We start from the raw sequence: 55,904 nt of genomic DNA on the forward strand, positions 1-55,904 counted from the left end.
TCGGTCGACGCCGTCGGCACCGACTTCACCCAGCTCCGCCCCTAAAAACAGTCGGCGCCCCCCTTTCAACGAGGGGCGCCGGTCGCATACCTAGGGGCGCGGGGAACTGCGCGACCAGCCACGACGCACCCGCAGCCGACACCACACAGCACCCCCCACCCCCTTAGTCGGGCCCGGGCACACTCGGCAGCCGCACCGTGAACACCGCCCCGCTGCCCGGCGTGCTGTCGACCGCGACACTCCCCCCGTGCGCCTCGACGAACTGCCGCACGATGGACAACCCGAGCCCGCTACCCCCCGTACGCCTACTGCGTGACTTCTCGACACGCCAGAACCGTTCGAAGACATGGGGCAGGTCAGAAGGGGAGATCCCCACCCCCGTGTCCCGCACGGTCAGAACCGCTTCGTTCGCCATCCGCCGCGCGTCGAGCGTGACCGTACCGCCCGCGGGAGTGTGCCGCAGTGCGTTGGAGACGAGGTTGCCCAGGACCTGCCGCATGCGCACCGGGTCGGCGTCGATCCAGAGCCCGGGATCGGCATCCGCCCCCAGATACACGGCCCCCGCTTCCGCGCGGCTGCGATGCGCGGCGGCGACCTGGCCGATCAACTCGTCCGCGGCCAGCGGTTCCCGGTGCAGCCGCAGGGTGCCGGCGTCGCCCGCGGAGAGGTCGCGGAGGTCGTCGATGATGTGCTGCAGTTGCAGTGCCTCGTCGTGCAGGGAGGCGATGAGCCCGGGGTCGGGGTCGAGCAGTCCGTCGCGGGTGACCTCCAGCCAGCCGCGGATATTGGTCAGCGGGGTGCGCAGTTCATGGGCGATGTCGCTGACCATGGCCTTGCGCTGGGCCTCCATCTGCTCCCGGCGCGCGGTCAGGTCGTTGAAGGCGGTGGCCAGGAAGCCCGTCTCGTCCTTGGTGGTGACGGCGACCCGTGCGTGGTGCTCGGGCGGCTGCCGGGCGGCGGCGGTAAGGGCGCGCAGAGGGCGGACGAGACGGACGGCGACGAGGGCGGTCAGGGCGATCGTGACGGCCAGGACGAGACCGGAGACTCCGACGATCTTCGTCTTGTTGGCGGGTGAGAGGTCGAAGCCGGTCCGCTGCTGGTCGCGGTCACCGAGGTAGAGGACCGCCGGTGGGGCGACGTAGGGGTCGAGCTGGGTACGGCGGGCCGTGTCGATGCAGTTCTGCGTCCGCTCGTCTTCGTACGTCCTGTCGGATATCCCGGGAACGACGTCTTCGCCGAACAGTGTCCGCAGGGAGGGGTCCAGTTTGGGCATCTCCTTGAAGTCGCCCTGGAGGCAGCCGGTCATCAGCTTCCCGAGGGCCACCAGCGCCGTGTGCTCGCTGGGCATCGCCGAGTTGTCCGTCTCGTCGGCGCATCTCGCGACCACGTCCTCCGAGGTGCCGTCGGCGACGGCGACCGTACGACCGCTGGGCATCCGCTTGGTGTGGCCACCGCCGCCGAACCGGGTCAGGCACTTCACCCGCAGTAGCGCCGCCGCGTTCACCTCACTGACCGCGCCGGAGGACAACCGATAGGGCCCCACCGCCCGTGGGTCGATGCCGGCGAGCTGGGCGCCGGGCTGGGTGTAGGTGTCCGTACGCAGCGGGTCGACGGTGGCCGAGGCGCGGGCGGGCAGCGCGGTGCCGGACGCGGCGGAGTCGGCGATGAGCCGTCCGCCCGCGGTGGTCAGGGTGATACGGCGGTCCAGCGTGCGCGAGAGTGTGCGCACGGTGGGCCCTATGCCGTCCCAGTCGGGATGGGCTGCGGCGTAGCCGCTGAGCCGGCGCAGGATGTCGGAGTCGTCGGAGAGCACCTGCCCTCGCTCCTCCTGGATGGCCCGGGTGGTGAGCTGCACGGCCAGCCACGCGGTGGCGCCGACGGACAGTACGGCGATCGCCACGGAGGTGAGCAGCAGCCGTACCAGCAGACTCTTGTGCCAGGGGAAGCGGGCGACGGGCGTCCCGCCGGCCGGGCGGGTCATGCGGGACCCTTTCCGTCCACGAGCTTGTAGCCCACCCCGAACACCGTCAGCAGCCGTGCGGGGGTGCGCGGGTCGGGCTCGATCTTCTTGCGCAGGTTGAGGATGTGCATGTCGATGGCGCGCTCGGTGGACGCCCGGTCGTGGCCGCGGGTGTGTTCCAGCAACTGGCGGCGCGAGAAGACCCGTTCGGGCTCGGCGGCCATGGCGTTCAGGATGGCGAACTCACCCGGGGTGCAGCCGATCTCCGTACCGTCGCAGGTGACCTCGTGCCGTACGGGATCGACGGTGACACCTCCGACGCGCAGTACGGGGGACTCCTCCTCGACGGGACGCAGGGTGCGGCGCAGCACGATGCGGATGCGGGCCAGCAGCTCCCGGGGGCTGTACGGCTTCGTCATGTATTCGTCGGCGCCGAGGTCGAGGCCGAGCAGCAGATCGTCCTCGGCGGAGCGGGCCGTGAGCATCAGCACCGGTATGTCCGCGTCCCGGCGCAGGACGCGGCAGACACCGAACCCGTCGAGGCCGGGCAGCATCACGTCGAGGATCACGAGGTCGGGCCGGCGGTTGCGGGCCTCGTCGAGAGCGGCTCGTCCGTCGAACACGACGGTGGCCGTATGGCCCTCCCTGACGAGGAGCCGGCGGATCAACTCGGCCTGCATGCCGTCGTCTTCGGCGACCAGAATATATGCGCACACCCAGGTGACCTTAGGTGTGCGGAGGTGCCGCAAGCACGGTGAACGGGCCTCATGCGGTCCTTCCCACACCCTGACCACTTCCTGATATCCGCGTTCCACGCTGGCCCCATGCACAGCGGAGAAACCACCCATCACACCGGCCCGGCCCGGTCCGCCCTGGCGCTGGCGGCCGTCTCGGTGTGCCTGCTGGCCGGCTGCAGCACGGGGACGACGTCGTCGGACGCGAAGAACCCCGCCGCGGGCCCGGCGAAGACACCCGCGCAGGTCGCCCGGGCGGCGACGGGGCCCCAGCTGGACCTGCACGCCACCGACGGGCAGGAACACGTCCCGGTCACCACCGGAGGCCGGGTCACGGTCGAAGGGGGCACGATCGCCGAGGCGTACCTGTCCACCGCGGACGGCCGGGCGGTGCCCGGCGAACGGTCCCCGGACAAGAAGAGCTGGGCGCCCTCGGTCGACCTGGAGCGCGGGACGGCCTACCGGTTGAGCGCCACGGCCACCGACGCCGGCGGCCACCGCACGACCAGGACCGTGGCGTTCACGACCCTTGCCGAGGCCGACCGGTTCACCGGCACCTACACCCCGGAGGACGGCTCCACGGTGGGCGTGGGTATGCCGGTCTCGTTCACCTTCGACAAGGCGATCACCGACAAGAAGGCCGTCGAGTCCGCCGTGGAGGTCAGTTCCGACAGCGGACAGACCGTCGTGGGCCACTGGTTCGGCGGACAGCGCCTCGACTTCCGTCCGGAGGACTACTGGAAGCCCAACGCCACGGTCACCGTCAGGATCCGTCTCGCCGGGGTGAAGGGGGCCGCCGACGCGTACGGCGAGCAGGACAAGACCCTGCGGTTCAAGGTCGGGCGCAGTCAGGTGTCCACCGTGGACGCCGCCGCGCACACCATGAAGGTCGTCCGGGACGGCACCACCGTACGGACCATACCGATCACCGCGGGCGCCGCCTCCTCGCCCACCTGGAACGGGCGGATGGTCATCTCCGAGAAGCTGATCTCGACGCGGATGAACGGCGCCACGGTCGGTTTCGCCGGCCAGTACGACATCCCCGACGTCCCGCACGCGATGCGGCTGTCCACCTCGGGCACCTTCATCCACGGCAACTACTGGGGGGACGACTCGGTCTTCGGCCGGTCCAACATCAGCCACGGCTGTGTGGGGCTCAACGACACCAAGGGCGGCGGCGACTCCGGCCAGGACGGCGCCTGGTTCTACGACAACTCCCTCCTCGGCGACGTGGTCGTGGTGAAGAACTCCGACGACAAGGTGATCGCCCCCGACAACGGGCTCAACGGCTGGAACATGCCGTGGGGCGAGTGGACGGCGGGGTCGGCGCGATGAGGCATGTGGTGAGGCGCCGCTTCTCCTCCGTGGGCTCCCGTGTGCCGGCTCCCGCCGCGGTCCTGGTTCTGGCTCTCGCCCTGACCGGGTGCGGCGGCCCCGGCACCGGCACCGGGACGGCGGCGGGGGGCGGCACCTCGGCAGCCGCCGGTGCGCAGGACGTGCGGGCTGTCGCGCCCGCCACGGGGCACGCCGGATCCGGGCCGAGCCCGGCAGGCGAGACCGGCGAGATCGGCACGGCCACCAGTACCCCGGCCCCGAGCCCTTCCGCCCCGGCCGAGTTGCCGGGCCTCGGCCCCCGGACGCTCGCCGAGGTCCCCGACAACGCCCGGCAGGTCCTCGTCGTCACCGGGAAGGGCAAGGACTCCCCGCAGTCGCAGGTCGTGCTGTATGAGCGCACCGACGACAGCGGCTGGACCGCCGGGCGGACCTGGGCCGCCCACAACGCGCTCGAAGGCTGGACCGACGACCACTACGCGGGCGACCTGCACTCGCCCATCGGTGTGTTCACCCTCGGCGACGCGGGCGGACTGCTCGCCGACCCGGGCACGAAGCTGCCCTACGACCAGTCCGGCAGCTTCACCATCGGCGGCACCGGATTCGAGGGCGAGCCGCTCGCCGGCTCCTTCGACTACGTGGTCGCGATCGACTACAACCGCCGGCCGGGCACCTCCCCGCTCGACTGGACCCGCCCGCTCGGTGCGAACCGTGGCGGCGGCATCTGGCTGCACGTCGACCACGGGGGTCCCACCCACGGCTGCGTGAGCCTGGCGAAGCAGCACATGAAGGAACTGCTGCTCGCGCTCGACCCCGCACTGCACCCGGTGGTCGTGATGGGGGACCGCACGTCCCTCGAACGGTGACGACCAGACCGCGAACGCCCCATCACGAACGACCAGTTACGAACGAGCAGTCACGAACCGAGAGGAAATCTCAGGTGGAGTTAGGCACGAGACGCAAAAGCGCGATGATCGCGGCGGCGGGGCTGGCCACCACCGCCCTGGTGCTGACCACCCTCCCCGGCCAGGTCGCCCAGGGGGCCCAGACCGGTACGTCGGCCACCGGGATTTCCCAGTCCGGTCCGCTGAAGACGGTCACCCTGATAACCGGTGACCAGGTCACGGTGGACAGTGCCGGAAGGGTCACCGGTGTGGTGCGCGCGGAGGGCCGGGAGCGGGTGCCGTTCTCCGTCCGGGAGGTCGACGGACACACCCGGGTCGTGCCCAGTGACGCCGAACTGCTGCTGGCGCAGGGCAAGTTGGACGCCCGGCTGTTCGACGTGACCCAGCTGGTCGCCGACGGGTACGACGACGCGGGCCGTACCGACGTACCGCTGATCGTCACGTTCAAGGGCAAGAAGGCGCCCTCGATGTCCCCGTTCACCGGGGCCGGGGCGAAGATGGGCCGTGCGCTGCCCGCCGTGAACGGGAAGGCGATGCGGTCCGTCAAGAAGCGCGGCACCGACTTCTGGGACACCGTGACCGATACCGGCGCCGACGCGTTCACCGCCTCGACCGCGGTGGAGAAGGTGTGGCTGGACGGCCGGCGCAAGGCCAGCCTCGACAAGAGCGTCCCGCAGATCGGCGCTCCCACGGCCTGGGCCGCCGGGTACGACGGCACCGGCGTCAAAATCGCCGTGCTGGACACCGGGATCGACACGACCCACCCCGATCTCGCGAGCCAGGTCGTCGCCGAACAGGACTTCACCGCCTCCGAGTCCGGTACGGCCGACAAGTTCGGCCACGGTACGCACGTGGCGTCCATCACGGCCGGTACGGGCGCCAAGTCCGGCGGCACCTACAAGGGTGTCGCCCCCGGCGCGAAGCTCCTGAACGGCAAGGTCCTCGACGACGGCGGCTGGGGATCGGACTCCGCCATCATCGCGGGCATGGAGTGGGCGGTCGCGCAGGGCGCCGACGTCGCCAACCTCAGCCTCGGCGGCACGGACTTCCCCGGCATCGACCCGGTGGAGGAGACGGTCAACCGGCTCTCCGCCGAGTCCGACACACTCTTCGTCATCGCGGCCGGCAACGAGGGTACCGAGGGCGAGTTCGGCGAGGGGACCGTCGGCTCGCCCGGCAGCGCCGACGCCGCGCTCACCGTCGGCGCGGTCGACAAGTCCGACCAGCTCGGCGACTTCTCCAGCCGTGGCCCGCGCGTCGGGGACGGCGGGGTCAAGCCCGACCTGACCGCGCCCGGTGCCGCCATCACGGCCGCCGCTGCCGCCGGCAGCGTCCTGGAGGACTCGAAGCCGTCCCCGGCACCCGGTTACCTCACCATCGGCGGCACCTCCATGGCGACCCCGCATGTCGCGGGCGCCGCCGCCATCCTCGCCCAGCAGCACCCCGACTGGACCGGCGAGCGCATCAAGGCGGTCCTCACCGGTTCGGCCAAGCCGGGCGCGTACAGCTCCTTCCAGCAGGGCACCGGCCGTACGGACCTGGTGCGGGCGCTGGAGCAGGGCGTCGTCACCGAGCAGCAGCCGCTCAACTTCGGCGCGCAGCAGTGGCCGCACTACGACGACGAACCGGTGACCAAGCAGCTCACCTACGAGAACCTCGGTACGGAGCCGGTCACCCTGGACCTGTCCGTCGACGCCTTCTCGGTGGACGGCAAGCCGGCCGCCGAGGGCATGTTCTCCCTGTCCCCGCAGCGGATCACCGTCCCGGCGGGCGGCAAGGTCGGCGTCGACGTGACCGCGGACACCCGTTCCGGCAGCGCCGACGGCACGTTCGGCGGCTCCGTGTCGGCTGTCTCGGCCGATGACAAGGTGGCGGTGCGGACCGCCGTGGGGGTGCAGCGCGAGGTCGAGTCGTTCGACCTGACGTTGAAGCACGTCGACGAGAACGGTGAGCCGACCAGCGACGCCGTCACCACCGTGCAGGCCCTCGACAGGGAGTTCTACACCCGCTACACCGACGAGGCGGACGGCGAGCTCACGGTACGGCTGCCCAAGGGCGACTACGGACTCACCGGTGTGATCCACCCCGACTCCACGTCCTCCCCGCAGTCCGTGCTGATGCAGCCGAAGCTGACCCTGGACAAGGACACCACCGTCACCGTCGACGCCCGGCAGGCACAGCCGTTGGACATCACCGTGCCCGACGCGACGGCCAAGAACACCGAGGCCACAGTCGCGTACCGCTACACACGGGCCGCGGGGATGCCCACGAACACGGACGGGTACTGGCTCCCGACCTTCGAGGGCATGCGGTTCGGGCAACTCGGCCCCGATGTGCCCGCCGACGCCGCGTTCGCCCAGTACTCCGGTGACTGGACAAGCCAGGACGACGAGGGCAGGCCGGTCACCTACCACCTCTCCTGGGACCGCCGCGGCGACCTGGGCGGCTTCGCCGCCGAGGTGGAGCAGAACCAGCTCGCCAAGGTCGACTTCCAGGCAGGCGCACCCGCCGCGGGCAAGGACGTCGACGTCACGGTGAGTCCCCACATGCCCGATGGGGACCTCTTCGGCCGCTACAGCCTGCTGGCGAGGAAGCTGCCACTGCGCACGACCGAATACATCCTCGACAACGGCGTCAAGTGGTCCTTCGACATGCAACAGCGCAGCGGTGAGGGCGAGTTCGAGTACCTGCTCCACGGGGCGCCCAGGACCTGGCAGGCCGGCCAGAGCTACACCGAGCGGTTCAACGTCGGCGTCTTCGGCCCCGCCCTGGGCAGCGCGGCGGGCTCCGTGGGCTCCGTGGGCTCCGTGGCGACGGGGAAGCCCGGTATCGAGCGGTCCGGGAATGTCATCACGGCCTTTCTGCCGCTGTTCGGCGACGGCGCCGGGCACTACGACAGCGGCGGTGGATCCGCCTCGGCCGAGAGCTCGCTCCAGGTCGACGGCGAGGAGATCCCCCTCAACTCCTCCCCGGCCGACACCATCACCGAATTCACCGTTCCCGAAGAGGCGGGCGCGTACAAGCTGACCCTGGACAACTCCCGTGATCCGGGACTCTCGCCGGTCAGCACCCGCGTCAGCGCGGAGTGGACCTTCCGCTCAGCCAAGACCCCCGAGGACGAGCCGGCCGCACTGCCGGTGTCGGTGGTCCGCTTCTCCCCCGAACTGTCCCTGGACAGCACGGCGAAGGCGGGCGAGCGGTTCGAGGTGCCCTTCACCATCGAGGGCGCGGCGGCCGGCCAACAGCCCGCGAAGCTCGCCTTCGAGGTCTCCTACGACGAAGGCGCGACCTGGCAGTCGACCGAGGCCGTCGACGGCACCCACCTGTCGCTGGAGCACCCGGCCGAGCCCGGCTCCGTCTCCCTGCGGGCCGAACTGACCGACGACTCGGGCAACACCCTGGTCCAGACGATCGAGCGCGCCTACCTCACCACCAAGTGAGCTGACGCATACCTCTCAACCAGTACGCATACCTCTCAACCGGCCTCGCCCGGGGCGGTGTTCGACCACCGCCCCGGGCGAGTTCGCGCCATCCGTGCCCCGGTCACCCGCTCGTGGTCACCAGGTCGTGGTCAGCCGCTCGCTTTCGCGAGCTTCAAGGCGTAATCGACCCACCACTGACCGGCCTTGGGCCCGCCCTTGCACTCCCCGTCGGACTCCCCGGGCCGCTTGACCCACAGATAGGCGTCCACCAACGGGTCCGCCGTCTTCACGGTCGGGGTCTCGCCCAGCGAACGCCCGGGCGGATTGCACCAGTTCTCGTCGGGCTTGCCCCCGGTGTAGGGCCCGTTCCCATTACGGGACGTGTCAACGACGAAGTGCTTCCCGTTCACCTTCGCCGACAACTCCTTGCCGTATGCGATGGACTCGGCGGTCGAGTAGAAGTTGGACACGTTGACGGAGAACCCGTCGGCCTTCTCGATCCCGGCCCACTGGAGCGGCTCGAAGATCTGGTCGGGGTGTCCCCATCCCGCGTTCCCCGCGTCCAGGTAGACCTTCGTGTTCTTCAGCGCGGACAGGGTGTCGATCGCGCCGCTCAGCAGGTCGTACCGCTCCTCGTGGAACTCGTCCTGGGTGCAGCCGTCCACGAGGTGGAGGACCGCGTCCGGTTCGAGGATCACCGTGGCCGCGCGGTCGCCGATGCCCTTGGCGACGCCGTCGATCCAGGCGCGGTAGCTGTCGCCGTCGGCGGCGCCTCCGCTGGAGTACTGGCCGCAGTCGCGGTGCGGGATGTTGTAGAGGACGAGGAGTGCGGAGCGGTCCGCCTTCTGCGCGGCCTCCGTGAAGCCTCTGGCCTCCGCTTCCGGATTCTCCGGGCTGATCCACTCGCCGGTCGGCTGCTCGGCGATCTTCCGGATCTCCTCGGCGTCCGCGGTCTTGTCCTGCTTGACGTACGTGGCGACCTGTTCCGCCGCGTTGCCGTCCGGGTTCACCCAGAACGGGTTGGTGCCCTTGGGCTGTTGGGTGATCAGGGCTTCCGGTTCCTTGGCCGGCTCGTCGCCGTCCCCGTTGTCCGAGGACGAGGTACAACCGGTGAGCAGCAGTGCCGCCCCCAGCACCGCCATGGACGCCCTCCCCCAGGACGCCCCCTTACTGCCGAACATCGAACTCCCCCTCGGGTGCACTGTCCTGGTCCCCCCTGGATGCAGTGGCGTAAGCCTCAATCCTGACATACGCGGCCGGGGCCCACGAGTTCACCAGTACCTTGTCGGCTACCTGTTACACCTTGTTCGGCCGAGGTAGGAGCACGACTACCGAAGGCCGGAACACCCGCGGCACGACAGGGCATAGAACTATCTACGACCTGCGTCGATAACACAGAGCCACGGACCGGGACTTGGCGTCATTCTCCCTCTAGGCCTGGGCGCACATCCGTTCTACAGTCATCTCAGACGGCCCCAGCCCCAGGCCAGTGCTTCACCGTCCGCAATGGGGGAGGCGGCACCGAAACCTCCCGCGCCGGTCGCCGGGTTACTCCCGCAGCCCGTGCGCGCGCGGTCGAGGACCAGCCCGGTCGACGGCTCTGGGGGGAGCGGGTCGTCGACCGGGCAGGGCGGGGTCAGACGGCCGCGCCAGTGAGGTACGCCGACACGATCACGTTGGACGTGTAGGTGCGGGTGGTGTGGTCGAACGTACCGCCGCAGGTGATGAGCCGGAGTTCCGCGCGGCCCGACTGCCGGGTGCCGTACGCCTGTCGGGCGTCGAAGCTGTCGCGGTGCAGGACCCGTACGTCGTCGACGGTGAACTCGGCGACCTTGCCGTCGGCGCGGGCGACCCGGATCGTCGCGCCCGGGCGCAGGGTGCTGACCTTGTAGAAGACGGCGGGCCTGGTCTCGGTGTCGACGTGTCCGACGAGGAGGGCGGTGCCGGCGGCGCCGGGCCGGGTGCCGGAGCCGTACCAGCCCACGACGCCCGCCTGGTCGAAGGGCGGCGGGTCGACCGCGCCGAGCCGGTCGAGGCCGCGGGCCACCACCGGGGCCTGTACTCCCAGTTGGGGTATGTCGACGCGCTGCGGCAGCGCGCCGCTCAACGGCTGGTGCGCGGGCGGGAGTTCGGGGTCCGGGGGGCGGCCGACCGCGGCGATGTCACCGGTGGTCGGCGTGGCTGTGCCATGGCGTACGTCGGTCACCTCTCGGCCCCACAGCCACAGCCCGAGGAGCAGCAGGGCCCAGGCGACGCCGGTGGTGAGCCGCCCGGTGCCGGAGGACCGTACACGGTCGTCGTCGGACATGGCGGTTCAGTCCGTCCCACGGCCCCGGCGGACACTGCGCACCGCCACGACGACCGCCGCCACCCCGGCGAGGACCAGCCCGACCACGGCCTGCCGGGTCCCGGGACCCTCACCCCGCGCGTCGGCGGCCAGCTCGTCGGCCGCGCCACCGCCACCGGCGGGCACGGGGGCGACGGGCGAGGCGGGAGCGGGAGCGGAGGCGGCCGCGGAGGGCTTCCTGGACGCCTCAGGCGTGCCGGACGACTTCGTGGTGACGGCGATCGTGCCCTTCACCTTGCCGTTCTGCCCGTCGCAGCCGACGGTGACGTTGTACGTGCCCGGGACCAGCGAGGAGCGGACGCGGGACCCGCCGACGAGCGCCCCGCCCTGCCCCTCCCCCGCGAGCAGCACATCGGCGACGAACGCCTCCGACTTCGCGGTCCCCGTCTTCCCCGTACACCCGCGCACGACCAGCCGTACGTCGCTGCCGGGGGCCGGGGACGCCGGGGTCACCGTGACGCCCCCGTCGGCGGCGTACGCCAGGGTGGCAGGGGCGAGCGCGGCGGCGACCACAACGCCGACACAGAGAGTGATCCGCATGGAACCCATCGTGAACCTCCAGACACCTGGAGACTCCTCCTCCGGACGCCGGTTCGCATCTCCGGAGCGGGTACGGCTGCTCCGTACGGGTGCCGAAGGGTTTGAGGGCGTACCTGAAGGCGTACCTGATGGCGTACCTGAGGGCGGGCTCAGATGCGGTCGACGAGGTCCGCGATGGAGTCGACGATCTCGGACGGGCGGTACGGGAAGTTCTCGACCTGGTCGGGTCCGGTCAGGCCGGTGAGCACCAGGAAGGTCCGCATCCCGGCCTCGATGCCGGCCAGGACGTCGGTGTCCATCCGGTCGCCGATCATCGCGCTGGTCTCGGAGTGGGCGCCGATCGCGTTCAGCCCGGTGCGCATCATCAGGGGGTTCGGCTTGCCCGCGAAGTACGGCTTCCTGCCGGTCGCCTTGGTGATCAGCGCGGCCACGGCACCGGTCGCGGGGAGCGGGCCCTCGGTGGAGGGGCCGGTCTCGTCCGGGTTGGTGGCGATGAAACGGGCGCCGCTCTCGATCAGGCGTACGGCCTTGGTCATGGCCTCGAAGGAGTACGTACGGGTCTCGCCGAGGACGACGTAGTCGGGCTCGTGGTCGGTGAGGATGTAGCCGATGTCGTGCAGGGCGGTGGTCAGGCCGGCCTCGCCGATGACGTACGCCGTGCCGCCGGGGCGCTGGTCGTCGAGGAACTTGGCGGTGGCGAGCGCCGAGGTCCAGATGTTGTCGACGGGCACGTCCAGGCCCATGCGGCGCAGGCGGGCGTGCAGGTCGCGCGGGGTGTAGATCGAGTTGTTGGTGAGCACCAGGAAGGGCTTGCCCGACTCGCGCAGCTTCTTGATGAAGGCGTCGGCGCCGGGGATCGGCACGCCCTCGTGAATGAGCACACCGTCCATGTCGGTGAGCCACGAGTCGATGGGCTTGCGGTCTGCCATGTCCGGTCTCCTGCTCCTGCACTGCGTTGCTTTGCGCTGAGTTGCTTGCGCTGCCGTACACGCGTACGAGATGCCGCGTGGGCCCAGCCTGTCACAGCCCGGATCTTGGGGGAATGGCCGGTTTACGTCCGCCCCGCCCCGCGGACCCGGGCCAGCAGCAGGACTCCGCCACCGGTCAGCAGGAGCGCGAGCGCGATGCCCGCGAGGCGGATACCGGCGGCGCGCCGCCCGGTGCCGGCGAGCTCACCGTCGTACGGCGAGGCGGACTGTACGCCGGGGACTGTCGTCTCCGCCTCCGCCGGTCCGGGTGCGACGACCCTGAACCGGTAGTCGTTGGACTGCCCGACCCAGTCGCCGTCATCGGCGTGCCGCTGGACGACGGCGGCGTTGGCTACGACGTCGTTGGCCACCGCGCCGGCGCGGATCGCGAGGCGCACCTTGACGGAGAGGGTGCGTCCGGGTCCGACGGTGAACCCGGGGAACCCGTCGCCGTCGAAGACCCCGATGGTCTCGTCGGCATCGGTGACCTCGAACCGCACGGGGTAGGGGCGGGCGCGCTTCCCGTCGTAGAACTCCAGCCGCGCCTGACCCGCGGTCAGGACACGGCGCTCGTCGACGAGTACGAGGACGGGGTGGATGTCCGTGCAGGGACGGGTGGTGTTGTTGGTGAGGTCGAGCCGCCAGGTCCGGTGCGCACCGCCGGCTTCATAGGCGGCGGGGGCGCCGTGGATGCGGGTGGTGAGGGGGAAGGTGGGGTCGGTGGGGGTGGCGGCACCGCAGGTGGCCGCGTAGGCGGGGCCGGCGGTCAGACCTCCGGGCACGACAAGAAGGGCAGTCACGATCACACAGGTACACAGTCGCATGAACACATGACCATGCCGGGGTGATGGTGCCGACGGACGACACCGCTCCGAACGACCGCCCGAATGCGCCTGATCGGCGCAGGGGCTTTGAGTGTTCGGCTGCGGCCCGGTGGGGGCTGGTCGCGCAGTTCCCCGCGCCCCTAAAAGACGGGCCGGTGGAGGGTGATCGCGGAGTTTCGCGCGTCCCTGAAAGACGGGCCGGTGAGGGCTTGTCGTGTTTGTGTGGTGCAGCGACTGGCAGTGCGTGTGAACTCCGGGCGGCTGGGGCGCCCCTCAGGGGCGCGGGGAACTGCGCGACCAGCCCCCACCGGCCCGCAGCCGAGCAACTACCGCCCCTACTCAGCCCGTCCGAACAGTGGTGCAAGGAGCAATTGGGCCGCCCCCACCGCAACCCCCCGCGCCCCGCCAGGGGCAACCCCTACAGGCACCGCCACCTCCACGCCCTCCCTCCGAGCGCGCTCGGCGACAACCGCCGCGACCCCCCGCACGAACCGCTCCGGATCCGCAGCCACCGTGCGGCCGCCCAGCAGCACCCGGTCGATGTCAAGCAGCCCCACCAGATTCGTGGCCCCAGCCCCCAGTACTCGCGCCGCCTCGTCCAGCTCCCCCCGAGCCACCGCCCCCAGACACAGCGCCTCGATGCACCCCCGGTCCCCGCACCCACACAGCGGGCCGTCCAGCTGGATGACCTGGTGGCCGAACTCACCCGCCCCCGTCCGCGCCCCCCGGTGCAGCGCCCCGCCGATCACCAGCCCCGCCCCGAGCCCCGTACCGAGGTGCAGGTACGCGAAGGAGCCGCCCTCTCCCCCGACCGCCAGCCCGAGCGCGGCGACGTTCGTGTCCTTGTCGACGACCACCGGCACTCCGAGTCGCGCCGCGAGCTCATCCCGTAGCGGGAATCCGTCCCACTCGGGAAACCCCGTCACCCGGTGCAGTACGCCCCGCGCGTGGTCCAGCGGGCCCGGGAGCGCGACGCCGACCCCCAGGACGTCCTCCGGTCCGGCGTCGAGCAGTGCCTCCACCTCCCCGGCCACCCTCTCCACGACCACGTCCGCCCCCGCCCCCAGGTCCAGCGGAGCCAACCGCTCCCCCACCACCGCCCCCGTGAGGTCGACCAGCAGCGTCCGCACCTCGTCGCGGTCCAGGTGGACGCCGACCGCGTGCCCCGCCTCCGGGACCAGGCGCAACACCGTGCGCGGCTTGCCGCCCGTCGACGCTCGGTGGCCCGCTTCCGCGGCCAGGCCCTCCGTACGCAGCCGGGCGGTGATCTTGCTGACCGCCTGGGGGGTGAGACCGGTGCGCTCGGCCAGTTCGAGGCGGCTGATGCCGTCCGGGCCCGCCGTCCGGAGCAGGTCGAGCACCAGCGCGGTGTTGTGGCTGCGCAGGGCCAGCAGATTCGCCCCGGGAGCCGTGGCGATGCCGGTGGTGCCGGTGATGGCCGTGGCGGCGCTCGTCCTGTTCACCGAACCATTTTCCCCGCTGCTTGCACTTTGGCAACAGCGTTGCCAAAGTGGACACCATGACTGGTACGACTGGCACTCCTCTGCGCATCGGCCTCGTCGGCTACGGCCTCGCGGGCTCCGTCTTCCACGCCCCGCTGATCGCCGCCACCGAGGGCCTCGTCCTCGACACGGTCGTCACCGCGAACCCCGAGCGGCAGGCCCAGGCCCGCGCCCGTTTCCCGGACGTACGGATCGCCGCGACACCCGAAGACCTGTTCGCCCGCGCCGACGAACTGGACCTGGTCGTCATCGCGTCCCCGAACAAGACACACGTACCGCTGGCGACCACCGCCCTCAAGGCCGGTCTGCCCGTCGTGGTCGACAAGCCGGTCGCGGGCACGGCCGCCGAGGCGCGTGAGCTGGCCGCCCTCGCCGACCAGCAGGGACTGCTCCTCTCCGTCTTCCAGAACCGCCGCTGGGATCATGACTTCCGGACGCTCCGCAAGCTGATCGCCGAGGGCGAGCTGGGTGACGTGTGGCGGTTCGAATCGCGGTTCGAGCGGTGGCGGCCCCAGACCAAGGGCGGCTGGCGCGAGTCCGGCGACCCGGCGGAGATCGGCGGGCTCCTGTACGACCTCGGCAGTCATGTCGTCGACCAGGCCCTCGTCCTCTTCGGACCCGTCGCCTCCGTGTACGCCGAGACGGACATCCGCCGCGAGGGCGCCGAGACCGACGACGACACGTTCATCGCGCTCACCCACACGAGCGGTGTCCGCAGTCATCTGTACGTCTCCGCCACCACCGCCCAACTCGGGCCGCGCTTCCGGGTGTTGGGCTCGCGCGCCGGGTACGTGAAGTACGGCCTCGACCCGCAGGAGGACACCCTGAAGGCGGGCGGGGGCCCGGGTGACGCCGGTTGGGGGCTCGAACCCGAGAGCATGTGGGGACGGGTCGGGGCCGGGGAGTCCCCGCTCACGGGTGGCGGGCGGCCGGAGCCGACACTGCCCGGCTCGTACGAGAAGTACTACTCGGCGATCGCCGCCGCCCTGCGCGACGGTGGCCCCAACCCGGTGACCGCCCTGGAGGCGGCTGCCGCCCTCGACGTACTGGAAGCAGCCCGGCGTTCCGCGAACGAGAAGGTGACGGTGACCCTGCGATGACCAGCCACAGCCAGAAGGCCGGCGGCCACAAGGTGAGCGGACAGCCGTCGCTCGGGCCGCGCATCGCGCCCGAACTCACACCCAGCGTCGAGGAACTCGAAGCGCAGGAACGGCACCTGGTGTTCCGGCAGTTCGGTCACGAGGACGCGTGGGCGCTGGGTTCGCTGCTGGTGGAGCTGGCGCGGGAGCGGCAGGCGCCGGTGGCGATCGACATCCACCGGGCCGGCCAGCAGCTCTTCCACGCCGCCCTGCCCGGCTCGACCCCCGACAACGACGCCTGGATCGACCGCAAGCGCCGGGTGGTGGAGCGCTACGGCGCCTCCTCCTACCTGGTGGGCGCCCGGTTCCGCGCCAAGGGCACGACGTTCGAGGACGACTCCCGCCTCGACCCGGACGTCTATGCGGCCCATGGCGGCTCCTTCCCGATCACCGTCGAGGGCGTGGGTGTCATCGGGTCGGTGACGGTGTCGGGGCTGCCCCAGCTCCAGGACCACCGGCTGGTGGTGGAGGCGCTGGAGACGTTCCTCAAGGTGTAGCCACGGTGCAGCGGAGCTCGTGCGTCGGGAATTATCCCGAGGGAGCCTCCGGTTGGGACTGCACATGACGTCATTGAAGGAAACCCTCGGGCGGTACGGCATCTGGAGCGGCGGGCTGCGCGCGGAGGACCCCGAGGGGCTCACCGAGCGCGCCGAGGCAGCCGCCGAACTGGAGGAACTGGGCTTCGGCTCCGTCTGGTTGGGCGGCAGCCCGGGCATCCGGCACGCCGTTCCGCTCGTCGAGGCGACCTCACGGCTCGTCGTGGCGACCGGCATCCAGAGCATCTGGCAGTACGGAGCCACCGAAACGGCCGCCGAGTTCGCGGAGTTGGAGGCGGCCCACCCCGGCCGCTTCCTGCTCGGCCTCGGGGTGAGCCACGCCCCGCTGACGGAGGGGTACCGCCGCCCGTACGCCACGATGGTCGAGTACCTGGACGCCCTGGACGCGGCCGGACACCCCGCCGAACGCCGGGTACTGGCCGCGCTCGGCCCGAAGATGCTGAGGCTCTCCCGGGACCGCGCCGCCGGCTCGCACCCGTACCTCGTGACCCCCGAACACACCGCCCAGGCCCGCGAGGCGCTGGGCGAACTCCCGCTGCTGGCACCGGAGTTGAAGGTGGTCCTGGACACGGACCCGGACCGGGCCCGCGCGACCGCCCGCGCCACCCTCGCCATGTACCTGGCCCTGCCGAACTACACCGGCAATTTCCTGCGCATCGGCTTCACCGAGGACGACATCAAGGACGGCGGCAGCGACCGGCTGGTCGACGCGGTGTTCGCCTGGGGCGACGAGGACCGGATCCGCGGCCGGATCGACTCCTTCCTCACCGCGGGCGCGGACCACGTCACCCTCCAGGTCATCGAGGACGGGTCCAGGACCGCCCTCCCCCGCGACGGCTGGCGGCGCCTGGCCACCCTGCTGAAGTAGCCGGGAGAGACGTGAGCGAGACGTAAGGGACTGGAGGGGATCTGCCCATGCCCTGAAGCGGTGGCGTTTCCTCCGGATGTCTCCGGTCGTTGGTCTGCACGTGTCATCGGGCGAGAGCCAGGAGCCCGGGGACACGCATGCGAACGGAGAAGTCCCGTGCGAATCACCGATATCCAGCGTTGCGAGATCCGGCCCGGACGGCTCGTGACCTGGACCCTGCATCCGACGACCGTCGAGACCGTGGCCGGGCTGCCCGAGGATGCCCGCCCACCCGCGTACGTACAGGAGGCCCACGTCCGGACCGCACGATCGGTGCGCGAGGACGGCCTGTTCGTACCGACCTGGCTCGGCACGGCCTTCGACATCCCCGGGCGGGTCGATCTCGACGTCCTCCAGGGCGCGTTGCGGGCCTGGACGCTGCGCCACGAGACCCTGCGCAGCGGCTTCCGCTGGGCGGACGGCCACGACGAGCTGCGGCGCTTCACCCTCTCCCCCGAGGCCGTCGTCCTGCACCGCGAGGACGTCGGCGACTTCCAGGACGGGGCGGCGCTCCCGCGCTATCTGCAGGACCGGTTCGACATCGCGGCAGACGCGCTGACCTGGCCGAACTTCATCTACAGCGCGGTCGTCAGGGACGACGGCACCAGCGTCTACATGGCGTTCGACCACACCAACGTCGACTCGTACTCGATCTGTCGCATCCCCGCCGAGATCCACCAGCTCTACACGGCCGGCCTCGACGGCAGGACGGTGGACTCGGCGCCGGTCGCCAGTTACGTCGACTTCTGCGCGACCGAACGTACGCACGCCGACGGGATCGACGAGACGCACGCGATCGTCGCCGACTGGCGGAAGTTCATCGCCCGCTGCGACGGCAAGCTGCCCAACTTCCCCGTCGACCTCGGCCTCGACCCCGAAGGGCCGCTGCCCACACAGAAGTTGATGCAGGAGTGGCTCACGGACGACGCGGACGCGGCGGCGTTCGAGGCGTACTGCCGTCCGTACGGCGGCAGCATGATCGGCATCCTCGCGGCCACCGCGCTCATCGTGCGCGAGATCAGCGGCGTACAGGTCTACCGCACGGTCGTGCCCTTCCACACCCGGGCCAGGTCCGAGTGGTCGGACTCGGTGGGCTGGTACGTGGGCGGCGCACCGATCGAGATCCCGGTGGGCCAGGTGTCGGACTTCGACGGCGCCCTTGACCTGGTCCGCACCGCACTGCGGGCGAAACGGCCCCTGTCGAGGATGCCCATCGCCCGCGTACTCAAGCTCCTGGGCTCCGACTTCCGGCCCACCTCACCGGACCTGTACTCGATCGTCTCCTTCGTGGACACACGTGCCGTCCCGGGCTCGGAACACTGGCAGGACCTGAACGCGTACGGCCTGATCCGGGTGTCGTACGGCGACCAGGTCTGCGCCTGGACCACCCGCCTCCACGAGGGCCTCCAGTTCGCGGCCCGCTACCCCGACACGGACGTGGCACAGAAGAACATGCGGTTGTATGTCAGCCGACTAAGGGACCTGATCGTCTCAACGGCCAGGGAGGCGCCCCTTAGGGGCGCGGGGCTGTATTCATCTGCGGCTCCGCCGCGGGGCGCGACAAGCCCCCACCGGCGCGCGGCCGACAAACAACCCACAGGAACCCTCACGCGTCCTTGAATTCCTGCCGCTGCCGCCCAAGCCCCTCAATCTCCAACTCGACAACATCCCCCGCCCGAAGAAACGGCTTGGGCTCGGGCGCCCCCAACGCAACCCCCGCCGGCGTCCCCGTATTGATCACATCCCCCGGATACAAGGTCATGAACTGACTGACGTACCGCACAACTTCGGCAACGCCGAAAATCTGCTCCGCAGTCGTCCCGTCCTGCTTCAACTCCCCGTTCACCCACAACCGCAGAGCCAGCCCCTGCGGATCCGCCACCTCGTCCGAGGTGACAAGCCACGGCCCCAACGGGTTGAACGTCTCGCAGTTCTTCCCCTTGTCCCACGTCCCACCCCGCTCCAGCTGGAACTCCCGCTCGGACACGTCGTGCGCGACCGCGTACCCGGCGACATGCGCGAGCGCCTCCTCGTGCGAGCCGAGATAACGGGCCGTACGTCCGATGACAACCGCCAGCTCGACCTCCCAGTCGGTCTTCGTCGAGGCGCGCGGCACGAGCACCGTGTCGTACGGCCCGACGACCGTGTCCGCCGCCTTGAAGAAGATCACCGGCTCGGCGGGCGGCTCGGCGCCGGTCTCGCGGGCGTGGTCGTGGTAGTTGAGCCCGATGCACACGATCTTGCCGATGCCGGTCAGCGGCGGCCCGATCCGCAGGCCGGTCGCGTCCAGCGCGGGCAGCTCACCGGCGTCGGCGGCGGCCCGGATCCGGCCGAGCGCCGCGTCGTCGGCGAGCAGGGGCCCGTCGATGTCCGGGACGACCCCCGAGAGGTCCCGCAGGGTTCCCTCGGCGTCGAGCAGCGCGGGCCGCTCCGACCCCGCCGTACCGACTCGCAGCAGCTTCATGGTCGCTCTCTCCCTCGGTACCAGTCATCGGATGACTGGTCGATCCTCTGAGCTTGTCGTCCGGTCCGCAATACCCGGTTCACGTACTGGACTGCGCACCGGCCCGCGGCGCGAGCTGCCAGCGGTACAGCACCGCCCGCTCGACGGCGCTCCACGTCGTGCTGGTCACCATGTACAGCGCGGCGGCCAGTGGCATCACGGCCACGGAGAAGAGCGTGAAGAAGGACATGAACGGCATGAACTTGGTGGCGGAGGCGAGCCCGGGCACCGCCTCGCCGCCGCTGGCGTCCACCGACACCGGGTTGACGGCCATCACGCGCTTCATGCGCCGGTAGTTGAAGGTGGCGACGGCGGCGACGAGGGCGAACAGTCCGACGTAGACGAGCCCGGCGGCCCCGAAGACTCCGTCACCGCCGAGTGCGTCGGCCCACCGGTCGCCGAGGGGTGCGGCGAAGAGCCGGTGGGTGAGGAGTCCGTTGGCCTCGCCGCCGATCTCCGGGTTGGAGAAGAGGTGGTAGAGCAGGAAGAACGCGGGCAGCTGGAACAGGCTCGGGAAGCATCCCGACAGCGGCGAGACCTTCTCCTCGGCGTGCAGTGCCATGACGGCCTGCTGGAGCTTCTTGGGGTCCTTCGCGTGGCGTTTCCGCAGCTCGGCGACCTTCGGCTGCAGCGCGGCGCGCGCTTTCTGGCCGCGCGCCGCCGCACGGGACAGGGGGTGCACGAGGAGTCGTACGAACGCGGTGAACAGGACGATCGCGGCGGCGGCCGAGGAGGTGTGGAAGAGGGGCTGGAGCAGGTCGGCGAGATGGCCGACCAGACTGGCGAAAGCGGACAGGAACGCGGACATGGTGAGGTGAGCCCTCCGGGGGTCTCGTCGTACCGGGGATTCCGTGGATGCGCGGATGCGGCATACGGAGATCGGCATGACGGCCCGCGCGGGGATGCCAGCTGTCGGTGCTGTGCTGTGCCCTACGCGGCGGCCGTCGGGAGGGCGAGTCCCGGGGCGCGGGGGCGAGTGCGGCCGCGGGCGTCGGGGTCCCGTTGCGGCAGGAAGGCGGTACGGCGGGCCCGGTCGCGGATGGCCGTACGGACCCGGGTGGGCGGTACGGCGGGCGCACAGCGCGAGGCGATGAGCGAGCAGGCGGCGAACGCGGACCCGGCGGCGGCGGTCGCGGCGAGGGCGACGGCGGCGGAGAGGCTGCCGGAGTCGAGCAGCACGACTTCGACGAGGAGCAGGAAGAGCGCGGCGGCGGCACGCGGGTTCAACCGGACGACCGGATTGCAGCTCCGGATCATGTCCACGCCCTCCTCTCGCACAGTCGTTTTCCTGCTGTTCGTTATACAGGAAGCCTCTGACTCAGCGGGGGCGCATCGATGTGAGCCTGCCCCACACGACCAGACGGTAGCGGGACGTGTACTCAGGGGTGCAGGTGGTGAGGGTGAGGTAGTAGCCGGGGGCACGGTAGCCGTAGGCCGGCCTGACGGTGGAGCGGGGTACGGCCCTGATCACGCCGTCGTCCCGGGCGGAGGTCTGGGGAAGCGTGCGGTCGACGGTGTACGAGTAGACCGCGTCGGCCGTCTCGACCTGGACGGCGTCGCCGCGCCGCAGGCGGTTGACGTACCGGAAGGGCTCGCCGTGGGTGTTGCGGTGCCCGGCGAGGGCGAAGTTCCCGGCCTGGCCCGGCTGTTGGGTGCCGGGGTAGTGGCCGACGTACCCCTTGTTGAGGACGCGTGACTTGCTGACGCCTTCGGCGACGGGGACGCGGAGGCCGAGGCGGGGGATGCTGAGGATGGCGTACGCCTGGGACCAACTGGGGCTGGAGGAGCGGGAGTTGGTGGCACGGGTGGTGCCGCTGTCCTGACGGGCGGTACCGGAGGATCCTGAAGAACCGGGCGGATTGGAGGAGTTGGTGGAGTCAGCCGAAGGGGAGCCGCTCTCCGGGCTGCCGGGGTCCGCCCACTCCCGCTCCAGTGCCCGTACCTCCCGCTGGGCTCCCTGCTCGGCCTGGTGGTTGGTCCACCACAGCTGGTGGACGACGAGAAGCGCGAGGACGGTACCGAGGGTGACCAGGAGTTCGCCGCAGGTCCACATCACGCGGCGACGAGCCCGAGCCCACATGCGTACGCCTCCTTCGCGACGATGGGGACGCCGGCCCGCACGATAGGGCAGACCCCGCCAAGTAGCCAGGCCCGCCCGGGCCTTCTCCCCGGTCGTGTCCGTCCGCTCCCTGTGAGCCCCCTTTGTCCAGTGGTTTTAGAAAGGGGTGTCACAACTCTCGACAACCTCGCCTACCACACCTGATGCTTCCTGATGGCATGAACGGGACAGGTCAGTATCCGGACGGAGAAGCCATGATCCGACGCAGATCCCTGCTGGCCGCGGCAGGGGGCACGGTCCTCGGCAGTGCCCTGGCCACGGGCACCGCGCGAGCCGACGCCACCATCGCGGTCACCCCCGGTACGACGTACGGGACTTGGGAGGGGTGGGGCACCTCGCTCGCCTGGTGGGCGAATGTGTTCGGCGCCCGGGACGACTTCGCGGACCTCTTCTTCACCACCAAGTCGGTGACGTACAACGGGACTTCGCTGCCCGGTCTGGGCCTGAACATCGCCCGCTACAACCTCGGCGCGTGCAGCTGGAACAGCGTGAGCGGCGAGAGCATGGTGGCGTCGGCCAACATCCCGGCGTACAAGCAGATCGAGGGTTACTGGCAGGACTGGAACAACGAGGACCCGACGTCCTCGGCCTGGGACTGGTCGGCGGACGCGACGCAGCGGGCGGCGCTGACGAAGGCGGTGGCGCGCGGGGCGACGACCGAGCTGTTCGCCAACTCTCCGATGTGGTGGATGTGTTCGAACCACAACCCGTCGGGCGCCTCGGGCGGCGGCAACAACCTCCAGACCTGGAACTACCGCCAGCACGCCTCGCACCTGGCCGCCGTAGCCCTGTACGCGAAGAACAACTGGGGCGTGAACTTCGCGACCGTGGACCCGTTCAACGAGCCCTCGGCGAGCTGGTGGACGGCCACCGGTACGCAGGAGGGCTGCCACATGGACGCGTCGGTGCAGGCGGCCGTACTCCCGTACATGCGAAGCGAGTTGAACGCGCGAGGCCTGACGGGGGTCAGGATCTCGGCCTCGGACGAGACGAACATCGACACGGCCCGCTCGACCTGGGCGGCCTTCGGCTCCTCCACGAAGGCCCTGGTGAACCAGGTGAACGTGCACGGCTACCAGGGGTCCGGTGGACGCCGGGACCTCCTCTACACGGACGTGGTGACGACGTCCGGCAAGAAGCTGTGGAACTCGGAGACGGGCGACAGCGACGGCACCGGTCTGACCCTGGCGTCGAACCTCTGCTACGACTTCCGCTGGCTGCACCCCACGGCCTGGGTCTACTGGCAGGTCATGGACCCGACGGCGGGCTGGGCGATGATCGCGTACAACCCGAGCACGCTCCAGCCGACGACGGTCCAGACGAAGCACTATGTGATGGCCCAGTTCAGCCGCCACATCCGCCCCGGCATGACCATCCTCAACACGGGGGTCAGCTACGCGGTGGCGGCGTACGACGCGAGCGCGAAGCGCCTGGTGATCGTGGCCGTGAACACCTCCACCTCGGCCCAGACCTTCACCTTCAACCTCGCCAACTTCACGACGGTGACGGGCGGTACCGGCGGCCTGGTCCCGCGCTGGAACACGGTGACGGGAGGCGGCGGCGACCTCTACACGGCCCGCTCGGACACGTATCTGAGCGGAAAGACGGTGGCGGTGCCGTTCGCGGCGGGGGCGGTGCAGACGTTGCAGGTGGACGGGGTGACGATCTGAGGGCCAGGCGCGGGGGCGAGCGCTGAGTCACTGGTGAGGGGAGGTGCAGGGCACGGTGCCTCCCCTCGCATCGACCGCTCCTCGGCTGCCCCTCTTCTTTGTCGGTCGTCGGCAGTACGGTGATCTCATGCGCCCCGACACGCCTGCGGAAAACGTCGACCACATCGCCGAAGCGGCCCGCCTGGAGCGGACCGCCGGCCTCTATCCCGAGGACGCCGAACACCTGCTCCTGCAGGCCTCGGCCCACTTGGAACTGGCCGGCGACCGCCCCGCCGCGACGGCCTTGTACGACCGTCTGCTCCAATCTCCCGACTCCGGCTCCCTGGAGAACCCCCATCTCGTCCGGGCCCTGAAGGCCTCGAACCTGTGGGAGTACGGCCACGAGGCGGAAGCCCGGGCGATCATCGACGGCGTCCGCGCCGAGGCCCCGCGCGACCCGGCCCCCTGGGTGATCGTCGCGGAGTCCCTGGAATCGCACGACGAGCTGGAGGCGGCCCAGGAGACGTTCACGGAAGCGGCCCGTCTGCTGGTCTCGGACGCGCAGGAACCCCCGTACTCGACGCATCCGTTGTTGTACGGCCGCCACCGCGTACGCCGGATGCTGGGCGTGCCCCACGACGAGTGGGACACCCTGGCGGACACGCTGCACTCGTCGTCGGTGTCGCTGGACGAGCTGCACGACCCGAAGCGGGTCTGGTCCCTCGGCTCGGACAACCCGGCGGAGCTGGAGGCGGAGATCTCGCGGCTGCGGGCGGAACTGGGCGCGTTCCGGGAGGCGCTGTCCCGTCCGTTCCCGGTGGCGGTACTGCACTGGCCGGCGGACGAACTGGCGGAGCTGGTGGAGGCGTACCCGGCCCTGGCGGAGGAGTACCCCTCGCACGAGGAGCACCTGGCGACGATAGAGGCCTCACTGAGGGAGCTCGCGGCCTCCGGCACGCCGAACCTGGGGATCGTCACGGGAACGGTGCCTTCCTACGAGGCCTTCGCGGCCTCGGAGGGGGCGTCTCCGGGGGAGGCGGAGCTGCTGCCGCAGTACGCGACGACGCTGGCGGCCCGGGGGAAGGCTGTGGGGTGGCCTCCTCAGCGGGGGGCTGTTTGTTGGTGTGGGTCGGGGGCGGCTTATGAGGGGTGCCACGGGCGGCTGTAGGTCGGTCTGACGGGGTGCTTCCCTCCCCTGTGGGGAAGCACCCCGTCCACCTCCCCTACGTCCAGGGATGATCAGGGAGTTTGGGGTTGATCTCCCACGCGTACCTTTCCTCGATCTTCGCCGGGTCGAAGTGGTACTTGGTGGTGAAGACGTCCCAGCTCACGATGTGGCGGTAGGAATCCACCGGCCAGGTCTCGTCCCAGATGTAGACAGCGTCGCTGTCGGCCGTCTTGGCCAACATCGAATTGGTCCAGCTGGTCTGGTTCAGCGGCTGAGGGACCTTCCCGCAGGACGACAGGTCAGCGGTGACGATGCCGTCCCAGCTCCCCCACAACTTGAAGTAGATGGTCGAGTTGGGGATGTAGTAGAGGAAGCCCTTCGGACCGACCAGGTGGACCCTGTCGCCGGTGGCGGGTGTCTTGAACCGCATTCCCTCCTCTGTCGGGCACGCTGCCACCGCCTCGGGTGCCGCCGTCGAGACGCCGGCGCTGGTCAGTGACAGGCCCAGTCCCAGGGCCAGGGCGAAGCACATACGCCGTAGTCGTTGAAGTCGTTTCACGAGTGAAGTCCCCTTCCAGTGACGCGAACACGGTGACTGTCAGCGACGCTGGCAGCGGGTTTCGGCGCCCGGCAAGGCATCACGGCCCGGTGGGACGCTGGGACACCGGGATGCCTGGTGACCTCGCGTTTCGGCCGGTCTGGCGGGACATCGGTGGGACGGCGTAATGGCGGCTCAGCCCAACGGCGTGACCGGGGACCGCACGCCGAGCCACTGCTCGGCGTCCCACGCCTCGAACCGCTCCACCTCGGTGAACCCCAGCTTCGCCGCGAGACGCATCGAACCGACGTTGGCGGTCTGGGTGGTGAGCACCACCGGCTCGCCGGGAAGTACGCCGGCGAGCCACCCGAGTGCCGCCGCGCACGCCTCGGCCGCGTACCCGGATCCCCACGCCGACGGCAGGAAGAGGTAGCCGAGATCGGCCTTCCCGGCGGCTGCCGGGCGGCGGTGCTCCGTCGCCCTCCTGAGCAGGATCTGGCCGATCATCGCTCCGTCGAGATCAACGACGAAGCTCCCGGGCCACTGCCCAGGCACCTCGGGCATCTCGCGTTCGAGCTCGTCACGCGACCGGGGGCCACCGAGGTAGGTGTGCACCTCCGGCGAGGCGTGCAGTTCGATGAACGCCGTACGGTCCCGGGCCTCGGACTCGCGGAGCACAAGCCGTTCGGTCTTTATCGGGGCAGGTGGCCAGGCGACGGTTCCGAGTCCGGTCATGGCGGACGAACCTATCGCACGCCTGTCGGGGCGGCGTCGGCTACGGCTGGTTCGGCGCACCCGGCCTCATCGCGTCCGAGACGGACTTGACTCCGCCGTGCGCGGTGAGGCCTCCGTCCACGGGGATCTCCACTCCGGTGATGAAGGAGGACGCGTCGGAAAGGAGGAAGACGACGAGGGGCGCGATGTCGTCGACGGTGCCGCTCCGCCCGAGCGGCGTCTCGCGGAACATCGCCTCCCGGAACGTCGGAGTGGCGGCCGCGGTCATCTCGGTCTCGATGTAGCCCGGGTGCACGGTGTTGACGCGGATGCCTCGCGGCCCCAACTCGGTCGCCGCGATCTTCGACACCCCGCGCAGGGCCCACTTGCTCGCGGTGTACGCCACGGGGTAGTACGCGGTGAGCGAGGCGGACGACCCGACGTTCACGATGGACGAGCCCGGCGGCATCAGCGGCGAGAGGTGCTGGATACCGAGCAGCGGCCCGACTGTGTTCACCGACTGCACGTACGCGAAGTCGTCGGGGCGTACGTCGCCGAGGCGGTCCCGCTGAATGACGCCGGCGTTGTTGACGAGGCCGTGGATGTCGCCGTAGGTGTCACGGAGTTCGGCGGCGAGGGCGGCCCAGTCGGCCTCGTCGGAGACGTCCAGCTTCCGGCAGTCTCCAACTCCGTCCGGGCGTACGTCGGTTGCGACGACCGTGGCTCCGGCCTGTGTAAGGGCTTGAGCTTCGGCGGCGCCCTGGCCTCGGGCGGCGCCGGTGATGACGACGACCTTGCCGGTGAGGGGGTGGGGGGATCGGCCGTCGCTTTGTGGGGTGCGCGTCATGGCGGACAAGGTAGCTGCCGGGGGTAAAGGGGAGACCGCCCTGGCGGGCTGGGGCTTATTTTTTGGTGAAGGTGCCGAGGCCGGTCGTGTCGAGGTTCTCGACCCGGGCCTTGTCGGCGCGTCCGTCGGACCCGACGCCGAAGGTCACGCCGGACAGCCCGACGGCGTTCTCGCCCGTGGTGCGGTAGCTGAAGGTGTCGCCGTCGTAGTGCCGCAGGGTGAACTTCTGTTTCTTCGGCCCCAGTTGTATGACGAGGTCGTCGCCCTGGGCGCTCACGGTCATCGGGCCGTAGAAGTCGTTGGCGTACGTTCCGGTGTAGGCACCGTTCGCCTTGGCCGGTGCGGGCCGTGGCGGAGGCTTGGTGTAGTCGGTCTCGGAGCGGTCGCCCGCCGCCGCCTGTTGGATGAGCGGGCCGATGAACGTCAGCCAGTCGACCGTGGGCCCGCCCGTCTGCGCGGTGTCGAGGAAGGTGGCGGCGATCGCCTCGGGTACGCCGACGGGCGCGCCGTTGGTGAGGACGACGATGCCGAGGTTCTCCGAGGGCAGCAGCGTGACGCTGGTGGCCGCGCCCAGCGCGAAGGCGCCGGAGTGGCCGAGTTTCAGCCTGCCCTGGTCGTCGTAGCCGACGTTCCAGCCGAGCCCGTAGAACCCGGTCCTGCCCGCCGGCGCGTGCGGCGGCTCGGAGACGATGTGCGGCAGGTGCGTCTCGTCCAGCGCGTCGGCGTCGACGACCTGCCGCCCCTCGAACTTGCCGTTGCCGAGCTGCAGGCGCAGCCACTTCGTCATGTCCCGGACGGTGGAGCTGGCCCCGCCCGCCGGGCTCTGGGCGTCGGCGTCCCGTACGAACTCGGCCTGCCAGGTGTCGCCCTCCTTCACATGGGTGACGGCCTTGTTCCCGGCCTTCTCGTAGTCGGCGAAGGAGGAGCTGGTGGAGTCCATGCCCAGCGGCCGGTACAGCTTGTCGGCGGACAGCTTCTCCCAGCTGGTGCCCGCCGCCCGCGCGACGGCGACCGCCGCTTCGGTCAGCCCGAAGTTGGTGTACGCGTAACTGGCGCGGAACGGATCCAGCGGTTCGTACCGCAGATGCCCCAGGATGTACGAGCGGTCGTAGCCGAGGTCCTCCAGGAGGTCCCCGGAGTGGTCGGGCAGCCCGCTGCGGTGCGAGAACAGGTCGGCGAGCGTGACATGGCGGGTGACCCAGGGGTCCTTGAGGGCGAAGCCGGGACTGTGCTCGACGACCGGGTCGTCCCAGCCGACGGTCTTCTCGCCCACGGCCGCGGCGACCACCGTCGAGGCGACCGGCTTGGAGACCGAGGCGAGCTGGAAGACGGTGTCGGGGCCGACCTTGCCCTCCGCGCCCACTTTTCGTTCGCCGAAGCCTTTCAGATACAGCACCTCGTCGTCATGGACCACGCCGACGGCGACCCCCGGCACACCGCTCCTGCGCATGGCGTCCCGTACCACTCCGTCGAGCCGGTCCACAGCTGCGTCGACCTTGGCCCGCGTGAGCCGTGGCGGCGGCTGGGCCGGCGGGACGGTGGGCAGGTGCGACGTCTGGGCGACCGCCTCGTGGATGGCGGCGGAGGAGGTGTCGGCGGGGCCCGTGCAGCCGCCGCAGGCCAGGGCCGCGATCAGGCCCAGGCCCGCAGCGGAGCGAAGGCGCCGGGTGTGCGCCTGGTCGAGGCGAGACATGTTTTCCAGTGAAGGCCCTGCCCCGACGCCTGTCGCATCGGCGAGCCATTCGGGGGACCCGCCGCCTACCGCACCACCCGGTTACGGAGCCGGATGGCGTCCTACTGCAGATCGATCTGGAACACCTTGTCCGCGCCGTCCGGCTCGCCTCCGTTGTTGTCGGCGTTGGTGGTGGCCAGCCACAGGGAGTTCCTGCCGGGGAGCTTCTCCACCGTGCGCAGTCGGCCGTACTGGGTGGTGTAGTACGCGGTGGGGGTGCCGGCGCTGGTGCCGCTGACCGGGATGCGCCACAGCCGCTCGCCGCGCAGCGCCGCCATGTACAGGGCTCCGTCGGCGTACGCGACCGCGCTCGGGGATGCCTCGCTGACGGTCCACTGCCGCTTGGGGTTCGTCATGCCGGAGGTGGAGCAGGTTCCCTCGCAGGTCGGCCAGCCGTAGTTCTTGCCGGACTCGATCAGGTTCAGCTCGTCGTACTGGCTGTTGCCGAACTCGGCTTCCCAGAGCCTGCCTTGGGCGTCCCAGGTGATGCCCTGGGGGTTGCGGTGGCCGAGGGAGTAAACGAGGGTGCCGAACGGGTTGCCGGGTGCGGCCTTGCCGTCCTTCGTCATCCGCAGGATCTTCCCGTTGAGGGAGTTCCGGTCCTGGGCGAGGCTGCTGTTCTGCGCGTCACCCGTGGTGGCGTAGAGGTGGCCGTCCGGGCCGAACTTGATGCGACCGCCGTTGTGGTACTTGCTCTTGGCGATGCCGGTGACGAGGACCGTGTAGCCGCCGAGCGAGGTGCCGTCGTACGTCATCCGGACGATGCGGTTGTCGGAGGCCGCCGAGTGCATGAGGTAGACGTAGTGGTCGCTGTTCCAGTTCGGTGAGACCGCGACGCCGAGGAGGCCGCCCTCGCCGCTGGTGGTCACGACATTGGGCACCTTGCCGATCTCGGTCCTCGTGCCCGCCTGGGTGAGCTTGAAGAGCTTGAAGGAGTCCCGTTCGGTGACGAGCGCCGACCCGTCGGGCAGCCAGCTCAGGCCCCAGGGAACGGTCCAGCCGGACGAGACGGTTCGGATGGCCGACGGGACCGAGGCGGTGCCGCTGTCGGCACCGAGGAGACCGGTGGTGAGGGCGGCCACGGCAGCGGCCGTCGCGATGGTTCGGAATGCGCGCATGGGCGAACTCCTCGCTGTGGGGGGTGTCAGGAAGCCCTCCGGAAGGTAGGAGGTATGCGGCCGAGGGTCAAGGGCGGTTAAAGCCAAAGGTTCATACCTTCACCTGTCGAATCACTCTGCCATTGCCCTCTCAACAGTGGTTTTACTGACAGACCCGACAGTGGCCGACCTTGAGGTTCGCATTTTCAGCCAACTAGAGATCGGATCACTTTGCCGCCGACCCATTGACCCGGCTGGCAGATGCTGGCGATGCTGCACCACAGGTTCCCCCCTCGGAAGGCAGGTACGGCACATGACCGAATCCGTACAGCAGCAGGTCGACGAAGAGGCGCAGAGCTGGCAGACCCCCGACTACGCGGTCGTCGAGACCGCGCTGGAGGTCACCGCGTATTTCCTGAGCGACCGTTAGTCCGCCGCCGTGCTGCTGCACGTGCTCGGCAGCGCGGCGGGCGGTGGCGTACCCCAGTGGAACTGTGCGTGTCCCGGTTGCTCCGGGGCACGTGCACACCCGCACTGGCGCCGCCGCCACGCCTCTCTCGCCGTACAGGCGTCCGACGACCACTGGTATCTCATCAACGCCACCCCCGACATCGGCGACCAGATCGAGGACTGCCCGGCCCTGCGGCCCGGTCCCGGTTCGCGGCGGACCCCGATCGCCGGGCTGATCCTGACCGACGCCGAACTCGACCACACCCTCGGCATCGCCCGGCTGCGCGAAGCCGGCGCCGGCGGACTGGAGTTGCTCGCCACCGACCCCGTACGCGAGGCACTGCTCACCGGGCTGCGCCTGGAGGCCGTCCTCGGCCCGTACACCCCCCTCGCCTGGCGCGAACTGTCCCCGGAGCGGCCCGTACCGCTCACCGAGGACTCGCCCCTCACGATCAGCGCGATCCCCGTCTCCGCCAAACGCCCCCGTTACGCGGCCGAGTTGCCCGTACCCGACGGGGACTCCTGGGTCGTGGCCCTGCTTCTCACCGATCGCGCCAGCGGGGCGACGGTCGTCTACGCCCCCGCGCTGGCCGTCTGGCCCGACGCTCTGCAGGCCGCTGCCGGGCAAGCCGACTGCGTGATCGTCGACGGCACGTTCTGGGACGACGAGGAGCCCCGGCGCACGGGCATCTCCACCCGCACCGCGACCGGTATGGGGCACCTCCCGATCGACGGTCCTGGCGGCACCGCCGAGCGCCTGGCGCCCCTGCGCGCCCGCTGTCTCTACACCCATCTCAACAACACCAATCCCCTCGTCGATCCGAACGCACCGCAGTACAAGCAGCTGGCCGACCGGGGCATCGAGGTGGCCGGAGACGGAATGGTGATCCAACTGTGAGCACAGGTGTCGACACGAGTACCGGTACGGCCTTCGAGGAGCGGCACTTCGAGGACCGGCTCAGGGCCGTGGCCCGCGACCACTACCACGACCGCCACCCCTTCAACGTACGTATGCACCAAGGGGAGTTGACCCCTGACGAGCTGCGCCGCTGGATCCTCAACCGGTTCCACTACCAGCGGCACATCCCCGTCAAGGACGCCCTGGTCCTGGCCAAGCTGGGCACCCCGCAACTGCGCCGGATGTGGCTGCGGCGGATCGAGGAGCACGACGGCCGGGGCGAGGGCGATGGCGGCATCGAGCGGTGGCTGCGGCTGGGCGAGGCCGCCGGGCTCGACCGGTCGGAGCTGCTGTCCGGCGAGGGAGTGCTGCCCGGCGTACGGCTGGCGGTGGACGGATACGTCAACTTCTGCCGGCTCCGCTCCCCGCTGGAGGCCGTCGCGGCGTCCCTCACCGAGTTGTCCGCGCCGGGCATCATGCGCACGCGTGTCGCCGCGTTCGAGCGTCACTACCGGTGGATCGACGCCGATGGGCTCGCGTACTTCCGGACTCGCGAGACCCAGGGCCGGCAGGACAGCGGCGAGGCACTGGGCCTCGTCCTGGACTGGGCCCGCACCGAGGCCGACCAGGAGCGTGCCGTGGCGGCCCTCGCCTTCAAGTGCGACGTGCTGTGGTCGCTGCTCGACGCGATCGACCACGGTGAGCGGAAGGAGGGCGAATGACGGTGGCTGTGGCTGTGACTGGGGCTGGGACCGGGTGGCGGCCGGCGCTGGCGCGCTCGGTGGTGCTCCGCCACGACCGGGTGCGCCAGGCGGACCTGCTGGTCCTGCCGGAGCGGGTGGTGGTCCTCAGCGGCCGGGCGGCGGACATCCTGCGGCTGTGCGACGGCCGACGGCACGTGGACGAGATCGTCGAGGAGCTGGCGGCCCGATTCCCCGGCGCCCCCGTGGCGGCCGAGGTCCCCCGGTTCCTCGACCGCGTACGCGAGGAGGGCTGGCTGAGATGACAAGTCCTCCTCCGGATACGGCTCCGCCGCCTCCCTGGGCCCTGCTGGCCGAACTCACCCACGCCTGCCCGCTGCACTGCCCCTACTGCTCCAACCCCCTGGAACTCACGCGCCGTTCACACGAACTCTCCGCCGAGGAATGGGCCGACGTGTTCCGGCAGGCGGCGGACCTCGGCGTCGTAACCACGCATCTCTCCGGTGGCGAGCCGCTGCTCCGCCGCGATCTCACGGCTGTCGTCGCTGCCGCCGAGGGAGCCGGGATCTACACCCAACTGGTCACCAGTGGCGTCGGGTTGAGCGCGGTGCGGATGTCCGCGCTCGTGTCCGCCGGACTGCGCAGCGTGCAGTTGTCGGTGCAGCACGCGGATCCGGTGGCGTCCGACCGGATCGGCGGTCACCGGTCGTTCGGAGCGAAGGAACGGGCCGCCGCTCTCGTACGGGACGCGGGTCTGCCGCTGGGCCTCAACATCGTCCTGCACCGCGACAACCTCGACGCCGTCGACGACATCGTGGACCTGGGTGTGGCCTGGGGTGCCGAGCGGATCGAGCTGGCCAACGTCCAGTTTCACGGATGGGCCCTGCGCAACCGCACCGCGCTGCTGCCCACCCGCGACCAGCTGTCCCGCGCCCGGGAGGCGGTCGAGCGCCGGCGGGAGCAACTGGCGGGCACCACCGAGCTGGTGTGGGTCATGCCGGACCACTTCGACGGGGTGCCGAAGCCGTGCATGGGCGGCTGGGGTGCGGTGTCGCTGACGGTCGCCCCGGACGGCGCCGTCCTGCCGTGCCCCGCGTCCCGGGACCTGCTGGGCCCGGACGACGTACCGAACGTACGCGACCGGTCCCTGGAGTGGATCTGGACCAGTTCCCCGGCCTTCGAGCGTTATCGCGGCACCGAGTGGAAGGTGACCGGACCCTGCGGTGGCTGTCCCCGCCGCGAGATCGACTTCGGCGGCTGCCGCTGTCAGGCCCACGCGCTCACCGGTGACGCCGCCCGCACCGACCCCGCCTGCTCGCTCTCCCCCGACCACGCTCTCGTACGCACCATGTCGCGGACGCCGAGCACGGACGCCGCGTCCGCCGACGCCCCGCGCTACGTCTACCGCGGCCTCGATCGCCACCACACGGAAGTCACGAGGGGTGCCAAGCGATGACCAGAACGCACCACAGAACACACCACAGACCAGACCGCGGACGAGTACGGACCGCCGCCGGCACCCTCGCCCTGTTGCTCGCCGCCAGTGCCTGCAGCTCGGGCTCCGGTTCCCAGGACTCGGCCGACGACCCCATCGTCATCGGCGTCTCCTTACCGCTCACCGGCGACTTCTCCGAACCCGGCAAGGGCGTCGAACGGGGCTACAAGGCCTGGGCGAAGATCGTCAACGACAAGGGCGGACTGCTGGGCCGCGAGGTCGAGTTGAAGATCCTCGACGACCAGTCCAACGCCGACCGCGTCGTCTCCGACTACGAGCAGCTCATCGGCAGGGACGAGGTCGACCTGCTCTTCGGGCCGTTCTCCACCCGGCTCGTCGTCCCGTCCGCGCGGCTGGCCGAGGAGTACGGGATGCTCTTCGTCGAACCGGCGGGTGCGGCCCCGGAGGTCTTCGAACAGGGCTTCAAGAACCTCTTCTACGCCGCCCCGGCCGTCGCCGACGACCACTACAACCTCCTGGCCGACCACATCCTGGCCATGCCGGAGAGCGAGCGTCCCAAGACGGTCGCGTACGCCGCCATGGACGACCCCTTCGCCCAGGGAACCGCGTACGGGCTGAAGGAGAAGCTGGAGAAGGGCGGCGTCAGGACCGTCGCCGACGAGGTCTACCCACCCAACACCACCGACTTCGGCGGCATCGCCGCCCAGATCGCCGACTCGAAGGCCGACATGGTGGTGGGCGGCAGCCAGTACCAGGACGGTGTCAACCTGATCGTCGCCCTCCAACAGCTCGACTACCAGCCGAAGTTGGCCGCCTTCTCCACCGCGCCGACCGAGCCGGAGTTCGCCAAGGCCATCGGCAACAAGACCGAGGGCATTCTCGCGCCCACCGGCTACACCCAGAAGGCCGACTACCCGTCCAACAAGGAGTTCGTCGAGAAGTACACCGCACAGTTCGGCAAGGCTCCGGAGGAGGACGAGGCCAACGCCTACACGACCGGTCAGGTGGTGGCCGCCGCCGTCGAGGCCGCCCAGTGCGCCTCCCAGGACCCGGACTGCCAGAGCAAGCTGGTGGAGTGGCTCCGCGGCAATCAAGTGGACACCGTCGTGGGCCCGTTGAAGTGGGACGACAAGGGCCGGCCGCAGAGCGCGCACATGATCCAGCAGTGGGTCGGCGGCGAGATCCAGATCGTGCTCCCCGAGGCGCAGAAGGAAGCCGGTCTGGTCTATCCGAAGCCGGAGTGGTGAGGCCGGCGTGCCCTCCGCGAGCCTCGTCTTCCAGAGCCTGGTCCTAGGCGTGCTGCTGGGTGGGCTGTACGCCCTCCTGGCGGCGGGCCTCACCCTCTACTTCGGCGTGATGCGCGTCGTGATGATCGCCCACTCCGCCTTCCTGATCCTCGCCGCCTACCTCGCCTGGTTCGCGCACCGGGAGACCGGCGTCGATCCTCTCCTCACCCTGGTCGTCACCGTGCCCCTGTTCTTCGCCGCGGGCGTCGCCATGCAACGGCTGCTCCTGACCCGGCTCCGCCCGGCGACGCTCACCATGATGTCCGTGCTGCTCACGTTCGCGGTGGCGCTGGTCATCGAGGGGCTGCTCGGGTACGCGTTCAGCGGCACCCAGCGCCGGATCCGGCTCGGTTACAGCTCCGCGAGCATCGAGTTCCTCGGGGCCCGCGTGGCGGTGGTGAAGCTGATCGCCTTCGGCATGGCCGCACTCGCCCTGCTCGGCCTCTACCTCCTCATGAAGCACAGCCGGTTCGGCCAGGCGCTGCGCGCCACCATCCAACACCCGGACGCCGCGCGGCTGTTGGGCATCGACACCGACCGGATCGCCGGTTACGGGTTCGGTCTCGGCCTCGCCACGGCGGCCGTCGGCGGCACGGCACTCGCCCTCGACACCACCATCTACCCCTCGCTGCACTGGCACTGGATCGGCCCGCTGATGGCCATCATCGTCGTCGGCGGACTCGGCAGCGTGCCGGGCGCCGCCATCGCCGCCATGACGCTGGGCATCCTCCAGAGCCTGCTGCAACTCGAACTGTCCACCACCTGGGCGCAGACCGTCTTCTACGTCGCGCTCTTCGCCACGCTGGCCGTGAGGCCGCAGGGATTCTTCGGGGGGCGGCTTGCGCAACGGTTCTGATTCTTCTGACTTCAGGTCCAGACTCGTCCATCCCCGGTACGTCCATATCGGCGTCCTGCTCCTGGCAGCCGCACTAGCGCTCTCCTTCCCGTCCATGGCCCCGAGCCCCTACGAGATCACCGTCGGCATCGCCATCCTCAACTACGCGGTGCTGTCCACCTCCTGGAACTTCGTCGGCGGCTTCACGGGCTATGTCTCCCTGGGACATGGGGCGTTCGCCGGACTCGGGGCGTACGGCACCGGACTGCTGGTCGCCAAGGGCGAACTCCCGCCCTTCGCCGCGCTGTTCGTGGCCGCCGTGCTGGTGGCGACACTCGCCGTCCCGGTCGGCTACGCCGCCCTGCGCGTACGCGGTGCCTCCTTCGTCATCGTCTCCATCGCCCTCGTCCTCATCCTGCTGCTGGTCTTCCAGAGCTGGGCCTCCCTCACCGGCGGCTCTCGCGGCCTGGTCGTACCACGGCCCTTCCCCGGCATGCTGCGTGCCGACCACCACCGCACCTTCTACTTCCTCTTCCTGGCACTGCTCGCGCTGGCCCTGCTGGTCTGGTGGGTCATCGACCGGTCGCGGTTCGGCATGGGCCTGAAGGCGATCCGCGAGGACGAGGACAAGGCGCAGTCGCTCGGCATCCCCACGTTCACGTACAAGCTGGTGGTCTTCGTCGTCTCCGCCGCCTTCACCTCGCTGGCCGGCGGGTTGTACGCCCTGTGGTTCGGCGACCTCGACCCGGTCTTCCAGTTCTCCATCCTCAGCGGGTCGTACATGGTGCTGATGGCCCTGCTCGGTGGCGTACGCCAGTTGTACGGGCCGCTGCTGGGCGCGCTGATCGTCGGGTACGCCCTGGAGTACTCCAAGGTCGAGTACGGGGACACACCTCTGCATCTGGTCGTGGCGGGGCTGCTCCTCGGCGTCGTCGTGACGTTCATGCCGGACGGCGTCATCCCGGCCGCCGGCGCCCTGCTCGGCCGGTTCCGCCGGACCGGCGACGCCTCCATACGGGAGGTGACCGCGGCCGAACTGCGGGAGCGGGGCGGGGAGTTCGACGGTGGCGACGCGACGGAGGTGAGGGACAGTGAACGAAGCGGCACCTGACGGGGCACCCGAGGTGGAGCCCGACGCGGAGCCCGAGCCGAGCCTCGCGACCACCGGGCTCACCAAGGCCTTCGGCGGAGTCACCGCACTCGACTCGGCCACCGTGACCTTCCACCACGGCAAGGTCAACGCCCTGATCGGGCCCAACGGTTCGGGAAAGACGACCTTCTTCAACTGTGTCACCGGGATGATCCGCCCGGACTCCGGTCGCGTCACGTACCGAGGACGCGACCTCACGGGCAGCCCCCCGCACCGGATCGCCCGCGCCGGCATCGGGCGTTCCTTCCAGCTCTGCCGGGTCTTCCCCCGGATGACGGTGCTGGACAACCTCCTGGCCGCCGTCCGACCGCGCGGTCTCACCGGACAGCTCGGGCGCTCGGGCACGCGTGCGGAGACCGAGCGGGCCCGTTACTGGCTGACCCGGATGGGCATCGAGCACCTGGAGCAGGCCGAGGCCCGCCAACTCTCCTGGGGGCAGCAGAAGTTGCTGGAGCTGGCGGGCGTACTGACGAGCGAGCCGGAGCTGATCCTGCTGGACGAGCCGGCGGGCGGCGTCAACCCGGCGCTCATCGACCGCATCGGCGACCTGGTGCGCGAACTCAACGCCGAGGGACGGACGTTCCTGATCGTCGAGCACAACATGGACATGGTCATGAGCCTCAGTGACCACGTCGTCGTGTTCGACCGCGGCCGGCCCATCGCCCAGGGCCCGCCCTCACTGATCCAGTCCGACGAACGAGTACTCGGGGCATACCTTGGCGTCTGACTCGCACACCGACCCGGGCTCGGGCTCCGGCACCGACCCGGGCTCGGGGTTCCTTCTCGAACTCGACGACATCCGCGCCGGATACGGCCGGGCGGCACTGGTCCTGCGCGGGCTGACGGTCCACGTACCGGCCGGGGCGATCGTCTGCCTCGTAGGACCCAACGGGGCAGGAAAGTCCACCGTGTTGAAGGTGGCCAGCGGTCTCCTCACCCCGCGCTCGGGCCGGATCCTCGTGGACGGCGAGGACGTCACCGGTCGTGGACCGCAGCAGATGCTGGCGGCCGGGGTCGCCCATGTCCTCCAAGGCCACAGCGTGTTCAGGGAGATGACGGTCGCCGAGAACGTCCTGCTCGGCGGCTACACCCTGCGGGACAAGGCACTCGTCGCCGAACGGGCCGACTTCGTACGGGAGTTGTTCCCGGTCGTGGCCGAACGGTGGACGAGCCTGGCCGGGCTGCTCTCCGGCGGGCAGCAGAAGCAGGTGGAGTTCGCGCGTTCGCTGATGGTCGAGCCCCGGGTCGTGCTCCTCGACGAGCCGTCGATGGGGCTCGATCCCAAGGCGACCGGGGTGGTCTTCGAGCAGATCGTCCGGATGCGGGACGCGGGGACCGCCGTCCTGCTGGTCGAACAGAACGCGCGGCGCGCCCTGGAGGCCGCCGACACCGGCTGTGTCCTCGATCTCGGCCGGGTCCATATCGCGGGCCCGGCACGGGAGTTGCTGGCCGACCCGCAGCTCGGCGAGCTGTATCTGGGCGGTCGGCCCGCACGCCGATGAGTCCGACGACTCCGGTGGCTCCGATGACTCCAAGGAGACCGTTCATGCGCAGCAGACGGAACACGCTCGTGGCAGCAGTCGCCGCACTGCTGACCGCCCTGGCCACCACAGCAGCGGCACCCTCAGGAACAGGAACAGGGATGGGAGTGGGGGCAGGCCCCGTACTCCCCTCCCTCCGCCCCCACCTGGCGGCGTACTACGACTTCGAGCACCCGGTCCGCGGCAACCCGGCGCGCGAACGTGACCTGGGCTTCTCCCGTACCGACATCGACCTGGTCGGTGGCGGGGCACGGATGCGCACGTACGACGGAGCGCACCGGGGCAGCCGGACCTCGCTCCAGGTACGGCAGGTCACCCCGGACGCGAAGGGCAACGACGACTGGAAGGCAGGGGTGTACGGGCCGTCCGGCGTGCCGACGCTCCGGGCGTTCAACGCGGTCGAGGGGATGACGGTGATGGGCTGGTTCAAGATGACCGGCCCGAACCCGGCCCTCAACAGCAACACGGCCGCCCCGGACGACCGTTACGGCGCCGTGGGCCTGGCCGGAGTGCTGTCGGGGGACTCCGACGGCCACGCGGTGCGGGGCCTGCTGGAGATCATCGAGGTGAACGGCGAGTTGAGGCTCGTAGCCCTCGGCCGGCGCGTGGACGGGTCGGCTTCGCAGACCTTCGCCGCCTCGCAGGACTGGCGCACCCTGCTGCCGGTCGGCGAGTGGGTCTTCCTGGCCGCCACCTTCGACTTCGACACGGGAGCGATGGCGCTGTACCGCAACGGCCGGCCGCTGGACGGCTCCTACACCGTCCCCGGCGACCCCTGGGACCTCGCGGGCCCGGGCCCGCACCGCGCCTCACCGACCGACCCCCGGGGCATCAAGATCGGCGGCAGCTTCCCGCAGAACACCGTCGAACGCAATCCCTGCGACTGCCGCATGGACAGCCTGATGTTCCTGGACAGCGCGGTGGGCGGCGACCGGATACGGGCCCAGTACCGCCTGATGGCCGCCCACTGACGACCCCGTCGACAGCCCACTGAAGACCCACGTCGACAAAGGAGTGACGTTCACATGGCCGCATCCCCTGGCATCAGACCCCGAGCCCATCCGCTGCTGATCCCCCTGATCCCCTTGGTAGTCCTCGCCCTGTTGCTGTCGGCCCTCGTCGCCCTCCCCGGCACAGCGCTCGCGGCGGCTGCCGACCCCCTCACCGACCCCATCCCCGAGCGGCCCGCCGCCTCCGGCATCGGACTGACCGTGGAGGAGTACGCCGCCTTCCCGAAGACCGATCCGCCGCCCGGCCCGGTCACCGACCCCCGGCTGATGCGGCAGGCCCGCATCAACTACCTCAGCGAACTCCCCGACCGCTCGGGCCGAAAGGCAGTACCCGACCTCAACGGCAAGCTCTACTTGGTCCGGGACGGCAGCAGCCCCCACCTCTACCTGGACATCGCCGCCACCTTCTCCCCCGCGTTCTTCGCCAGCCGGGGCCTGGGCCAGGGCTTCGGTTTCGTCACCTTCGACCCCGACTTCCGCCGCAACGGCCGCTTCTACACCGTGCACACCGAACTGGCCTCCGCCACCACGGCCGTACCCGACTACCGGCAGCAGGCGTCCACCGTCTACCACGGCATCGTCACCGAGTGGACCGCCACCGACCCCTCGGCGGACACCTTCAGCGGCACCCGCCGCGAAATCCTCCGCATCGGTTTCACGGGCACGATCCACGGCATCCAGCAGATCGACTTCAACCCGACGGCCCGGCCCCACGACCCCGACCGCGGTCTGCTCTACCTGGCCGTGGGCGACGGCGGCCAGGGCGTAAGGAACACCGAGCCGCAGAGCCTCTCCCTCCCCCACGGCAAGATCCTGCGCATAGACCCGCGCGGCACGAACAGCACCAACGGCAAGTACGGAATCCCGGCGGACAACCCGTTCACCGCCACTCCCGGAGCGCTGGGCGAGATCTACGCGTACGGCCTGCGCGACCCGCACCGCTTCAGCTGGGATCCGGCGGGCAGCCACCGTATGTACGTCGGCAACATCGGCCAGCACGCCGTCGAGTCGGTCTACGAGGTGCGCGCGGGCGACAACTTCGGCTGGAGCGAACGCGAAGGCCCGTTCGTCTTCGACAAGACGGCCACCGACCCCTGCGACCAGATCCTCCCGCTCCCCGAGGACGACGAGAAGTACGGCTACGTCTACCCCGTGGTCGCCTACGACCACGACCCGCCCGCCGACTGGAACTGCACGTCTGACGTCGGCCGCGCCCTCGTAGGCGGCTTCGTCTACCGGGGCAGCGACCTCCCCGCCCTGCGCGGCAAATACATCTTCGGAGACATCGTCGACGGACGTCTGCTCTTCGCCGACACCAAGGACATGCGGCGCGGCAGCGGGCAACTGGCGCAGCTGTACGACCTGATGCTGTACGACACGAGCGGCAAGCGCGTCACGATGCGGGACCTGGCCCAGGACCTCCGGGTGGACCTGCACTTCGGCCGGGACGCGGCCGGCGAGCTGTACCTCCTCTCCAAGGCCAACGGCAAGATCTGGAAGATCACCGGCACGCGGTCATTCGCCGCCTGCGACACCACCGGCTCCCGGCTCACCCATGTCATGGACGGCCGGAACTGGGCTCCCGTCACCCCGTCCAAGTGGCGCTTCCCGGGCCGCGAGGCCGTTCTCGCGGAGGCCGGGGTCCAGCGCCCGGGCCCGCGCCGCCCGTACGAGTACGCGGTACTGACGGCGGGCCCGGCGGCGTACGGCGACGTACGGATCGACGCGGAGGTCCGCATCGACACCCCGGTCGAGACGACCAACCGGGACGTGATCATCGTCTTCGACTACCAGTCGGACACGAAGTTCTCCTACGCCCACCTGTCCCAGGACAACACGATCTACCCGCACAACGGCATCTTCGTGGTCGACGACGCCGACCGCCTGCGCATCGACGACCAGTGGAACGGCACGACGGGCGCCCCGCCGGCCATCACCGACACCGCCTGGCACAAGGTACGGGTGGTGCGCTGCGCGGGCACGGGCGAGATCGCGGTCTACGTCGACGGCTCGAAACGGCCACTGATGACGGCCGTGGACACGACGCTCGCCTCCGGGAGGGTGGGCTTCGGGTCGTTCGACAACACGGGACGGCTTAGGGGGTTGAGGGTTTCGTCTCCGTGAGTTCGTCTCCGTGAGGGTGCGCTGGGGGTGTGGGCAACTCCTCGCCCCCAGCGGCCGGCCTGGCCCTCACCCCGCCGCCGCGCACGTCGGCATCTGATCAACTGGCGTTGATGCATCAATCTGGCTTGATGTATCTTCGATGTATGGGATCTCGCTCCTGGGACTCCGCCACAGCGCCACCCGAGTTCGTCCGGCTGGCCGCGCATCCGCTGCGCTGGCGACTGCTGACGGAACTCGCCGACGGCGACTATCGGGTCCGTGAACTGGTGGAACGTGTCGGGGAGCCGCAGAACCTGGTCTCGTACCACCTGCGGCTGCTGCGCGACGGCGGTCTGGTCACGGCCCGGCGCAGCAGCTTCGACGGCCGGGACAGCTACTACCACCTCGACCTGGAGCGTTGCGCTGAAGCGCTGGCGGCCAGCGGTGCCGCCCTGCACCCGGCGTTGCGCCAGGCCCCCTCACCGCCGCGGCATCCGGTCGCCCGGGAGCGATCCCCCCAGGTTGCGGTGCTCTTCGTGTGCACCGGTAACAGCGCCCGCTCGCCGATCGCCGAAGCCCTACTGCGCCACCACACCGCCGGCCGCGTGACTGCGGCCAGTGCCGGCACCCGCCCCAAGCCCTACCTGCACCCGCATGCCGTCCGGGTGCTGCGCGAGTCGTTCGGCATCGACCTCTCCGGTCGGCACACCCAGCACGTGGACGACCTGGTCGGCCGCCGCTTCGACCACGTGATCACCTTGTGCGACAAGGCTCGCGAGGTCTGCCCGGAGTTCGGCCCGCGGCGGGTCCACTGGAGCATGGCCGACCCGGGCGCAGCAGGTGACACCGGCCAGGCCGACTACACGGCCTTTCAGCACGCGGCGGCAGACATAGACATCCGTATAAGGCACTTGATGCCGGTCCTGAACACCTCCGAGACCGTTGCGAGGTCCGAGCCATGACCACTCACGACGAATACGCCAGCGTCCGCTACCTCGTCGATGACGTGCAGGCCGCCACCGACTTCTACACCACCCACCTCGGGTTCACGCTGAACTTCAGCGCCGCCCCTGCCTTCGCCGACGTGGTCCGTGGCCGGCTGCGGCTGCTGCTGTCGGGCCCGGCGAGCTCGGGCGCCCGGGCCACCCCGAAGGAGGCCGCCGTCGCGGGCGGCAATCGCATCCACCTCACCTTCGACGACCTCGATGCCGAGATCGCTCGGCTGCGCAGCGCGGGTCTCTCCTTCCGCAGTGAGGTCGTCTCCGGTCCCGGCGGACGCCAGATCCTGCTGGCCGACCCGGCAGGCAACCTCATCGAGCTGTTCCAGCCCGCCGACCGGGCCACCGCACCGCCCGGCCCTGACCAGGCGCGGCGCTGACCGCTCCCTCACCCGCGCTCCCTCACCCGCAGTACCGCGGCGGGCTGCGGGCCTGCCGCACTCGCGGTGCGCGGTGGCGCGTCGCCGGGTTCATCCGTGTCGTCCGATCCAGGTGTTGCCCGTCCCCGCCACCGCGAAGGCCAGGTGGGCGGGGGCCGGGGCCGGGGCGTCATCGGGAGCGGCTCTGCCGTCGTCGTCCGCCGGGATGGCCAGTGCGTCGGGCAGGCATTCGATCCGGACCGTCGCGGTGCTGGCACAGGTGTGCCGGGCGGTGTTGGCCGGCGCCGTAGGCCTCGCCGACTTCACCCGGTGTGGGCCTGGCACAGGACAGCGCCGACTTCAGCGAGTTGCCGCTGCGAGACATCGGCGGTCCGGATCGCCAGGGACCGGTGGAAGGCTCCGTACCACTGGCGCGGCTCGACCGGTCAGGTCTCACCCGAGGGGCACCCGATCCGGCGCATCCGGCCTCATCGCGTCCGAGACGGACTTGACCCCGCCATGGGCGCTGAGCCCTCCGTCCACGGGAATCTCCACTCCGGTGATGAAGGAGAACGCGTCGGAGAGAAGAAAGACAACGAGGGGCGCGATGTCGTCGACGGTGCCGCTCCGCCCGAGCCGCGTCTCCCGGAACATCGCGTCCCGGAAGGCAGGGGTGGCGGCCGCGGTCATCTCGGTCTCGATGTAGCCCGGATGCACGGTGTTCACGCGGATGCCTCGCGGCCCCAACTCCGTTGCCGCGGTCTTCGATACACCGCGCAAGGCCCACTTGCTGGCGGTGTACACCACCGGGTAGTAGGCGGTGAGCGCGGCGGACGACCCGATGTTGACTATGGACGAGCCAGGTGGCATCAGCGGCGAGAGGTGCTGGATACCAAGGAGCGGCCCGACGGTGTTCACCGACTGCGCGTAGGCGAAGTCGTCGGGGCGTACGTCGCCGAGGCGGTCCCGCTGGATGACGCCGGCGTTGTTGACGAGGCCGTGGATGTGGCCGTAGGTGTCACGGAGTTCGGCGGCGAGGGCGGCCCAGTCGTCTTCGTCAGAGACGTCCAGCTTGCGGCAGTCTCCAACTCCGTCCGGGCGTACGTCGGTTGCGATGACCTGGGCTCCGGCACGGGCGAGGGCCTCGGCCTCGGCCTCGGCGGCGCCCTGGCCTCGGGCGGCGCCGGTGATAACGACGACCTTGCCGGTGAGGGGGTGGGGGGACTGGTCGTCGCTGTGGGGGGCGCGTCATGGCGGACAAGGTAGCGGCCGGGGGTAAGAGAGCGACACGCGTGCCGTCGAACCTCGACGGTTGCGAGTCCATGTCGCCGAAGGTCCTCGACACCGGACCAGTGCGACGGAGAAAAACACTGGTCGAGCGGCTTCGCCCAGGTCAGGATGCGGCTATGCGTTTCGCCAACGAGGACCCAGAGTTGCTCGCTCTTGTCCACCGCTACGTCACGCCCGGCAGGCGCTATCTCAAGCTCGGCGGCCCTCTCTCGCGTATGACCGAGCCTGAACGCGCCAAGTTCACACGGGAGCTCGGCGAGGCCGCCGGCGACATCACGCCCAGCGAGCTGGGCATCCTGCTCGAAGGCACGTGGCGCGAACGCAAAACCGCGGCCTGGCTCATCGCCGTCGCCCGTAGAACCGAGTTCCGCGCACGCCTCGGCGAAATGCTGCTTGCCAGCGAGGTCTGCTTCGCAGGCTCGGCCTACTGCGTCACCTTCGCCACGTTCGCGACTCCCGCCGACGCGGATCTGCTTGCTGCCTACCTCGATCGCTACCTCCGACGCCCCGACCTCTACTACGACCAGCCGGCCGCCATGGGCGCGCTCCTCCACCTCGACGCCAGGCTCCGTACCGATCGAGCAGCCCGATTCCTGACGGCGGACGGCCTCTGGCACCAGTGGATCGACGGCCCGCCCCACAAGAAGCACCACAGCACGCCGGACGACTATCGCGAGAGCATCAGCCGGTTCTGCGTCGTCGCCGATGAGAGCGCCGAGCACCTCCTGGCAAGGAATCGAGTGGTGCACGCGGCACGAGCGAGGCCGTGACCGACTTCTGGTTCGGGTCGCAGCCTCGCTCGTGCGCCTCGCTCGTGCAGAGGTTACTGCTGTCGCGGTCAGCCGACGGAGACAGCCCCAGCGGGGTCTGTCGCGTCCGCGACCGCGGAGGGCGGCGTGTTCTTGGGGCCGCGGAGGGCGACGTAGACGAACAGGGCGCCCATGATGACGGTGCCTGCCCACATGGCCTGCTGCCAGCCGTCGACGAATGACTGCCGCGCCGCGTGGAGCACGTCCGGTGCGTGTGGTCCGGTGCTGCCCGCCACCTCAACGGCGTTGGCGACGCCTTCCCGGGCGGTGTCCGCGGCGTCTTGGGGGATGCCGTGCAGCTTGTCGTCGATGGCGTTGCGGTAGCCGGCGGACACGAGTGCGCCGAGCAGGGCGACGCCGAGCGCGGTGCCGAATTCGCGGGTGACGTCGTTGAGGGCGGAGGCGACCCCCTGCTTCTCGCCCGGCAGGGCGGCGGTGATGGCCTCCGTGGACGGGGTCATCGACAGGCCCATGCCGACGCCCATGGCGAGCAGGCCGGGCAGGACGGACAAGTAGCCGCCGCCGATGGAGACGTACAGCGCCATGAACGCCATGCCGAAGCCTGCCAGTGCGATGCCCACGAGCATGGTCGAGCGTGCGCCGATCCCCGCGGCCAGCCTGGGGGCCAGGCCGGAGGCCGTCATCATCGCGAGGGCCATGGGCATCATCGCGACCGTGGACAGCAGGCCCGACCAGCCGAGTACGGCCTGGAAGAACGGGAAGAGGAGCACGCCGATGCCCGCCTGGACGCCGAAGACCACCAGCAGCGTGACCGAGCCACCCGACAGTCCGCGCTCCCGGAACAGGCGCACGTCCAGCAGGGAGGCGTCGCGGCGGTGCAGCTCCCAGGCCACGAAACCGACGGTGGCGACGAGGCCGACGGTCAGGCTGATCAACGTCTCGGGCGCGGTCCAGCCGCGTTCGGGGCCTTCCTGCAGGACGAAGATGAGGCCGACCACGGCGATGACGGAGACCAGCGCGCCGACGGTGTCGAACCGATGGGCCGAGGTCTCACGGGAGTTGGGAACCGACTTCAGCGTCATGGCCAGCGCCACGAGGACCAGGACCGCGGGCAAGACGAACAGCAGGCGCCAGTCGGCCACGTCGACGAGGAGCGCGGAGAGGAACATGCCCAGGATGCCGCCGCCTCCGGCGATACCGGTCCACACCCCGATCGCCTTGCCGCGCCGCTCTTCGGGGAAGGTGGAGGTGATGACCGCGAGCGTGATCGGCATGATCATGGCGGCGCCGATGCCGCCGGCCACGCGGGAGGCGAGCATCACCTCCGCCGTCGGGGCCAGGCCCGCGACCACGGTGGCGATGCCGAAGACGCTCAGTCCGGCGCCGAGCATGGGCTTGCGGCCCAGGCGGTCGCCCAGGGCGCCGAGCGGCAGCAGCAGCGCGGCCAGGGCAAGGGTGTAGATGTTGATGATCCACAGGACCGTGCTCTGGGAGGCACCGAATTCCACGGCCATGTGGGTCTGCGCGACGTTCAACCCGGTCACCGAGGCGATGACCGCCATCAGGGCGATGGAGACGGTGATCAGGATCGTGCGCAGCTGACGCGCGTCGGGGGTGCCCCGGCCACTGGCCTGCGCGGCGGGTACGGGCTGGTTCGTACTCATGGATTCCTCTCGAAAGGGCATGCCGAGTCAGCGCCGGAGCAGGACCGGTCGCCGCTGAAGGGGGTGGGCGAGTGGGCGGGGTCCGGGCCGCCGTACGCGTCGAGGGCGTGCGACGGCCGGTGCCGCGCCGGGGTGTCAGAGGGCGGAGGTTTCGGCCCCAGGCGTTGCGGACCATCCGCACACGACGCTAAGCCGGACTTGCCGTGAAGGCATACACTTTTGCTCGTGACGCAAGAAGATGGAGATCTGGACAGCCTCGTACGCAAACGCATCCGCGCCCTGCGGGTCGCACAGGGCTGGTCCCTGGAAGGGCTGGCCTCCCGCGCCCACCTCAGCCAGTCCTCACTGAGCCGCATCGAGAACGGCCAACGCCGCCTCGCACTGGATCAGTTGGTCACCCTCGCCCGCGCCCTGGACACCACGCTCGACCAGCTCGTGGAGACCGCCACCGACGACGTCGTCACCAGCCCGACGATCGACGGCACTCACGGCCGGATGCGCTGGACCATCAAGGCCGAACCCGGGATGAGCGTGGTGCGTCAGCGCATGACCCAACCGCCCCCCGAGAACCCGGCGCGCATGCGTGCCCACCCGGGGCGCGAATGGCTCGTCGTCCTGTCCGGCACGGCGATCCTCATGCTCGGCCACCGCCGCTTCCGCCTCGAGACCCATCAGGCCGCCGAGTTCCCCACGATGATGCCGCACGCGATCGGCGCCGACGGCGGCCCCTGCGAGATCCTGGGCATCTTCGACCGCGACGCCCGCCGCGGCCACCAGAGCGACAGCGGCGACGACATCCAGGGCTCCCCCGAGTGACGACAGTGACGCCACCGGGACCCACGGTCGCCGACCCGGTGATGTCCAACTCGTGTTCCGCACAAGGGCGGCGGAGGCCCGGTACGCCACCGGCTCGGAGTCACACCGCTAGCCTGACTCCAGACGACGAGGACAGGAACGGGCACGGAGACGGGCACGGAGGCGGAGACAGGAACGGAGGCGCGAGCGCGGATGAGCGAGACCGATCCGCACATCCACGTCGAACAGAAGGTGGGCCAGTCCGGCGCCGACGTCCGCAACGTGATCGCCGCGACGTTGGGGCGCGTGCCCGACGAACCGAGCGTCGTGACCACCGGTTGCGGACGCCAGGTGCCCTACGCAATGACCTCGCCCCGCCCGGAAAGCGTCACGTGCCTCACCTGCCGGGAACACGCCCACCGGGAGCACCTGGGCATCGCCGACCAGGTCGAACGCCTGGGCTGGACACCCGGCATGAACATCACCGGCGACCAGATGGCCAAGGTCGCGGAATGGCACCGGGACCGCGCGAGGAGGTTCTCCGGCTGAGACGTCGTCCCATGACCCTGGCCAGTCCGTGAGCCGCGTGCGCTGCACCGATTTCCCTGCGAGCCTCTGGGCATGGCGCAGATCAGTCGAGCCGGGGCCGTCAACATCGAGTACGGCCACTTCCCCGTCGGGGAGTTGTGGGAACCGGGCTTCGAGCGAAGGGACGACGACCCGGACCCTCGTGCGAGCGAAGCAGTCGTCGTCACCCCTGGTCGCATCATCGTGCGATCACGAGTACAGCAGCACACCGCGCCTGTTGTCCTGGCCCTCGGCAACCAGCAGGGCCAAACTCCAGGGGCCGGGTGGGAGTTGCTCGCTTCCGTGGCGTACCGACCTGTCTACACGGGCCGCATGGCCGCGTTCGACACGACGAATGGCCCGGCACGGAGCGCCGACGAACCCGTCAGAGTGTTCGGGCAGCAGGTCGGCCCGGGTGAGCCGACCATCGATCTGGATCCGTCTCACACGTATGACGTACAGGTGTGGGCCCAAGGCCGCTCCGACTCCCGCGAACGGTTCGACGAGGCCTTGCCAGGCGCGGATGCCGAGCGAGCCTCCGGCTTCGAGGCGTATCTGATCGTGTTCACTCCCTCCGGCGCGCAGCAACCGCCGTCTCCGGCCACCCGAGAGAGCCGACGAGACCGACTGACCCGTAGTCACGGAAGGCCGCCCCTCAACTCGCGCTGACACGTCACGGGAACGGCGAGGGGAGCGGCCGGTGAGCCCACTCCCCTCGTGTCACCTCGGGACCTGCAGGCTATGTGCCACCGGAGCGGTGAGCGTGCCAGAGGCGTCTGAGGGCTTCGAGCTCGATCCGAGGAAAGTGCTCGCCCCACTTGCCTCGGTAGCCGCTCTCGCCGTAGGTCCGGGCCACTTCGTCGAAGCAGCGGATCACGGATCGCACGAGCTCGTCGATGCCGAGCTGTCCCGACCAGATCTCGGTGCCCTTGTTGTCGTGGTCGCGGCCGTCGCGCAGTTCCAGCAGACGGATCCAGGTGTCGTCGGCCTGCCGGTAGAAGATCCAACGGTAGGCGGTGGGTTCGGCCTCGAACTGCGCGCGAGTCTCCGTCTCGCCGTAGAGGAGCCGGGCCACGGCGGTCAGGAAATCCTCCGGCGCGTTGGTGATGTAGGAGACGCTGAGCTCGACTCTCGCCTGGTGATCCTCAATGGCGCAGATGGCCCACCCGGATCCGTCGAGCACCCAGGTCATACGCATACCGGTCGTCGTCACGTCCGCTCCCCACCGAGGAACCGACGGACGTCAGCCGCGAGGGAGGTCATCTGCTCACCGGACTCCAGCCAGGTGGTGACGGAGGCAGCCCAGCCGCCGGAGGACCCCGTCCAGGGCCGCAGCGTCCACTTCAGCCCGACGTACCCGCCCGACCGGAATACGGCCGACACCGCGAGGTCCCTGTCGTTGGTCTCCCAACTCCGCGTGCCGTCCCACCCTCGGTAGTCCGACGCCAGCGCTTCCAGGAAGGGGACGAGATCGCTTCCCCAGGCCCAGGCCACCACCTCGTCGGCACGAGCGGTCAGGCCGGGAGCCCGCAACTCGACGGCGTAGTGCACGGAGTCCTCGTCGAAGCTGTACCGCTCGCACAACTTGACGCCGACAGAGGAGTTGTCCTGGCAGCGGACGGTGACGCTGGGCTCGTCGTCGGTGCGGTCGTCAGGGGAACTCATGGGCGGAACGCTAGGTCAGCGGCACCCTCGACGTCATTCGGATTCACTGCCGGTGAGGTGAGGAACGGCTTCGGCGAATCCACAGACACGGTCGGCTGCGACGACCTGTAAGGCGCAAGGGGCACTCGACGCCGCGAACCACGGATGCGGGCCGCGCCGAGGTCGTACGCACGGCCGGGCAACGCGGGCGAGATCCATGGCAGTTGGTCAACGAAACCGCGACCGCTCTGGGGCAGGCCCGCCTCCGCCACCGGCGCGGCTCCGAACGAGTGGACTCGCCGGTACGCGACCGGGAGGGGGCCGTCGCGAAGAGTCACCGATGGTGATGTTGCCGTCCAAGCCCCTGAGTGCCCATGACTGCCCCTGACTGCTCACGACCGGAAGAGGCACCCCAGATGCGACATACCCCATACCGCCGGATGCTCGCCGCAACGCTGTTCGCGGCGTGTGCTGCTCTGGTCCCCATGGCGGCGGCTCCCGCTGCGGCCGTCCAGACCGCAAGGGTCGACCGGCATCACCAGGACGACTACCCGCCGGGCGGTCTCGGCCCCGAGGTGACCGCCCGGCTGGACAAGACGATCGAGGACGTCCGCCGACAGGCCGGCATCCCCGGTGTCGTCGTCGGACTGTGGATGCCCGGCAAGGGAAGCTACGTCCGCGCGACCGGTGTCGCCGACACCGCCACCCGCCGCCCGATGACCACCGACGGCTTCGTACGGATCGGCAGCGAGACCAAGACCTTCACGGTCACCGCGCTGCTCAAGCTCGCCGACGACCGTCGGATCCGGCTGGACGACCCGATCTCCCGCTACGTCCACGGCGTACCGGACGGCGGCCGGATCACCCTGCGTCACCTGGCCGGGATGCGCAGCGGTCTGTTCCCCTACAGCGCCGATCCGGACTTCGTCCGCGACCTGTTGAGCGACCCGGAGCGCTCTTTCACCCCTCGGGAGGTGCTCGCGTACGGCTTCCGGCACAAGAACACCTTCGCGCCCGGGCAGGAGTTCCAGTACTCCAACACCAACCTCATCCTCCTCGGCCTGGTGATCGAGAAGGTCAGCGGCCAGCGGCTCGCCGACTTCATCGACACGCAGGTGCTGCGGCCGGCTCACCTGCGCCACACGCTGTTCCCGCAGGGAGCAGAGTTCCCCGAGCCGCATCCACGCGGCTACACGAACCAGACGCTGACCGGCGCGACCGCCGACGCCACGGACTGGAACCCCAGCTGGGCCTGGGCGGCCGGGGCGATGATCTCCAACCTGCAGGACCTGCGTTGCTGGGCGGAAAGCGTCGCCACCGGGCAACTGCTCACCCCCCGGACCCAGGCACAGCGCCTCAAGACGCTGCCGACCGGATTCCCCGGCCTCAGCTACGGCCTCGGCATCTTCGAGACCGGCGGATGGATCGGCCACAACGGCTCCATCCCGGGCTACCAGACGGTGACCGTCTATCTGCCCGCGAAGAAGGCCACCTTGGTCATCATGATCAACACGGACATCAGCAGCGGGGGCCAGGAGCCGTCCACGCTGCTCGCTCGGGCGGTCACGGGGGTCGTCACGCCGGGGAACGTGTACGACGGCGCGATTGCTCCTCGGTAGAAGTATGGCCCGGTGAGGTGAGCTGGGACCGGTGGGGCCGGGTGCGACCGTCCCCACCCTGTTGTCGGACAGCCGGCCCTACGGCGTTCCCACCCGTGGTGCGGTGGCTGAAGGTGCCGCCGTCGTAGTGCCGTCACTCGATGAGTCTCGCCGCTCGGTGGAGTCTGCCTTCTGAACGAGCAGTCGTCCGCCCAGGGTTGGTCTTGCGAGAACGGGAGTCGGTCGTGTCTGTAGGGATCTTCGCGGGGATTGCGGTACGCGACTATGCGAGCGCCTTGGAGTGGTACAAGCAACTGCTCGGCGCGGAGCCGACGTTCTGCCCCAACGACGTAGAAGCGGTGTGGCAGCTGGCTGAGGACCGGTATGTGTACATCATCGAAAACGCGGAGCGGGCCGGCGGCGCGGTGAGCCTGATCTGGAGGGACGACCCCGCTTCCGAGGTCGCACGGATCGCTGAGCGAGGTCTGCAACCGATAGGGGTGGAGCAGTACGGCAACATCTGCAAGTGGGTGTTTCACGACCCCGACGGCAATGAGACGGGAATCGGCGGCGAGGTCTCACAAGCGAAGTAGTCCTCGGCCCCCTCCCTCCCCGATCGCGCCCAACCCGGGAGACCGAGAACCGTTCGCGCCTCTGCGCAAGGCTCGACGGAGCGTGTCGGGGGCAGCGCCGGGTAGGTACCCGAACCCCGGCCGACGAGGACACGCAGCCCCGGAGAGAAGGTAGAGCCGCATGACGGCGACAGCCCTGTTCTGTGGAGACATCGCGTTCGATGTGTCGCTTCGCGTTCCGCGCCTTCCCGACCTCGACCAGAAGACGCACGCGTTCGAGAACCTGGTGAGCGCCGGAGGGGTGGCCGCCAACTCCGCGGTGGCCTGCGCCCGCCAGGGCGTCAGTACGACCCTGCTCGCCGTCGTCGGGGACGACGTACTCGGCGCCTACGCCACGGACTTCCTCGCCGCGCGAGGCGTCGACGTCACGGGCGTCACCACCACACCCGGGATGACCGCGGTCTCGGTCTGCACCCTGGCCGAAGACGGAGAGAAGCGCCTCGCTACACCTCGTCCGTGTCGCAGTCACCCCCTGCGGAGCGCCTGCGCGAAGCCGAACTGGACGGAGTGGACTGGGTCCACACCTCATGCCTGGACCCCGAGGCCGCCGCAGTGCTCGCGGAGCGGGCGCGAGCCGCCGGCATCCCGATGGCGATAGACCCGGAACCCGCCGCGCTCGCCCACGGCACGGAAGCCCTCGCTCCGGCCCTGCACGGGGCGGAGGTCGTCTTCCTCAACGAGAGAGTCACGGCCTCGATAGGCGACGTGCACGCCTTCTCCGCCAGGCACCGTCTCAAGTCTGTCGTGCGCACCCGTGGGTTACACGGGGCCGTGCTGACGAACGGCTCGGGCGAGATCACCGTCGCGCCATCGCCCACCGACCGGATCATCGACACCACCGCCGCCGGCAACGAAGGGGTCGAGGATCGCGAAGGCCCGGTCGGGATCGACGCGGGTGCCGAAGTCCATTGTTCCAAGGACGATCTGGGGGTCGGTGTTATTCATGCGGCCCATGCTCGTATCTGGAGCGCGCTCCAGGTCAACCGCGCGGTTGTGACGGACGGTTCGGGGTCCGATCTCCTGGACATCGTCTGTTCATCAATGGCCTGTTCGGCAGTTTTCACGGCATCGGCAGGCGCGCTCGCGGCCCGGCCCTGCTGCTCGGCGCCACGAGAGGCTTTGCATGCCTTCTGCCCATCCGGCGTCGACGTGTCCAGCTCTGCCCTCCGCTTCCTCACCGCTCGTCCGAGACGTCATCCGATACGTTGATCGCTTGTCGCACCCGGGGCTCCTGCGGCAGCGACTTCGGGAGGAGTGTCACTGGGCTCTGTTACACATGGGCATAGCTGTCCGCGTGACCGAAGGAGCCCGCATGTCTGAGTCGGAAGCCCTGCCGCGGGTATGTATGAGGAACTCATCGCGCTGCGGTGCCCAGGCCATCAGGCTCCTTCTCATGCCGCGCTCACGGAGCTATCGTCACGACAGGTTCAGAACTAGTCGAGGTCCCACTTGCTTCCCATAGATGTAACTGCGGCAACTAACATCGCTCTCGATGAAGCCGTGCGCCGCGACGCCGAACTCACGATCGTCCGCGATCACCTGCTGCAGCTTGATCCAGACGGCAAACGGTTCGCCACTATCCTCCGCAACACCATCGACCAACTCCTCAACGGCGAAGCAACCGGCCGCTACGACTGGAACACCCTCTTCAAGACAGAGAAGACCCACGCAGGGACTTTGGTGGAGATCAATCTCCAACGGGAGTTCACCTTCGAGGATGGGGACGCCACGGACTACCGAATCGCCGGTGTCCAGGTGGACTGCAAGTACTCACAACGGTTTGGCATGTGGATGATCCCACCCGAGGCTCTCGGTCACCTTTGCCTACTCGTGTGGGCTGACGATCACTTGAGTCGATGGAGCGCCGGCCTGATGCGCATAAAGCGCGAATGGCTCAATGGCGGGACAAATAGAGACATGAAGTTCACGGTCAAAGCGAGTCATCGTGACAAGATTTTCTGGCTCTGGAAAGACGCGCAACTCCCAGAGAATGTCCTGCTCCACCTCGATGAGGCAATCCGGGCACGCATCCTGATCCCAGGCAAGAACAAAGGGCAGGCTCGTGTCCGCGAACTTTTCCGCTCCGTACACGGCAAACGAATCGGCCGCGGCGTGGTGCGTACTGCCGCTCAGCAACTTGACTACATGGCTCGGGTGCGCGAGGGAGACAAGGGACGGGCACGTCCAGCCCTACGCCCGGAGGGAATCATTATTCTCGGCGACTACCAGTCCCACCAGGCAGTGGCCCGGGCACTTGGCGGCCCGGTGCCAGGCGAAGGGGAGTTCGTAGCCCATCGCGTAGCACGAGCCCGACCTGAGCACCATGATCGCCCCCACGCCGCTATCGATGGCGACTACTGGGTCATCGCAAGGCCTGGTGAAGTTGCCGATCCGGCGCCCCGGCTCCCGGAGGCCCAGGAGAGCCGTGTGCGGACCGCCAGCACCTGAGCACGGCTTCCGCGCAGGGCAAACCGCTACACCAAGGAGCCCAGCTCCCTCAAGAGATGACGCCTATTCGGTGGCGGCGCTGCACCGAATGCGAGATCATCAGGTTCGTACCTTCATTAGCAGAAAGAGGAGTTGAGCAGTGGTCGGCCCGGAGAACGACTACCCGTTGATCAGGCAGTACCGGGATTGGATTCAGAGCGGTCCGTCCGAGGACAGCCCAGACCGGCGGCAGTTCTTCACCCACGGGACTGTGGTACTCGACACGAACGTGCTGCTCAGCCTCTACGAGTACACGCCTGCCGCCCGCACGCAGGTTCTAGAAGCCCTCCAAAGCGTGCAACAGCGACTGTGGCTCCCTCATCAGGTTGGGCTTGAGTTCGTCCAAAATCGCCATCGCATCATCATCGGCAGAAAGAAAGCCCTGGAAGCCGCGTCCAAAAATCTCCAAAGCAAGATCGGAGAGGCGCGCACGGCCATTCTGGATGCCCGAAAGCTCGTCCAGGATTCACTTCTCAAGTATGCTCAGGACACCACAGCTAAAGAAGCTCTTGAAGCTGAGATATCAGATCAGGCCATCAGGGCGCTACTTGGCAACTGGACCAAAACGCTCAGCGACCACATCCAGCGGCTCAAAGAGTACGATCTCGCCATTTCATCAGTCGAAAAGGGCGACCCAGTACTATCGCAAGTGGCCGAACTATTCGGCGATAAGGTCGCGGAGCCTCCAGACCCAGCCGAAATTCGGCGGCGCGTGGATGAAGCAGCGACATATAGATTCCCAAACCAAATCCCCCCTGGATTTGCAGATGCAGGAAAGGGCACCCCTCTGTCGTCATCCGGAGACTTCCTGCTCTGGGAGGAGACGATCGAGCACATGGCAGCGTCAACAGAGCGCTCGCAGCTGCTGTTCGTCTCCAATGACACGAAGGACGACTGGTACCAGCCAGCGGGTAACGGACGAGGATCGCGCCCCTGGCCTTCCCTGGCCAGTGAGTTGAGGGCCCGCACTGGCGCTGAGCTGCGGATCGAGACACCAGGCGAGTTCTATCGTGGCGTGAACCGCTTCCTGGACGCGGAGATCGCTGAAGAGACCTATGCCGAGATCGATCGCGCTGCTGAGACTCTCGTCGAGGTCGTGATCACCGAGCAGGAAGCCGTCCACGCTCAGCCACGGCCGGATCTCGTCGCAGCTGCATTCGAAGCAGCTGGGCTGGATGATTCTTTGCTGGACAGCATCGGCGACGCTCCTTCCCGACTCCTGTTCACCTGGTGGCTGATCGGCGTCACGACACAGCTTGAGCGGCGTCGACGCTTCGACGAGGAGCCAGACGTGTCGGTCCTGCCGGCGACTCGCTCGGAGACACAACCAGACCTTGGATGGCTGCCCGGCCGCCGTCTCCATCTAGGCGAATGGCCCTACCGGAGTTCGTCATGGATCGCACCATGGTTCGTGCAGGCTGTGAACTGCGCATCGCGCCACGACAGGCAGATAATGCAGCAACTCGCCGCCCGGCAGCTGGACATCGAGCGGACGGAATAGGGACAAAGCGGAGTCATACACACCCCTCATCAGAAGGATGAAGCTATCTCATGGTCAACCAACAGTCTCCGCAAGACCAGTGGCAGCAGCTTAAGCCGGATGCTGAACACGCCCTGAGCAATCTCCTCTCGGAGATCTCATCCCATAGCGACCCTCAGTCGCTGTTCGAGGCGTACACCTACGCCAAGGACATCACTGCCCGTGCTATGCAGGCCCGCATGTTGATGCATCTGCCGCCCGAGAATCCCCAGTTCAGATCGCTCCACTCGAAGATCGAGCAGCAAATGCGTTCCCGCTACCAAAAGACCGTCCCGGAGCGACTCCTACGAGCCCCCTATGGCGGAAAGACTCACGAGCGCCTCTTCTCTCTGCTCCAAGAGAACCTGTCCCGTCCGGTACCAGCAGCGATGCTACGTATCGTGACCGGCGACCACGTCCACACCGAACGAAGGACACGGGAACTCCGCGAGCTTGGATTCGATGTCGACTGGCACGAAGTGGAAGGAATCAACGTCTACGAACTCCGGTCACTCGACCTAGATTTCGACATGATTCCAGCCGTAGTACGAAATAAAGTACGACAGACAAAGTCGCTCAGCAAGAACGAGAAGCTACGCGTGCTCAAGAATGCAGGCATTTCTGAGGATGGATAGCGACAACAACTG

Annotated in this window: 56 protein-coding genes and 1 pseudogene (1 of these 57 running past the window's edge); 34 read left to right on the forward strand and 23 right to left on the reverse strand. The window is 69.4% G+C overall.

Going from position 1 to position 55,904, the window contains the following annotated elements:
- Positions 1 to 163: 163 nt before the first annotated feature.
- Both ACWCRB_RS05200 and ACWCRB_RS05205 read right to left on the reverse strand, forming a co-directional pair.
- Positions 164 to 1,981, reverse strand: a complete 1,818-nt coding sequence (locus ACWCRB_RS05200; RefSeq protein WP_450994726.1) for a sensor histidine kinase — start codon at positions 1,979 to 1,981, stop codon at positions 164 to 166.
- The gene (locus tag ACWCRB_RS05205) at positions 1,978 to 2,676 is read right to left on the reverse strand and encodes a response regulator (RefSeq protein ID WP_450994727.1); all 699 of its coding nucleotides are present in this window, start codon (positions 2,674 to 2,676) and stop codon (positions 1,978 to 1,980) included. The genes ACWCRB_RS05200 and ACWCRB_RS05205 overlap by 4 nt, the downstream gene beginning before the upstream one ends.
- Before the next feature lie 108 nt (positions 2,677 to 2,784).
- Here ACWCRB_RS05205 and ACWCRB_RS05210 point away from each other — a divergent pair, with 108 nt between their 5' ends.
- The 3 genes from ACWCRB_RS05210 (at position 2,785) to ACWCRB_RS05220 (ending at position 8,371) form a co-directional block, all read left to right on the forward strand.
- The gene (locus ACWCRB_RS05210) at positions 2,785 to 4,029 is read left to right on the forward strand and encodes a L,D-transpeptidase (protein ID WP_450994728.1); all 1,245 of its coding nucleotides are present in this window, start codon (positions 2,785 to 2,787) and stop codon (positions 4,027 to 4,029) included.
- Positions 4,026 to 4,892: a L,D-transpeptidase family protein gene (locus tag ACWCRB_RS05215; protein ID WP_450994849.1), complete on the forward strand. Its 867-nt coding sequence runs from the start codon at positions 4,026 to 4,028 to the stop codon at positions 4,890 to 4,892. Before ACWCRB_RS05210 ends, ACWCRB_RS05215 begins: the two co-directional genes overlap by 4 nt.
- A 104-nt stretch (positions 4,893 to 4,996) precedes the next feature.
- Positions 4,997 to 8,371 (forward strand): S8 family serine peptidase, encoded by a 3,375-nt coding sequence (locus ACWCRB_RS05220; protein ID WP_450994850.1) that lies wholly within the window; start codon positions 4,997 to 4,999, stop codon positions 8,369 to 8,371.
- 131 nt (positions 8,372 to 8,502) lie between these two features.
- Here ACWCRB_RS05220 and ACWCRB_RS05225 read toward each other — a convergent pair whose 3' ends face one another.
- The 6 genes from ACWCRB_RS05225 to ACWCRB_RS05250 form a co-directional block, all read right to left on the reverse strand.
- Positions 8,503 to 9,534, reverse strand: a complete 1,032-nt coding sequence (locus ACWCRB_RS05225) for a glycoside hydrolase family 6 protein (protein WP_450994729.1) — start codon at positions 9,532 to 9,534, stop codon at positions 8,503 to 8,505.
- 455 nt (positions 9,535 to 9,989) lie between these two features.
- A complete protein-coding gene (locus ACWCRB_RS05230; RefSeq protein WP_450994730.1) occupies positions 9,990 to 10,661 on the reverse strand; it encodes a class F sortase in 672 nt (223 codons plus the stop codon).
- Between the two features lie 6 nt (positions 10,662 to 10,667).
- Entirely contained in the window at positions 10,668 to 11,249 is a 582-nt protein-coding gene (locus ACWCRB_RS05235) for a hypothetical protein (protein WP_450994731.1), read from the reverse strand.
- Between the two features lie 140 nt (positions 11,250 to 11,389).
- A complete protein-coding gene (locus ACWCRB_RS05240; protein WP_450994732.1) occupies positions 11,390 to 12,169 on the reverse strand; it encodes an HAD-IIA family hydrolase in 780 nt (259 codons plus the stop codon).
- A 122-nt stretch (positions 12,170 to 12,291) separates the two neighbouring features.
- A complete protein-coding gene (locus ACWCRB_RS05245) occupies positions 12,292 to 13,008 on the reverse strand; it encodes a hypothetical protein (RefSeq protein ID WP_450994733.1) in 717 nt (238 codons plus the stop codon).
- 359 nt (positions 13,009 to 13,367) lie between these two features.
- Positions 13,368 to 14,495 carry an ROK family transcriptional regulator gene (locus tag ACWCRB_RS05250; protein ID WP_450994734.1) on the reverse strand — a complete coding sequence of 376 codons (1,128 nt, stop codon included), beginning with the start codon at positions 14,493 to 14,495 and terminating at the stop codon, positions 13,368 to 13,370.
- A 56-nt stretch (positions 14,496 to 14,551) separates the two neighbouring features.
- Here ACWCRB_RS05250 and ACWCRB_RS05255 point away from each other — a divergent pair, with 56 nt between their 5' ends.
- The 4 genes from ACWCRB_RS05255 (at position 14,552) to ACWCRB_RS05270 (ending at position 18,757) form a co-directional block, all read left to right on the forward strand.
- The gene (locus ACWCRB_RS05255; RefSeq protein ID WP_450994735.1) at positions 14,552 to 15,634 is read left to right on the forward strand and encodes a Gfo/Idh/MocA family oxidoreductase; all 1,083 of its coding nucleotides are present in this window, start codon (positions 14,552 to 14,554) and stop codon (positions 15,632 to 15,634) included.
- A complete protein-coding gene (locus ACWCRB_RS05260; protein ID WP_450994736.1) occupies positions 15,631 to 16,170 on the forward strand; it encodes a heme-degrading domain-containing protein in 540 nt (179 codons plus the stop codon). Before ACWCRB_RS05255 ends, ACWCRB_RS05260 begins: the two co-directional genes overlap by 4 nt.
- A gap of 64 nt (positions 16,171 to 16,234) precedes the next feature.
- Complete coding sequence (locus tag ACWCRB_RS05265) at positions 16,235 to 17,098, forward strand: LLM class F420-dependent oxidoreductase (protein ID WP_450994737.1); 864 nt, start codon at positions 16,235 to 16,237, stop codon at positions 17,096 to 17,098.
- Between the two features lie 156 nt (positions 17,099 to 17,254).
- The gene (locus ACWCRB_RS05270) at positions 17,255 to 18,757 is read left to right on the forward strand and encodes a condensation domain-containing protein (protein WP_450994738.1); all 1,503 of its coding nucleotides are present in this window, start codon (positions 17,255 to 17,257) and stop codon (positions 18,755 to 18,757) included.
- Here ACWCRB_RS05270 and ACWCRB_RS05275 read toward each other — a convergent pair.
- The 4 genes from ACWCRB_RS05275 to ACWCRB_RS05290 all read right to left on the reverse strand — a co-directional run bounded on the left by ACWCRB_RS05275 (position 18,744) and on the right by ACWCRB_RS05290 (position 21,720).
- Complete coding sequence (locus ACWCRB_RS05275) at positions 18,744 to 19,601, reverse strand: fumarylacetoacetate hydrolase family protein (RefSeq protein ID WP_450994739.1); 858 nt, start codon at positions 19,599 to 19,601, stop codon at positions 18,744 to 18,746. The genes ACWCRB_RS05270 and ACWCRB_RS05275 overlap by 14 nt on opposite strands.
- A gap of 79 nt (positions 19,602 to 19,680) precedes the next feature.
- Positions 19,681 to 20,436 carry a YidC/Oxa1 family membrane protein insertase gene (locus tag ACWCRB_RS05280; RefSeq protein WP_450994851.1) on the reverse strand — a complete coding sequence of 252 codons (756 nt, stop codon included), beginning with the start codon at positions 20,434 to 20,436 and terminating at the stop codon, positions 19,681 to 19,683.
- Between the two features lie 134 nt (positions 20,437 to 20,570).
- Entirely contained in the window at positions 20,571 to 20,897 is a 327-nt protein-coding gene (locus ACWCRB_RS05285; protein WP_235478380.1) for a DUF6412 domain-containing protein, read from the reverse strand.
- A gap of 61 nt (positions 20,898 to 20,958) precedes the next feature.
- Positions 20,959 to 21,720: a class E sortase gene (locus ACWCRB_RS05290; RefSeq protein ID WP_450994740.1), complete on the reverse strand. Its 762-nt coding sequence runs from the start codon at positions 21,718 to 21,720 to the stop codon at positions 20,959 to 20,961.
- 233 nt (positions 21,721 to 21,953) lie between these two features.
- Here ACWCRB_RS05290 and ACWCRB_RS05295 point away from each other — a divergent pair, with 233 nt between their 5' ends.
- Both ACWCRB_RS05295 and ACWCRB_RS05300 read left to right on the forward strand, forming a co-directional pair.
- A complete protein-coding gene (locus ACWCRB_RS05295) occupies positions 21,954 to 23,429 on the forward strand; it encodes a beta-1,6-galactanase (protein ID WP_450994741.1) in 1,476 nt (491 codons plus the stop codon).
- 127 nt (positions 23,430 to 23,556) lie between these two features.
- Positions 23,557 to 24,576: a hypothetical protein gene (locus ACWCRB_RS05300; RefSeq protein WP_450994742.1), complete on the forward strand. Its 1,020-nt coding sequence runs from the start codon at positions 23,557 to 23,559 to the stop codon at positions 24,574 to 24,576.
- A 55-nt stretch (positions 24,577 to 24,631) separates the two neighbouring features.
- On the opposite strand, the gene ACWCRB_RS05305 is transcribed toward ACWCRB_RS05300, so the two are convergent.
- The 5 genes from ACWCRB_RS05305 to ACWCRB_RS05325 form a co-directional block, all read right to left on the reverse strand.
- Positions 24,632 to 25,135, reverse strand: a complete 504-nt coding sequence (locus ACWCRB_RS05305; protein WP_450994743.1) for a hypothetical protein — start codon at positions 25,133 to 25,135, stop codon at positions 24,632 to 24,634.
- Between the two features lie 174 nt (positions 25,136 to 25,309).
- Positions 25,310 to 25,849, reverse strand: coding sequence for a GNAT family N-acetyltransferase (locus ACWCRB_RS05310; protein WP_450994744.1), 540 nt, complete (start codon positions 25,847 to 25,849; stop codon positions 25,310 to 25,312).
- A 40-nt stretch (positions 25,850 to 25,889) separates the two neighbouring features.
- On the reverse strand, positions 25,890 to 26,675 hold the full coding sequence (locus ACWCRB_RS05315) for an SDR family NAD(P)-dependent oxidoreductase (RefSeq protein ID WP_450994745.1): 786 nt from the start codon (positions 26,673 to 26,675) through the stop codon (positions 25,890 to 25,892).
- A 55-nt stretch (positions 26,676 to 26,730) separates the two neighbouring features.
- Entirely contained in the window at positions 26,731 to 28,368 is a 1,638-nt protein-coding gene (locus ACWCRB_RS05320) for a serine hydrolase (RefSeq protein WP_450994746.1), read from the reverse strand.
- A gap of 101 nt (positions 28,369 to 28,469) precedes the next feature.
- Positions 28,470 to 29,525, reverse strand: a complete 1,056-nt coding sequence (locus ACWCRB_RS05325; protein ID WP_450994747.1) for a PQQ-dependent sugar dehydrogenase — start codon at positions 29,523 to 29,525, stop codon at positions 28,470 to 28,472.
- Between the two features lie 292 nt (positions 29,526 to 29,817).
- Here ACWCRB_RS05325 and pqqA point away from each other — a divergent pair, with 292 nt between their 5' ends.
- From pqqA to ACWCRB_RS05395, 14 genes are all read left to right on the forward strand, one after another.
- Positions 29,818 to 29,934, forward strand: a complete 117-nt coding sequence (gene pqqA / locus ACWCRB_RS05330; RefSeq protein WP_450994748.1) for a pyrroloquinoline quinone precursor peptide PqqA — start codon at positions 29,818 to 29,820, stop codon at positions 29,932 to 29,934.
- Positions 29,935 to 29,943: 9 nt separating this feature from the next.
- Positions 29,944 to 30,852: a pyrroloquinoline quinone biosynthesis protein PqqB gene (gene pqqB / locus ACWCRB_RS05335; RefSeq protein WP_450994749.1), complete on the forward strand. Its 909-nt coding sequence runs from the start codon at positions 29,944 to 29,946 to the stop codon at positions 30,850 to 30,852.
- Positions 30,849 to 31,574, forward strand: a complete 726-nt coding sequence (pqqC, locus tag ACWCRB_RS05340) for a pyrroloquinoline-quinone synthase PqqC (RefSeq protein ID WP_450994750.1) — start codon at positions 30,849 to 30,851, stop codon at positions 31,572 to 31,574. The genes pqqB and pqqC overlap by 4 nt, the downstream gene beginning before the upstream one ends.
- Complete coding sequence (gene pqqD / locus ACWCRB_RS05345; RefSeq protein WP_450994751.1) at positions 31,571 to 31,858, forward strand: pyrroloquinoline quinone biosynthesis peptide chaperone PqqD; 288 nt, start codon at positions 31,571 to 31,573, stop codon at positions 31,856 to 31,858. The genes pqqC and pqqD overlap by 4 nt, the downstream gene beginning before the upstream one ends.
- Positions 31,855 to 33,009, forward strand: a complete 1,155-nt coding sequence (gene pqqE, locus ACWCRB_RS05350) for a pyrroloquinoline quinone biosynthesis protein PqqE (RefSeq protein ID WP_450994752.1) — start codon at positions 31,855 to 31,857, stop codon at positions 33,007 to 33,009. Before pqqD ends, pqqE begins: the two co-directional genes overlap by 4 nt.
- Entirely contained in the window at positions 33,006 to 34,256 is a 1,251-nt protein-coding gene (locus ACWCRB_RS05355; protein ID WP_450994753.1) for an amino acid ABC transporter substrate-binding protein, read from the forward strand. Before pqqE ends, ACWCRB_RS05355 begins: the two co-directional genes overlap by 4 nt.
- Before the next feature lie 7 nt (positions 34,257 to 34,263).
- Complete coding sequence (locus ACWCRB_RS05360; RefSeq protein WP_369033508.1) at positions 34,264 to 35,151, forward strand: branched-chain amino acid ABC transporter permease; 888 nt, start codon at positions 34,264 to 34,266, stop codon at positions 35,149 to 35,151.
- A 94-nt stretch (positions 35,152 to 35,245) separates the two neighbouring features.
- On the forward strand, positions 35,246 to 36,241 hold the full coding sequence (locus tag ACWCRB_RS05365) for a branched-chain amino acid ABC transporter permease (protein ID WP_450994754.1): 996 nt from the start codon (positions 35,246 to 35,248) through the stop codon (positions 36,239 to 36,241).
- On the forward strand, positions 36,222 to 37,007 hold the full coding sequence (locus tag ACWCRB_RS05370; protein ID WP_450994755.1) for an ABC transporter ATP-binding protein: 786 nt from the start codon (positions 36,222 to 36,224) through the stop codon (positions 37,005 to 37,007). Before ACWCRB_RS05365 ends, ACWCRB_RS05370 begins: the two co-directional genes overlap by 20 nt.
- Positions 36,997 to 37,782, forward strand: coding sequence for an ABC transporter ATP-binding protein (locus tag ACWCRB_RS05375; RefSeq protein WP_450994756.1), 786 nt, complete (start codon positions 36,997 to 36,999; stop codon positions 37,780 to 37,782). Before ACWCRB_RS05370 ends, ACWCRB_RS05375 begins: the two co-directional genes overlap by 11 nt.
- Before the next feature lie 44 nt (positions 37,783 to 37,826).
- On the forward strand, positions 37,827 to 38,792 hold the full coding sequence (locus tag ACWCRB_RS05380) for a LamG-like jellyroll fold domain-containing protein (RefSeq protein ID WP_450994757.1): 966 nt from the start codon (positions 37,827 to 37,829) through the stop codon (positions 38,790 to 38,792).
- A 54-nt stretch (positions 38,793 to 38,846) separates the two neighbouring features.
- The gene (locus ACWCRB_RS05385; RefSeq protein ID WP_450994758.1) at positions 38,847 to 40,955 is read left to right on the forward strand and encodes a PQQ-dependent sugar dehydrogenase; all 2,109 of its coding nucleotides are present in this window, start codon (positions 38,847 to 38,849) and stop codon (positions 40,953 to 40,955) included.
- A 143-nt stretch (positions 40,956 to 41,098) separates the two neighbouring features.
- Positions 41,099 to 41,896, forward strand: a complete 798-nt coding sequence (locus ACWCRB_RS05390) for a metalloregulator ArsR/SmtB family transcription factor (RefSeq protein ID WP_450994759.1) — start codon at positions 41,099 to 41,101, stop codon at positions 41,894 to 41,896.
- A complete protein-coding gene (locus ACWCRB_RS05395) occupies positions 41,893 to 42,312 on the forward strand; it encodes a VOC family protein (protein ID WP_450994760.1) in 420 nt (139 codons plus the stop codon). The genes ACWCRB_RS05390 and ACWCRB_RS05395 overlap by 4 nt, the downstream gene beginning before the upstream one ends.
- 90 nt (positions 42,313 to 42,402) lie before the next feature.
- On the opposite strand, the gene ACWCRB_RS05400 is transcribed toward ACWCRB_RS05395, so the two are convergent.
- On the reverse strand, positions 42,403 to 42,618 hold the full coding sequence (locus ACWCRB_RS05400) for a hypothetical protein (RefSeq protein WP_450994761.1): 216 nt from the start codon (positions 42,616 to 42,618) through the stop codon (positions 42,403 to 42,405).
- 126 nt (positions 42,619 to 42,744) lie between these two features.
- Positions 42,745 to 43,482, reverse strand: a complete 738-nt coding sequence (locus ACWCRB_RS05405) for an SDR family oxidoreductase (protein ID WP_450994852.1) — start codon at positions 43,480 to 43,482, stop codon at positions 42,745 to 42,747.
- A gap of 215 nt (positions 43,483 to 43,697) precedes the next feature.
- Between ACWCRB_RS05405 and ACWCRB_RS05410 the strand changes: the two genes are divergently transcribed.
- Positions 43,698 to 44,351 carry a DUF6000 family protein gene (locus ACWCRB_RS05410; RefSeq protein WP_450994762.1) on the forward strand — a complete coding sequence of 218 codons (654 nt, stop codon included), beginning with the start codon at positions 43,698 to 43,700 and terminating at the stop codon, positions 44,349 to 44,351.
- A gap of 68 nt (positions 44,352 to 44,419) precedes the next feature.
- On the opposite strand, the gene ACWCRB_RS05415 is transcribed toward ACWCRB_RS05410, so the two are convergent.
- Positions 44,420 to 46,015, reverse strand: a complete 1,596-nt coding sequence (locus tag ACWCRB_RS05415) for an MFS transporter (protein WP_450994763.1) — start codon at positions 46,013 to 46,015, stop codon at positions 44,420 to 44,422.
- A 225-nt stretch (positions 46,016 to 46,240) separates the two neighbouring features.
- On the opposite strand from ACWCRB_RS05415, the gene ACWCRB_RS05420 reads away from it, so the two are divergent.
- The 3 genes from ACWCRB_RS05420 (at position 46,241) to ACWCRB_RS05430 (ending at position 48,046) form a co-directional block, all read left to right on the forward strand.
- Positions 46,241 to 46,831 carry a helix-turn-helix domain-containing protein gene (locus ACWCRB_RS05420; protein WP_450994764.1) on the forward strand — a complete coding sequence of 197 codons (591 nt, stop codon included), beginning with the start codon at positions 46,241 to 46,243 and terminating at the stop codon, positions 46,829 to 46,831.
- 192 nt (positions 46,832 to 47,023) lie between these two features.
- The gene (locus ACWCRB_RS05425; protein ID WP_450994765.1) at positions 47,024 to 47,359 is read left to right on the forward strand and encodes a hypothetical protein; all 336 of its coding nucleotides are present in this window, start codon (positions 47,024 to 47,026) and stop codon (positions 47,357 to 47,359) included.
- A 72-nt stretch (positions 47,360 to 47,431) separates the two neighbouring features.
- A complete protein-coding gene (locus ACWCRB_RS05430; protein WP_450994766.1) occupies positions 47,432 to 48,046 on the forward strand; it encodes a hypothetical protein in 615 nt (204 codons plus the stop codon).
- 70 nt (positions 48,047 to 48,116) lie between these two features.
- Here the strand turns inward: ACWCRB_RS05430 and ACWCRB_RS05435 are convergent, their stop codons facing one another.
- Together ACWCRB_RS05435 and ACWCRB_RS05440 are read right to left on the reverse strand one after the other, a co-directional pair.
- Positions 48,117 to 48,590: a hypothetical protein gene (locus tag ACWCRB_RS05435; RefSeq protein WP_450994767.1), complete on the reverse strand. Its 474-nt coding sequence runs from the start codon at positions 48,588 to 48,590 to the stop codon at positions 48,117 to 48,119.
- Positions 48,587 to 49,042: a DUF6228 family protein gene (locus ACWCRB_RS05440; protein WP_450994768.1), complete on the reverse strand. Its 456-nt coding sequence runs from the start codon at positions 49,040 to 49,042 to the stop codon at positions 48,587 to 48,589. The genes ACWCRB_RS05435 and ACWCRB_RS05440 overlap by 4 nt, the downstream gene beginning before the upstream one ends.
- A gap of 395 nt (positions 49,043 to 49,437) precedes the next feature.
- Here ACWCRB_RS05440 and ACWCRB_RS05445 point away from each other — a divergent pair, with 395 nt between their 5' ends.
- The 3 genes from ACWCRB_RS05445 (at position 49,438) to ACWCRB_RS05455 (ending at position 51,849) form a co-directional block, all read left to right on the forward strand.
- Entirely contained in the window at positions 49,438 to 50,640 is a 1,203-nt protein-coding gene (locus ACWCRB_RS05445) for a serine hydrolase domain-containing protein (RefSeq protein WP_450994769.1), read from the forward strand.
- Between the two features lie 224 nt (positions 50,641 to 50,864).
- The gene (locus ACWCRB_RS05450) at positions 50,865 to 51,212 is read left to right on the forward strand and encodes a VOC family protein (protein WP_450994770.1); all 348 of its coding nucleotides are present in this window, start codon (positions 50,865 to 50,867) and stop codon (positions 51,210 to 51,212) included.
- Between the two features lie 160 nt (positions 51,213 to 51,372).
- Positions 51,373 to 51,849 carry a carbohydrate kinase family protein gene (locus ACWCRB_RS05455; protein WP_450994771.1) on the forward strand — a complete coding sequence of 159 codons (477 nt, stop codon included), beginning with the start codon at positions 51,373 to 51,375 and terminating at the stop codon, positions 51,847 to 51,849.
- A gap of 239 nt (positions 51,850 to 52,088) precedes the next feature.
- Here ACWCRB_RS05455 and ACWCRB_RS05460 read toward each other — a convergent pair.
- Positions 52,089 to 52,196 (reverse strand): annotated as a pseudogene (locus ACWCRB_RS05460) (aldo/keto reductase); the annotation flags it as partial.
- A 555-nt stretch (positions 52,197 to 52,751) separates the two neighbouring features.
- On the opposite strand from ACWCRB_RS05460, the gene ACWCRB_RS05465 reads away from it, so the two are divergent.
- From ACWCRB_RS05465 to ACWCRB_RS05480, 4 genes are all read left to right on the forward strand, one after another.
- Positions 52,752 to 53,699: a NaeI family type II restriction endonuclease gene (locus tag ACWCRB_RS05465; RefSeq protein ID WP_450994772.1), complete on the forward strand. Its 948-nt coding sequence runs from the start codon at positions 52,752 to 52,754 to the stop codon at positions 53,697 to 53,699.
- 139 nt (positions 53,700 to 53,838) lie between these two features.
- Positions 53,839 to 55,239 (forward strand): PIN-like domain-containing protein, encoded by a 1,401-nt coding sequence (locus tag ACWCRB_RS05470; protein WP_450994773.1) that lies wholly within the window; start codon positions 53,839 to 53,841, stop codon positions 55,237 to 55,239.
- Between the two features lie 50 nt (positions 55,240 to 55,289).
- Positions 55,290 to 55,892 carry a hypothetical protein gene (locus ACWCRB_RS05475; protein ID WP_450994774.1) on the forward strand — a complete coding sequence of 201 codons (603 nt, stop codon included), beginning with the start codon at positions 55,290 to 55,292 and terminating at the stop codon, positions 55,890 to 55,892.
- Positions 55,885 to 55,904 carry the start of a very short patch repair endonuclease gene (locus ACWCRB_RS05480; protein WP_450994775.1) on the forward strand. Its footprint extends 436 nt past the window's final position, so the window shows 20 of its 456 coding nt (coding positions 1–20); it begins with the start codon at positions 55,885 to 55,887; its stop codon lies beyond the right edge, outside the window. Before ACWCRB_RS05475 ends, ACWCRB_RS05480 begins: the two co-directional genes overlap by 8 nt.

It is taken from the genome of Streptomyces sp. NPDC002156, assembly GCF_053593675.1.

Bases quoted from the DNA above. Each gene is read 5' to 3' on its own strand.
- ACWCRB_RS05200 (WP_450994726.1), bottom strand. From the start codon at position 1,981: ATGACCCGCCCGGCCGGCGGGACGCCCGTCGCCCGCTTCCCCTGGCAC.
- ACWCRB_RS05210 (WP_450994728.1), top strand. From the start codon at position 2,785: ATGCACAGCGGAGAAACCACCCATCACACCGGCCCGGCCCGGTCCGCC.
- ACWCRB_RS05215 (WP_450994849.1), top strand. From the start codon at position 4,026: ATGAGGCATGTGGTGAGGCGCCGCTTCTCCTCCGTGGGCTCCCGTGTG.
- ACWCRB_RS05220 (WP_450994850.1), top strand. From the start codon at position 4,997: ATGATCGCGGCGGCGGGGCTGGCCACCACCGCCCTGGTGCTGACCACC.
- ACWCRB_RS05225 (WP_450994729.1), bottom strand. From the start codon at position 9,534: ATGTTCGGCAGTAAGGGGGCGTCCTGGGGGAGGGCGTCCATGGCGGTG.
- ACWCRB_RS05230 (WP_450994730.1), bottom strand. From the start codon at position 10,661: ATGTCCGACGACGACCGTGTACGGTCCTCCGGCACCGGGCGGCTCACC.
- ACWCRB_RS05235 (WP_450994731.1), bottom strand. From the start codon at position 11,249: ATGGGTTCCATGCGGATCACTCTCTGTGTCGGCGTTGTGGTCGCCGCC.
- ACWCRB_RS05240 (WP_450994732.1), bottom strand. From the start codon at position 12,169: ATGGCAGACCGCAAGCCCATCGACTCGTGGCTCACCGACATGGACGGT.
- ACWCRB_RS05255 (WP_450994735.1), top strand. From the start codon at position 14,552: ATGACTGGTACGACTGGCACTCCTCTGCGCATCGGCCTCGTCGGCTAC.
- ACWCRB_RS05260 (WP_450994736.1), top strand. From the start codon at position 15,631: ATGACCAGCCACAGCCAGAAGGCCGGCGGCCACAAGGTGAGCGGACAG.
- ACWCRB_RS05265 (WP_450994737.1), top strand. From the start codon at position 16,235: ATGACGTCATTGAAGGAAACCCTCGGGCGGTACGGCATCTGGAGCGGC.
- ACWCRB_RS05275 (WP_450994739.1), bottom strand. From the start codon at position 19,601: ATGAAGCTGCTGCGAGTCGGTACGGCGGGGTCGGAGCGGCCCGCGCTG.
- ACWCRB_RS05285 (WP_235478380.1), bottom strand. From the start codon at position 20,897: ATGATCCGGAGCTGCAATCCGGTCGTCCGGTTGAACCCGCGTGCCGCC.
- ACWCRB_RS05290 (WP_450994740.1), bottom strand. From the start codon at position 21,720: ATGTGGGCTCGGGCTCGTCGCCGCGTGATGTGGACCTGCGGCGAACTC.
- ACWCRB_RS05295 (WP_450994741.1), top strand. From the start codon at position 21,954: ATGATCCGACGCAGATCCCTGCTGGCCGCGGCAGGGGGCACGGTCCTC.
- ACWCRB_RS05300 (WP_450994742.1), top strand. From the start codon at position 23,557: ATGCGCCCCGACACGCCTGCGGAAAACGTCGACCACATCGCCGAAGCG.
- ACWCRB_RS05310 (WP_450994744.1), bottom strand. From the start codon at position 25,849: ATGACCGGACTCGGAACCGTCGCCTGGCCACCTGCCCCGATAAAGACC.
- ACWCRB_RS05315 (WP_450994745.1), bottom strand. From the start codon at position 26,675: ATGACGCGCACCCCACAAAGCGACGGCCGATCCCCCCACCCCCTCACC.
- ACWCRB_RS05320 (WP_450994746.1), bottom strand. From the start codon at position 28,368: ATGTCTCGCCTCGACCAGGCGCACACCCGGCGCCTTCGCTCCGCTGCG.
- ACWCRB_RS05325 (WP_450994747.1), bottom strand. From the start codon at position 29,525: ATGCGCGCATTCCGAACCATCGCGACGGCCGCTGCCGTGGCCGCCCTC.
- pqqA (WP_450994748.1), top strand. From the start codon at position 29,818: ATGACCGAATCCGTACAGCAGCAGGTCGACGAAGAGGCGCAGAGCTGG.
- pqqD (WP_450994751.1), top strand. From the start codon at position 31,571: ATGACGGTGGCTGTGGCTGTGACTGGGGCTGGGACCGGGTGGCGGCCG.
- pqqE (WP_450994752.1), top strand. From the start codon at position 31,855: ATGACAAGTCCTCCTCCGGATACGGCTCCGCCGCCTCCCTGGGCCCTG.
- ACWCRB_RS05355 (WP_450994753.1), top strand. From the start codon at position 33,006: ATGACCAGAACGCACCACAGAACACACCACAGACCAGACCGCGGACGA.
- ACWCRB_RS05365 (WP_450994754.1), top strand. From the start codon at position 35,246: ATGGCCCCGAGCCCCTACGAGATCACCGTCGGCATCGCCATCCTCAAC.
- ACWCRB_RS05380 (WP_450994757.1), top strand. From the start codon at position 37,827: ATGCGCAGCAGACGGAACACGCTCGTGGCAGCAGTCGCCGCACTGCTG.
- ACWCRB_RS05385 (WP_450994758.1), top strand. From the start codon at position 38,847: ATGGCCGCATCCCCTGGCATCAGACCCCGAGCCCATCCGCTGCTGATC.
- ACWCRB_RS05390 (WP_450994759.1), top strand. From the start codon at position 41,099: ATGGGATCTCGCTCCTGGGACTCCGCCACAGCGCCACCCGAGTTCGTC.
- ACWCRB_RS05395 (WP_450994760.1), top strand. From the start codon at position 41,893: ATGACCACTCACGACGAATACGCCAGCGTCCGCTACCTCGTCGATGAC.
- ACWCRB_RS05410 (WP_450994762.1), top strand. From the start codon at position 43,698: ATGCGTTTCGCCAACGAGGACCCAGAGTTGCTCGCTCTTGTCCACCGC.
- ACWCRB_RS05415 (WP_450994763.1), bottom strand. From the start codon at position 46,015: ATGAGTACGAACCAGCCCGTACCCGCCGCGCAGGCCAGTGGCCGGGGC.
- ACWCRB_RS05425 (WP_450994765.1), top strand. From the start codon at position 47,024: ATGAGCGAGACCGATCCGCACATCCACGTCGAACAGAAGGTGGGCCAG.
- ACWCRB_RS05430 (WP_450994766.1), top strand. From the start codon at position 47,432: ATGGCGCAGATCAGTCGAGCCGGGGCCGTCAACATCGAGTACGGCCAC.
- ACWCRB_RS05440 (WP_450994768.1), bottom strand. From the start codon at position 49,042: ATGAGTTCCCCTGACGACCGCACCGACGACGAGCCCAGCGTCACCGTC.
- ACWCRB_RS05445 (WP_450994769.1), top strand. From the start codon at position 49,438: ATGCGACATACCCCATACCGCCGGATGCTCGCCGCAACGCTGTTCGCG.
- ACWCRB_RS05455 (WP_450994771.1), top strand. From the start codon at position 51,373: ATGACGGCGACAGCCCTGTTCTGTGGAGACATCGCGTTCGATGTGTCG.
- ACWCRB_RS05475 (WP_450994774.1), top strand. From the start codon at position 55,290: ATGGTCAACCAACAGTCTCCGCAAGACCAGTGGCAGCAGCTTAAGCCG.